Raw genomic sequence first — 57,279 nt, forward strand, 5'->3', positions numbered from 1 at the left:
ACCCGGTCCGCCGCCGAGACCAGATACCAGCTCGGGGTGCCCGACCAGGAAGGCGGCCCGGAGGGCTCGAGGTTGGCCTTCACCGCGATGGAGTGCTGATGGGCGATCATGTCGGCCGCGGTCGCCGGCCCGACGTCCTGGGCGAAGACGGCGTTGAAGCTGTCGGGCGCGACATAACCGTCCACATTCTTCCCGGCGACACCCGTGCCGTCGTCGACGACCTTCACTTGCAACGCGGGCGGCAGCAACTGGCTGCCCGGGAAGCGGATCGGGTCCAGCGCCGCCTGAGCAACCTCGCCTTGCACCGGTGCGAACGCCGCGACGTAGACGAGTGATTCGACCTTCGGATCGCGCACGTTGCTGATCACGAAACCGCCGTAGGAGTGCCCCGCCAGCACGACGGGACCGCTGATCGTGTCCAGCGTGCGCTGCACGGCGGCCGCGTCGTAGGCGGGCCCGCGCAGCGGGTTCTCCGGCGTGACGACGCGATAGCCGCGCTCGCGCAGCACGGCGGCGACGCCGTCCCAGCTGGTGGTGTCGGCGAAGGCGCCGTGCACGAGCACGATGGTGGGCAGCGGCTGCGCCCGCGCGGGCCCGGCGGACACCGTGGCGGCCAGCGCGAGGGCGAGTGCGGCCACGGCGCGGCGCAGGCAATGTTTGCTCGTCATCGGTTCTGTGCTCCTCATTGCTTCAGGAAGTCCAGCAGATCGGCGTCGAACGCCTTCTCGTAGTCGCCACACAGGCCGTGCGGGGCGCCCGGATACACCTTCAACTGGGCTCGGGGCAGCAATTTCGCCGTCTTGGCGCCCGCCGCGGCGAACGGCACGATCTGGTCGTCGTCGCCGTGCGCCACCAGCACCGGGATGTCGATGCCCGGCAGCTCGGCGGTGAAATCGGTCTCGGAGAACGCCTTCACGCAGTCGAACGCCCCCTCAAGCCCGACCTGCATGCCCATCAGCCAGAAGTGGTCGCGCAGCCCTTGCGAGACCTTCGATCCCGCGCGGTTGGCGCCGTAGAACGGGACCGACAGGTCCTTCCAGAATTGCGATCGATCGGCGGCCACACCGGCGCGGATGTCGTCGAACGCCGCGATCGGCGTCCCTTCCGGATTGCCTCCGGTCCGCAGCATCAACGGCGGAACGGCACCGAGCAGCACGGCCTTGGCGACGCGCGAGGTGCCGTGCCTGGACAGGTACCTGGTCACCTCACCGCCGCCGGTCGAGTGCCCGACCAGCGTCGCGTCCTTCACGTCCAGCTCGTTCAGCACCGCGGCGAGGTCGTCGGCGTAGTGGTCCATGTCGTGCCCGTCCCACACGTCGCTGGAGCGGCCGTGCGCGCGCCGGTCGTGCGCGATAGCGCGATAGCCGTTGCTCGCCACCAGCTTCATCTGGTTGTCCCAGGCATCCCCGTTCAGCGGCCAGCCGTGGCTGAACACCACGGGACGTCCCGCTCCCCAGTCCTTGTAGTAGATCTCGACGCCATCGGTGGTGGTGATCGTCGGCATGGCAGTTCCCTTCGATCTGGCTGGATGGTCGGATTACGCGTCACCGGACTCGTGGCCGCACCGGCGTGCCTCCTGGGCCGAACCGGAGCCGGGCTCGGTCGATCGCCGTTCGACAGCGTATGACGGGCGACCGCCGGAAAAACGACTCTCCGTGCACGATCTTCGGCTCAGAATGCACGGCCGGATCGGGGGTGTCCGTGCGAGGATTGCCGAATCTGTCTCATTTGCGACGGAGGCTGTGATGACGGTCGTGTTCGATTCGGACACCATCGCGCCGCACGAGCGAATGGCCGCAGTGGCCGCGGCGCTACAGGAGGCATCGGTCCCGTCCCATGTGGTGCTGGACGGGCCCGACGAGCGTGTGCACGCCACGGTCGACGTGTGGCGATTCGGCGAGGCGAGCATCTTCCGCACCCGTACCTCGGCCGTCCAGCTGGTCCGGACGCCGAAGCAGGTACGGATCTCACCCGCGCCGGTGCTGGCGGTCGCGGTGCAGCAGGCCGGCGAGGGGCGATACGACCAGGGTGACGTCCGGCGCGTGGTGCGACCGGGCGATCTGCACGTCATGGACCTGAACGCGCCCTACGATTTCGGCTGGCGCGGTGAGGGCGCCTCGACCTGCATGCACGTGCCGCTGGATCGACTCGGCCTGCCCGCCGAGCTGATCAGTCAGGCCGCGACGAGGGTGCAGGACAGCCCGCACTACCGGCTGGTGGCCAACCACATCGTCCAGCTGACCGCCGACGCCGACGCGCTCAGCGCCGACCCGGCGGCCGCGCTGTCCGGCTGCGCCAGCATCGAGTTGATCCGGGGGCTGCTGTTGTCGGCGGGCGGCGACGACGGCAACGGGTCCGTCGTCGTCCCGACCGACATCCTGCTGTCCAGCATCCGCGCCTATGTCCGGCGCAACCTGGCCGATCCCGACCTCGGCGCGCGACAGATCGCCAAGGCACACAACATGTCGGTCCGGCAGCTGTACAAGATCTGCGCGAATGCGGGGTACAGCCTGGAGCAGTGGATCATCAGCCAGCGGCTGGAGCAGGTGCGCGGCGATCTGGCGCGACCGGATCAGAAGCACCGGACGATCGCGATGATCGCGCGGCGCCAGGGTTTTCGCGATCCGAGCCATGTCGCCCGTCGTTTTCGCGCCGCCTATGGACTCTCACCCCGGGAATGGCGCAGGATCGCGCCGTCCGCGGACGAGTCGTAGCGGTTCAGCCGCGATCGGCGACTTTCGCTTGCTTGCCCGCCTCGGCGTCGAGGCCGAGCATCGCGAGTAACGACTCGCAGTCGGCGGCGTTCTCCGCGTAGCTGGCGACGGTGCGGGCGGCGACGGCGCACTGGCGCGCATTCGCCGCCTTCTCCGCTGCTCGCGCCTCCGCGAATTCGCCAGGTTCATGGATAAGGGTGATGTGCCGTGCCGACGCCATGTGTCTCCTTGGGGGTTGGTCGCAGACTACGCGGCCGGTCGGCGCCGCGTTACCGCAACGAGACACAAAGTTCGTCGTCTCGATGAATTCGTGATCTTTCACCGCGATCATTCGAGCAGCTCGCGGACCACACCGTCGGCCAGGAGGCGGCCGCGGTCGGTGAGGACGAGCCGGTCGTCGGCGGTGCGCGTAGCCAGGCCGTCGGCGACCACCCGGTCGACGGCGACGAGGGCGGAGGAGGCCAGATCGGCCAGCGGCAGGCCGGTGCGCAGCCGGACGGCGAGCATGACCCGCTCGGTGTACCGCTCGTCCGCGCTGAGGGCTTCCCAGCCCGCGGCGGGCAACGCGCCCGTGGCGGCTCGATCCGCGTACCGTGCAGGGTGCTTGACGTTCCACCACCGCACACCGCCGACGTGACTGTGCGCGCCCGGACCGGCGCCGAGCCAGTCGCCACCGTCCCAGTAGCCGAGGTTGTGCCTGCAGACCGCGGCGTCGCCCGCGGCCCAGTTCGACACCTCGTACCAGGCGAGCCCCGCCGATCGCAGTCGCGCGTCGATCCGTTCGTAGCGGGCGGCGAGCACGTCGTCGTCCGGCGCGGGCAACTCGCCACGGCGAACCCGCCGGGCCAGCGCGGTGCCGTCCTCGACGATCAGCGAGTAGGCCGAGACGTGATCGACGCCCGCGGCGAGCACCGCGTCCAGGCTGGCGTCGAGATCGGCGTCCCGCTCGCCCGGCGTCCCGTAGATCAGGTCCAGGTTGACGTGCTCGAATCCCGCGGCGCGGGCTTCGCGCGCGGCGGCGACGGCGCGTCCGGGGGTGTGCGTGCGATCGAGCACCTTCAGCACGTGCGCCGCGGCGGACTGCATGCCCAGCGAGACCCTGGTGAACCCGGCCGCCCGGATGCGCTCGAAGAATTCCGGCGAGGTGGATTCCGGATTGGACTCCGTGGTGACCTCGGCACCGGCGGCGAGGGTGAACTCGGCGCGCACGGTGTCCAGCACCGCGGCGAGCCCGTCACCGCCGAGCAGGGAGGGCGTCCCTCCGCCGACGAAGACGGTGGAGACCTCCGGCGTAGGGCTCGGCAGCGCGGCGAAATCCCGCGCGGCGGCGGCCAGCTCCTCGCGCAACGCCGCCGCCCAGGACTGCGGCGACGCGGACGTGCCGAGTTCGCCCGCGGTGTAGGTGTTGAAGTCGCAGTAGCCGCAGCGGGTGGCGCAGAACGGCACGTGCACGTAGATCCCGAACGGCCCGCCACCGAAATCGCGCAACACCGGCACGGACGTGTCGGTACTCGCGGACGCGACGGAAGAATTCACCTGTCCAGTGTGAACGTCGCCGGCCGCGCGCCGACGTCCGGGACTCCGCCACGCGCCGAGCGACCTCGAATTCCCGGCCCGGGCCGATTCGCGCGGTGAGCCCTCGGCCGTCGTGCCCGGTGGATCGGGACCCGCCGTGCACCGTTGGATCAGGAGTCGATGGCCTCTTCGATCGCGGGAACGGCCCGGACCCGGACCGATGGTGACCGTCTCAGTCCGACACGACCGGCGTGTTCTGGTTGGCGGTGAGCAACCAGCGGCCGTCCTCCTTGGACATCACGTACATCGGACTGCCTTCGCTGTCCAGCTCGCCGTCCGTGGTGAAGTAGCGCTGGCGCACCTTGACCGCGGCCACGTCTGGCCGGATGAACAGCACGTGCTCGACCTCGTAGGTCGCCGAGCCGTGCGCGGTGGCCCCCGGCAGCACGCGGGCGGTGAACTCGGCGATGGCGGCGCGTCCGTAGAGTCGGCTGCCGTGTCCGGTGGTCCAGATCGCGTCCTCCCGGAACAGCGCGACGAATTCGTCGACGAGTTCGTTCCGCTGGGCGTGCTGGACGCTCGCGACGACCGCACGGATGGCCTCGGTCTCTGCGGCGGTGTCGACCGCTGGGGTACTCATGCGATCAGCGTGCTACCTCGAGCCAACTCGAGGTCAAGCGGCGTGCGCAGCATCACTGACGATGCGGCGGGCGTATCACACGCCCGGTTCGGGCCTCGAACTATGACTGCCGTCACAAACCGGGTCGAACGTCCAGGGGATTTCCCGCGAAATGGCGGGAAATACCGGACGGGGGGTCGGAAGGCCCTCGCTGACGTGGCACAATAGGCCGCATGCGCGCTTTGGAGATTCGACTTGTGGCACGTCGCCACGTCGATTACAAGCGCGTGTGTAGCGCCTGCTGTCTGCCTCGTTCCCCTCGGTAGTTCAGCGCGCCCCGATCCCGGGTCCCCGGCGATCCCCGACTTCATCGGCCCGCTGACACCGCAGGCGTGAGTCAGCCCCTCACGCCCTTCAGCAGGATGTACCACCCACCCCGCAGGAGCGACCCCATGACGTCGAGCACCGACGCCGGTCCGACCGATCAGCCCACGCCCGAATCCCAGCCCGGGCATCGCGCGCGTCCCGACCGCCCGGCCTCCGAACGCCGCGTCCGCCCGGATCGCCCGCGTCCCGAGGCGACCTCCACCGGCCCGCGCGTGCGCACCGGCAAGCCCGTTCGCCGCAAGGCCGAGGGCCAGTGGGCGCTGGGCTACCGCGAACCGCTGAACCCGAACGAACAGTCCAAGAAGGACGACAACCCGCTCAACGTCCGCGCGCGGATCGAGAACATCTACGCCAGGACCGGCTTCGACGGGATCGACAAGGGCGACCTGCGCGGCCGGTTCCGCTGGTGGGGCCTGTACACCCAGCGCGAGCAGGGCTACGACGGCACCTGGACCGGCGACGAGAACATCGATCTGCTCGAAGCCAAGTACTTCATGATGCGCGTGCGCTGCGACGGCGGCGCGCTGAATCTCGCGCAACTGCGCACGCTCGGTCAGATCTCCACCGAGTTCGCTCGCGACACCGCGGATCTGTCCGACCGGGAGAACGTGCAGTACCACTGGATCGAGGTGGAGAACGTCCCCGAGATCTGGAAGCGCATCGAAGCGGTCGGACTGAAGACCACCGAGGCGTGCGGCGACTGCCCGCGCGTGGTGCTCGGGTCCCCGTTGGCGGGCGAGTCGCTGGACGAGGTCATCGACCCGACGCCCGCGATCGAGGAGATCGTGCGCCGCTACATCGGCAAGAAGGAGTACTCCAACCTGCCGCGCAAGTTCAAGACCGCGATCTCCGGCCAGCAGGACGTGGTGCACGAGATCAACGACGTGGCGTTCATCGGTGTCGAGCACCCCGAGCACGGCCCCGGCCTCGACCTATGGGTCGGCGGCGGCCTGTCCACCAACCCGATGCTCGCCCAGCGGGTGGGCGTGTGGGTGCCGCTGGACGAGGTGCCGGACGTGTGGGAAGCCGTCGTGTCGGTGTTCCGCGACTACGGCTACCGCCGCCTGCGCACCAAGGCGCGCCTGAAGTTCCTGATCAAGGACTGGGGCATCGAGAAATTCCGCCAGGTGCTCGAGGACGAGTACCTGAAGCGCAAGCTGATCGACGGTCCCGCGCCGCAGCAGCCGACCAAGCCGATCGACCACGTCGGCGTGCAGCGGCTGCGCAACGGGCTCAACGCCGTCGGCTTCTCCCCCATCGCGGGCCGGGTGTCGGGCACCGTCCTGACCGAGGTGGCCGACGCGGTGGAGCGGATCGGCTCCGATCGCGTCCGGTTCACCCCGTATCAGAAGCTGATCGTGCTCGACGTTCCCGACGACAAGGTCGACGCGCTGATCGACGAGCTCGAGCCGCTCGGCCTGCAGGCGCGGCCCTCGCTGTGGCGGCGCAATCTGATGGCCTGCACCGGCATCGAGTTCTGCAAGCTCTCCTTCGCCGAGACCCGCAAGCGCTCCCAGGCGCTGGTGCCGGAACTGGAGGAACGGCTCGCTGATCTGAACGCGCAGCTGGACGTCCCGATCACGATCAATATCAACGGCTGCCCGAACTCCTGCGCCCGCTCGCAGATCGCCGACATCGGGTTCAAGGGACAGCTGGTCGACGACGGCAACGGGAATCACGTCGAGGGCTTCCAGGTTCACCTCGGTGGCAGCCTCGGCTTCGACAGCGCCTTCGGGCGCAAACTGCGCCAGCACAAGGTGACCACCCAGGAACTGGGCGACTACATCGACCGTGTGGTGCGCAACTTCGTCAAGCAACGTACCGACGGCGAAAGGTTCGCCCAGTGGGCGGTCCGCGCCGACGAGGCCGACCTGAGATAAGTGTCGACGGGAGATCAACTGTGACAACCCAACTCGCGGAAAAGCTGTCCGAGGACGAACTCCGCGCCATCGCCGCGCGCGGTGCCGCCGAACTGGACGGCGCCTCGGCGACCGAACTCCTGCAGTGGACCGAGGACACCTTCGGCACGAACTACATCGTGGCCTCCAACATGCAGGACGGAGTGCTGGTGCACCTCGCGGCGGGCATCCGCGCCGGCGTCGACGTGCTGTTCCTGGACACCGGCTACCACTTCGCCGAGACCATCGGCACCCGGGACGCGGTGGAGGCCGTGTACGGAGTGAACGTGATCAACGCGCGGCCGGAACACACGGTGGCCGAACAGGATCAGCTGCTCGGCAAGGATCTGTTCGCCCGTGAGCCGAACGAGTGCTGCCGGTTGCGCAAGGTCGTCCCGTTGCAGAAGTCGCTCGCGGGATACAACGCCTGGGTCACCGGCATCCGCCGGGTGGAGGCGCCGACCAGGGCGAACGCGCCGCTGGTCTCGTTCGACGAGGCGTTCGGACTTGTGAAGATCAACCCGATCGCGCCGTGGTCCGACGACGAGATGCAGGACTACATCGAGAAGCACGGCATCCTCGTCAACCCCCTGGTGGAGGAGGGGTATCCATCCATCGGCTGCGCTCCGTGCACACGGAAGCCGGAGCCGGGAGCCGATCCGCGAAGCGGCCGTTGGGCCGGCCTCGCCAAGACCGAGTGCGGGTTGCACACAGCATGACCGAGTCAGGGCCCGGAGGAGGCAGCCTGCGTAACCACGTAGGGCCCCTCGGGCATGCGAAAAAGGACACAGCATGACCGAAACCATCCAACGTTCGTTCGGCATCACCGATTTCGACACCCTCGCCGCGCTGGAGTCCGAGGCGATCCACATCTTCCGCGAGGTGGCGGGCGAGTTCGAGCGGCCGGTGATCCTGTTCTCCGGCGGCAAGGACTCCACCGTGCTGCTGCATCTGGCGCTCAAGGCGTTCTGGCCCGCGCCGCTGCCGTTCGCGCTGCTGCACGTGGACACCGGGCACAACCTGCCGGAGGTGCTGGAGTTCCGGGACAAGGTGGTCGAGCGCTACGGTCTGCGCCTGCACGTGGCGAAGGTGGAGGACTACCTCGCCGACGGCAGGCTCACCGAGCGCCCGGACGGCATCCGCAATCCCTTGCAAACCGTCCCGCTGCTGGACGCGATCAGCGAGCACCGGTTCGACGCCGTGTTCGGCGGCGGACGCCGCGACGAGGAGCGCTCGCGCGCCAAGGAGCGCATCTTCTCGCTGCGCAACGCCTTCGGCCAGTGGGATCCGAAGCGCCAGCGCCCCGAACTGTGGAACCTGTACAACGGGCGCCACGCGCCGGGCGAGCACGTGCGGGTGTTCCCGCTGAGCAACTGGACCGAGCTGGACATCTGGCGCTACATCGCCCGCGAGGACATCGATCTGGCGAGCATCTACTACGCGCACGAGCGTCCGGTGTACCTGCGCGACGGCATGTGGATGACGCCCGGCGTGTGGGGCGGCCCGCGCGAGGGCGAGGTGCTGGAGACCAGGTCGGTGCGCTATCGCACCGTGGGCGACGGCTCCACCACCGGCGCCGTCCTTTCCGACGCGGCCGACAACGAGGCGATCCTCGCCGAGGTCGCCGCGTCCCGACTGACCGAACGTGGTGCGACCCGCGGCGACGACCGGGTTTCCGAAGCCGCGATGGAAGACCGCAAGCGAGAGGGTTATTTCTGACATGTCCGACCTATTGAGGCTGGCCACCGCCGGTTCTGTCGACGACGGCAAGTCCACTCTGGTCGGACGCCTGCTCTACGACACGAAATCCGTTCTGGCCGACCAGATCGACGCCGTCACCCGCGCGTCGGTGGACAAGGGTCTCGCCACACCGGATCTCTCGCTGCTCGTGGACGGGTTGCGCGCGGAACGCGAACAGGGCATCACCATCGATGTCGCCTACCGTTACTTCGCCACTCCCCGCCGCTCTTTCGTGCTCGCGGACACCCCGGGGCACGTGCAGTACACCCGCAACACCGTGTCCGGCGCGTCCACCGCGCAGCTGGTGATCCTGCTCGTGGACGCGCGCAAGGGCGTCATCGAGCAGACCCGCAGGCATGCCGCCGTGCTCGCGCTGCTCGGTGTGCCGAAGCTGGTGCTCGCGGTGAACAAGATCGATCTGGTGGACGACGCCGCCGCCGTGTTCGCCGCCATCTCCGCGGAGTTCAACGAACTCACCAGCACGCTGGGCTGGTCGAGCGAGGACGTGCTGGAGATCCCGGTCTCGGCGCTGCACGGCGACAACATCGCCTCCCGGTCGGACAACACCCCGTACTACAACGGCCCCTCGCTGATCGAGCACCTGGAATCGGTGCCGGTCGACGCGGACAGCACCGGCAGTCACGCGCTGGGCCTGCGCTTCCCCGTGCAGTACGTGATCCGGCCGCGCACTGCCGAATACCCGGACTATCGCGGCTACGCCGGACAGATCGCGGCGGGCGTGGTGGCTCCGGGCGACGAGGTCGTGGTGCTGCCCTCGGGCATCCGCACGACCGTCGAGCGGATCGACACTCCGGACGGTGAACTCGCGGTGGCGCAGACCGGGCGCAGCGTCACGCTGATCCTGGCCGACGACGTCGACATCTCCCGGGGCGACATCATCGCCTCGGCCGCCGACGCGCCGGAACCGGTCGACACCTTCGACGCCACCGTGTGCTGGCTGGGTGACAAGCCGCTGCGGCCGGGTGCGCGACTGCTGCTCAAGCACGGCACCCGCACCACCCAGGCGATCGTCGGCACGCTGCTGGAGCGCTTCGACGAGCAGCGGCTCGCGGCAGATCCGAGCCCGGAGGCATTGGAACTCAACGACATCGGGCGCATATCGGTGCGGGTCGCCGAGCCCATCCCGGCCGACGACTACCGGGCGAACCGGCATACCGGCAGCTTCCTGCTGATCGACCCGGCCGGTGGCAACACGCTGGCGGCCGGCCTGGTCGGCGATGTGCTGTCCGCCGTAGAGGTCGGCACCGGAGCCTGACATGGCAGCGCGGCGAGCACTTTTCGGCACTCCGCCCGCGGGCCGTCCGGGCTACGCGACCCCCCGGGCCGGGCTCGGTGGGAGCGCACCGCGACCGCCCGCGCTGATCGCGGTGGCCCACGGCAGTCGTGATCCGCGCTCGGCCGCGACGGTCGCGGAGGTGGTCGGCGCGGTCGCGGCCGCGCGGCCGGAGCTCGACGTCCGTACGGCGTTCCTCGATCTCACCGCCCCTTCGGTCGAACAGGTCGTGGATGCCGTTGCCGCCGAAGGTCATACGCATGCGGTGGTGACACCGCTGTTGCTCGGCAGCGCCTTCCACGCCAGGGTCGACCTGCCCGGACTGCTCGCCACGGCAGGCGCGCGCCATCCCGCGCTGCGGTTGACCCAAGCCGACGTGCTCGGCGTGGATGCCGGATTGGTCGGTGCGTTGCGCGACCGGGTCCTCGCCGCCGGTGGCGCCGCGCACGCCTCAGCGGGCCGGCGCCTGGGTGTCGCGGTCGCGGCGGTCGGATCGTCATCGGCCGCGGCCAACGCCCGGACCGCCGAAGTGGCCGCCCGCTTGGCCGCCCGCACCGGCTGGCATACCGAGATCTGCTTCGCGACCACCGAACCGTCCGTCTCGGAGGCGGTCTCGCGACTGCACGCCCGCGGCGCGGACCACGTGCTGGTCGCGCCGTGGTTCCTCGCACCAGGCTTGCTGACCGATCGCCTGGCCCACGCCGCGCCGCGGGCCACCCACGCCGATGTGCTCGGCGCGCATCCGGCCCTCACCCAGGTCGTCCTGGATCGCTACCACGCGGCGATCGCGGAGACACGCGCGCTTTCGGCCTGAGGGCGTACGCGAGAGCGGCCGCGGACGACGGCCCCTGTTCTCTCTCCCGGCTACCATGCCGCCGTTCCGGCGGCAGTGCCGCATGCTAGGAACATGGCATGGCCGAGTCGTTCCGCACCACCTCCTGCGCCAGCCACGGGCACCCCGAGTTCACCGTCGTTTTCACCGAGCCGCAACTGACCGGCATGGAGACCTGGTTGCTGTCCTACTTGGAATCCACCGTCGCGGCGGGCACGCGATACCACCCCGGCGAGACGATCCGCATCGGCTGGAATCTGGTCCGGGTACGCGGCCGCGACGACGGCACATTGGGGCTGGCCGAACGCACCGATGCGCAGAATTGGGCCGAGCAGGTCGATCGCACCCTGCGTGACGTCTGGTTCCAGCGCGAAGTCGCGGCCGGCGTCGGCCTGGCCGACCACCTCGACTTTCCCGGCGAGGATCAGCAGGCGATCGTCTCGTCGTGCGGGCTCGAGTCGCCGGTGCTGGTGCTGGCCCGCACCGCGACGAAGGACCCGGATTCCTCCGGTTGGTCGGTCGAGTGCTTCGAAGATCACGCGCACCGCGCGTCGTACTACACCACCCTGCTCGAATTGGCCGCCGCCATGCCGTTCGCGGTGCAGTTCTTCGCCCTTCCGGTCGCGACGACGGTGCTGATCGAAAGTCCCGAGATCACGCCCACCGGTGCCATCCGGCCCCACATCGTGGACGCGGACGGCGTGGAACTGCCCCCGATCCCTGGCTCTTACCTGGACTACCTGGTCAACGGTTCGCCGAACGATTAGCCGGACGTCGCGAGCAGATCCGCCACGACGGCGCGCGCGGTCGCGACCCCCGACTCATCGCCCATCTGACGGGCGGTGTGCGCCGCGCCGATCACGGCGTCCAATTCGAACGCCACGGCGTCGGCCGTGCGGCCACCGAGATGCCCCTGCTCTTGGGCCCGGCGAATCTGCTCCACCAAGAACGCGAGCCAGTCCCGGCGGTCTTCGGCGATGGCATCGCGCACCGGGCCCGGTCTGCTGTCGAACTCGGCGAGCGTCGCTACGCGGAAACATCCACCGGGAAACGCCGGCTGGACCACCTGACCGATCCAGCGCTCGACCAGGGCGCGCAGGCGCGGTAGTCCGGCGGGCTCGCTCAGGCTCGGCGTGATGACCTCATCGATGAAGACCTGCCGCGCGGCCTTCACCGCCGCGATCTGCAAGCTCTCCTTGCTGCCGAAGAGGGTCGCGATCCCGCTCTTGCTCAGTCCCAGATCTGTGGCCAATCGGCCGATACTGACGCCGTTCAATCCTTCGACGGACGCCACGTCGGCGGCGCGGCGCGCGATCGACGCCCGCGCCCGAGCGCCTTTCGCCAAGCGCTGATCGGTGCCGCGCGGCGGGTCGCCCGCGGTGACGGACTCGGTCATGACGTCATTCTTCCACTCCACTGTTGCACATACGAACGTATGGTCGTACTTTAAGTGAACGAACGATCGTGCGTTTTGTTTCCCTGCTTCTAAGGACTTCCCATGACCGACGCGTCCGTGCGGCTCGACAGCCCGCCGACCGCGCCCGCGGCTACCCGCACCTTGCTGATCGCCTGCGGCGCGGCATTCATCGCTTTCCTCGACCTCTCGGTCGTCAACATCGCCTTCCCCTCGATCGCCCGGGACTACCCCAGCACGGCCACCACCACGCTGACCTGGGTCGTCAGCGGCTACGCGGTCGCCTTCGCCGCGCTGCTCACCCCGGCCGGACGCTTCGCCGACGCGCTCGGACGCCGCAGGCTGTTCCTCGGCGCGCTGGCCGGTTTCGCCCTCACCTCCCTGCTGTGCGGGCTCGCGCCGACGGCGGGCTGGCTTATCGCGGGACGGGTACTGCAAGGCGGCACCGCGGCGCTGATGGTGCCGTCCGCGCTCGGCTTGGTGCTGGCCGTCACCCCGCGGGAAAAGATCGGCGCGGCCATCGGAGCCTGGTCGGCCGCGGGCGGGTTCGCCGCGGTGGTCGGCCCCGCGCTCGGTGGCGCGCTGGTCGAAGGATTCGACTGGCGAGCGGTCTTCGTGATCAACGTGCCGGTGGCGCTGCTGCTGATCGCGGCGGCAGCCCGCATTCCGGCCGTGGAGGGCCGTCCGTCGGGCGGCGGGTTGCCCGATCCCCTCGGCACCCTCGCGGTCGCGCTGGGTCTCGGCGGACTGGTCGCGGGCGTCACGGAGGGGCAGCGCTGGGGCTGGACCTCGGTGGGGACGCTGACCGCGCTGATCGGCGGTGGCTTGCTGGTCGTCGCCGCGCTCGCCCGTTCGGCGCGCCACCACGATCCCGCGATCGCGGTGGAGCTGTGGCGCAGCAAGTCGTACGCGCTGGCCAACGCGACCTCGTTCGTCTTCGGCGCCGCCATGTTCGCCTGGCTGCTGGCGGGACCGCTGTTCCTGGACGCGATCTGGGGTTACTCGGTGCTCGGCTCCGCGGGTGCGATGACGATCGGGGCGGTGGCGTCGATGGTTACGGCGACCGTCGCGGGCCGGGTCGGCTCGCCCGTCGTCAGGCGATGGCTCGGCGTGCTCGGTGCGTCGATGTTCGTCGCGTGCACAGTGTGGATGAGCACGGACGCCTTCGGCGCCACGCCGAACCTGTGGGCGGCGTGGATTCCGGCCGGGGTGCTCGGCGGCGGCGGCATCGGCTTCGTCGTCACGGTACTGGGCACCGCGTCCGCCAGTTCGCTTCCGCCCCAGCAGTTCGCCGCCGGTACCGGCATGAATCTGACCGCGCGGCAAGTGGGCGGCGCACTCGGTGTAGCCGTACTCGCCGCCGTGTTCGCGGCGCGTCCCGACGATCCGCTCGGCGCGTTCCACACCCTCTTCGCCGCGTGTGCGGGCATCGCCGTCGTGGCCGCCTGCCTGGCCGCCCTCCCTGCCCGTACCCCGTCATTCTCTTCCGAAATCTAGGAAACACAGTGAGCGACAACACTCTTCGCACCGAAGCCAACGATCCCCTGGTGCTGCCGCCCGAAGAACAGCGGCGTCTGCTCGCCGACGCCCCCTGGCAGCGCTACGCGGTGCTCGGCGACTCCATCGCGCAAGGCGTCGGCGACCCCAGCCCCGGGTACGAACCGGTGGGCTGGGCCGACCGCGTCGCGGCCGTGCTCACCACCGTCCGCCCGGATCTGGCCTACCTGAACACCGGCCGGATCGGCGCCACCTCCGCCCAGGTTCTGGCCGAACAGTTGCCCGGCGTGCTCGAATTCCGGCCGGATCTCGTCCACCTCAGCTGCGGCGGCAACGACCTGTTCCTGCCCGGCGGCGATCTCACCGAACTGCGGACGAACCTGGACACGATGTTCGCCGCGCTGGCCCGCACCGGAGCGCAGATCGTCACCTTCACCCTGGCCGATGTCTGGGAAGTCGAGCGCATGGCGCCGATGCGTCCTATGCGCGAGCGGATGGCCCAGCTCAACGACCTGACCCGCGAGCTCGCCGCCCGCTACGACGCGCTGCTGCTCGAGCTCTGGGACCACCCGCTGCGCCTGCGGCCCGACCTGATGAGCGCCGACCTCATCCACTTCAGCATGAGCGGCCACGCCGTGCTCGCCTCGGACATGGTGCGCACTCTGGCCGACCACGTGCTCGCGCCCCGCTGATCCGGGAAGACGTGGTGGAGGCCGGATCGGTCACGATGCCGCACCGTCCGGTCCGTAGCGGTCGAGCAACTCGGCGCCGAGGCGGGCCAGTTCGGCGCGCACCTCGGCAGGACCGAGGACCTCGATCGAGGCGCCCCAGCCGGCCAGCTGCTGGGCGAGCATCCATGCGGTGGGGGCGGTGACGCGGACCCGGATGCGACCGTCGTCGGCCGGGCCGTCTACGACGCAGTTCCTGCCCTGCTGGTCGCGCAGGATCGGCAGCAGGCGTTCGGAGATCAGCACGGTGGCGGCGGTGGTGGCGCGCCGCCGCTCCATTTCTTCGACCACCTGCGCCCAGGCGGCGGTGAGGTCGAAATCGTCCGGGCGGTGGGCCGGATCGTCGGTGAGCGACGCCTCGGCGATCCGGTCGACGCGAAACGTCCGCTGTCCCCGCTCGGTTCCCGCGACCAGGTACCAGACGGCGTCCTTGTCCACCAGCCCCCAAGGGTCGACCAGACGTTCGGATCGCGCGCCGGTACGGTTCGCATACCGCAGCCGCACCTTGGTGCGCTGCACGACAGCTCGTTGCAGCGAGGACACCACCGGCGGCAGCTCGCGATCGGTCGCCCCCCAGCGCGCCGGATCGATCACCACGGCATCGGCGGCCGCCTCCGCATCGCCGCGGAAGGTGTGCGGCAGCGCGCGGACCAGCTTGCGCAGCGCCGACTTGGCCTCCGGCACCGCGCCCGCCGAGGGACCGGCCAGGAGGAACAACGCCCGCGCCTCCCCCGCCGTCAGCCCGCTCAGATCCGTGCGCGCACCGCCCACCAGCGACCACCCGCCGCCGCGCCCCGGCTGCGGATACACCGGCACCCCGGCCGCCGAGAGCGCCTCGAGATCCCGGCGCGCGGTGGCGACGGAGGTCTCCAGCTCCGCAGCGACCTGCGCGGCCGTCACCCGCCCACGGGTCTGCATCATCAGCAGGATCGCCACCAACCGGTCTGCTCGCATGCGCACAATTCTGCCGTGAAAAGTGCTCATTCAGTGCGCACTTTTGCCCGGATGATGGGTTCTACAAGCAACGAATGAGAACGACTCGAAGGAGAACCATCATGCTGCGCGGAATGGCGACGAGCACCTTCTACGCCGACGACCTCGAGGCCGCCAAGGACTGGTACACCGAGTTCTTCGGCACCGAGCCCTACTATCACGTCCCGAACGGCTACTACGAGTTCCGTATCGGCGATTACCAGCACGAATTCGGTATCGTCAACCGCGCCTACGCCCCGGCCGGAGCGCGCAACGCCCCCGGCGGCGCGATCGTCAACTGGCACGTCGACGACCTGCGGGCGACCTTCGACCGGCTGCTGGAACTCGGCGCGACCGTCTACGACCCCATCACCCCGCGCGGCGAAGGCGGGGGCTTCGTCACCGCCGCGGTGGTCGATCCGTTCGGCAACGTCCTCGGCCTGATGTCGAACCCGCACTACCTCGCGGTTCTCGCCGAAACCGGTCCCGCGTAGACCGGAAGATCGGCGGCAGCGCGCCGAGGGCGTCGCCTCGTCAGGGACGGAACCAGCGCTCCAGCACGGTGGCGACGCCGTCGTCGAGGACGTGGCCGGTCACTTCGTCCGCGAGATCACGGACGTCCGTCGGCGCGTTGGCCATCGCGACCGAATGCGCTGCCCAGCGCAGCATGTCCCGATCGTTGTAACCGTCACCGATGGCCAGCGTCGCCTCGTCCGGCACACCGAGGGCGATGCGGAGCTGTTCCAGCGCCCACCCCTTCGACACGCCCTGCCGGGATACGGTGAGCCACGGCCCGTACTCGCCGTGCACCCAGCTCGCACCCGGCACTTGCAGGGAGCGCAGCGCGAGCAGCATCTCCTCCAGCGAACCGTCCGGCAGCCAGCCGTTCAGCCGCGGGGTCGGCTCGCTGCTCAACGCGTGGTGGTCGACGAGCAGGTACTCGCCCAGGGAGAACTCGCCGGGACCGGCTCCGGTGGCCCAGGTACCGATGCCGACCTTTTCCACGGCGAAGATCATCGCCGGGAACAGCGCGCGCAACGCCATGATCGCCGGCGCTGGGTCGAAGGACTGGATCGCGACCGGTTCCCCCCTGGCCACGTCGATGTGCACGGCTCCGTTCGAGCACAGGGCATGTCCTTCGAGCAGGCCGAGTTCGGTGAGCACCGGACGGGTGGTCAGCAGGGTGCGTCCCGTGGTGACCACGACATGCGCGCCCGCCGCCACGGCCGCGCGCACCGCCGCGACCACCCGCGTACTGATCGGTGTTCCCGTGTCCAGCAGCGTCCCGTCCACGTCCAGCGCGATCAGCTGGGGACCCCCGGATGCCATCAACCCATTGTGCCTCGGCGGCGGCGCACCCGCCGCTGATTCCGGCGTGCCGAGACCCGCTCGCGCGCTGGTCAATTGGGCATCGCCGCCCGCACAGCTACCGACCGCGGGCTCCACCGCCGCCCGCACCTCCCGCGGACGACCCGCCCGCCGACCCACCCACCGAACCGGACCGGCCCCGCGATCCGCTGGACGACGAAGCGCCCGAGGAGTTCCCGGAAGAGTGACCACCCGCCGACGACGCACCGCCCGGGCGCCCGCTCGATGAGCCGCCGGTGGAGGGCGAACCGCCCGCCGACGAGTTGCCCGCCGACCCACCGTTGGACCAACCGTGCGTCGACGAGTTGCCCGCCGACCCGGCCGAAGACGAACCCTCCGACGACGAATTGCCCGCCGACCCACCGGAGGACGCACCATGCGTCGAGGAGCTGCCCGCCGACCCGGCCGAAGACGAACCCTCCGACGACGAATTGCCCGCCGACCCACCGGAGGACGAACCATGCGTCGACGAGTTGCCCCCCGACCCGGCCGAAGACGAACCCTCCGACGACGAATCACCGGCCGAGGATGAGCCGTGCGTCGAGGAGGCGCCTGCCGACCCGCCCGACGACGACCCGTCCGGCGACTCGCCGGACGATCCGTTCGCGGAGGAGTCGCTCGTCGACCCACTGCTCGAGGGGGTTCCGCCGGAGGATGTACCCCCGGCGGCCCCGGAGGGGGAGCCCCCCGTGGACGGGCCCGCGGAGGAGGACGAATTCGAGCCCGAGCCGCCGTGCTCGTCCGAGCCCGTACCGGTGCCCGGTACGTCGGACGTCCCGGTCGACGGATTGCCCGGTGTGCTCCCGCCGGACGCCGGACCGGGCTCCGCCGGCGTCGAGCCGTTCTGCGGCGCGGGAACACCGGAGCCCGGTGGCGTCCCGGTTCCGGGCGCGGGCGGCTGACCGGGTACCTGTCCCGGCAGGCCGGGCTGACCAGGGGTCGCGGGAAAGGGCGGCTGCCCGATGTCCCCAGGTGCGGGGCGCACGACCGGTGCGAACGGCAGCGGATTCACGAAGTAGGCGGGATCGCCGTATCCCCGGTAGCGCAATCCGCCCGGGGCGCAGCAGTTTCGCGGGTCCCGATGCGAACCGAGCCGCGACTCCGCCACCGAAGGTCCATAACCGGCGCCGCGTGCGGCCGGTGTGATGAATCGGGTATAGGCGGAGGTCCGTTGCGCGAGCAGGGCCCGGCCCGAGTTCCAGGTGGTGGCGGACATCGCGGACCAGGCGTCGGCGAGCTGCTCGTTTCCGACGTCGACCAGCAGGCTCTCGGTCGGTACACCGAGGTCCGGCAGACGCTCGAGCAGCGGCGACAACTCGGGAACCGTAGGTCCGCCGAAGACCGTGACCGCCGACATGGCGACCGCGGAGACCACCGCGGCACTGGAGAACACCGCCACCCGCGGCGCGGTGGATCGGCCGTCCGAGGCGCCGAGCGCCATCGTGCGCGCCGCCATGAAGGCGGCGCCCGCGGCGGTCGCCTGCCCCGGGTCCGCCGAGATCAGCACGGGGGGGCCGAGTTCGGCGAGCGTCCGCGCCACCTCCGCGGGACGCGACGCACCTCCCACCAGCAGAATCCGGCCGATATCGGACAGGGTGATCCCCGCTTCCCGCACGGACTCGCGAACCAGTTGAAGCGAGTCCTGCACGTGTGCCGTGCGCAACCCGTCGATATCGACGATGGACGTCATCGACAATCCCGCGGACCCGGGCTTCACGTCCGGCGCGTAGCGCGCGATCATCGACCCCAGCGGCCTGCCGCCGAAGTCGTAGGAGCGCACCGGCTTACCGATCATCGGATGGTTGTCCCAGTCGGGACCGACCCGCACGATGCTCACGTCGAGGCTGGTGCCCCCGAGGTCGTAGATCAAGACGAAGCCGGTTTCCAGCGGGCCGTACTCGTGCTCCAGCCATTCCGCGGCCGCGACGGGTTCGGGTACCAGGAGCACGTCGCCCGCCCCGGATAGGTCCAGCGCTTGACGCAGCAAGGCGACCTGCTTGTCGGAGTACACGGCGGGATAGGTGGTCACCACACCCGCCTCGGACGCGCCCGGCTCGACCGCGCGGAGTTCGCCGACCACCGCGGCGACGAGATTGGCAGGCGACCAGATGCGTCCGCCGACGATCACCGCCTCCGGATCACGGGCGAGATCGGCGAAATCCGTGACCGCCATGCTGAACTGCGCGATCCCGCCCAAGCGCAGCCCGCCCGCGCTGTCGAAGGTCACCGCGGTGCGTCGAGACCGCACCGCCGGCCGTGGTCGGTCCGCACTGACCGAAGCCGTCACGGAGTTCACTGCACCAATGCTGAAACCCAGACCTGTAGTCATTCGCTATCCCGTCAACGCACCGTGACCACGTCCATCACATGGCGTTCCCCTGTGGCCGCGGTCGTCTTCCAAACAGCCACCACAGGTTAGCTGTTTCGGGTTCATAAGGATGCGCAATTGATACGGATCGTTCTACTTTCAGCAATAATCGTCCGAAATGCCAGGTAGATACGAGTCAGTTTGAGCGTCCAGCCCACTCGACACCGCGAATCATCCTGCGCTCCGGATAATTCCGCTACCACACAGCGATCACTGAATATCGGGGCCAACCAGACCGAACGCCGGTTTATCGGGCGAAAGCACACCGGGGGACAGACACCAACCGGTCGGTAACCAGATGCTTGCCATAACTGTACATTTCGGCCGATCCATCACTTCCGAAGTCGCATGACACATCAACTAGATGTCCGATACTCGCCAGCGTTGTGGTGCGGGTCCGGCTTGACTCGGTAGCGGTCCACCACGGAGGTGAGATCGCGAGAGTGGAGAGGGAATCGAACGATGGCAACACGGTTCACGGAGCAGGTCGTACTGATCACCGGCGCGACCTCGGGTGTGGGCAAGGCGGTGGCGCTGCGAGTCGCGAGCGAAGGCGCCGCGGTGGTGCTCGGCGCCCGGGGCAAAGACGCGGGTGATCAGGTGGCCGCCGACATCCGCGCGGCAGGTGGCCGTGCGCTGTTCGTGCCGACCGATGTCACGGTGGAACAGGACGTGGCCCGGCTGACCGACGCCGCGCTGTCCGAATTCGGCCGCCTGGACGCGGCATTCAACAACGCGGGCGCGGTGTGCGCCTTCGGCCCGGTCGCGGAGATCGATGAGGCGGGCTGGCGCGCCGATCTGGAGCTCAATCTCACCAGCGTGTTCTACGGCCTGCGGCATCAGGTTCCCGCGCTCGCGGCCTCCGGCGGCGGCGCGATCCTGAACAACGCCTCGAATCTCGGCGTGGTCGGCATGGGTTCGGTGGCGCCGTACGTGGCGGCCAAGCACGGGGTGGTCGGCTTGACCCGGGCCGTGGCGCTCGAGGCCGCCGAGCAGGGGGTACGGGTGAACGCATTGGTCTCCGGAGCTGTCGACACCCCGGCGTTCCGCAATTCCATGGGCGCGACTCCCGAAGGCGAGGCCGCCATCGCCGCGCTGCACCCGGTGGGCCGCATCGCGACGCCGGAGGAGATCGCCTCGTTCTGCGCCTACTTGCTCAGTCGCGAAGCGAGTTTCGTCACCGGCGCGGCGCTGGCCATCGATGGCGGATTCACCGCACGCTGACCCGCCGACCTGGGGACCGCCTCGAGATACCGGCGCGGCCGGGGTATCTCGAGGCGGGGTTCGTCAGGCGCGAGCCAGCAAGCGGCGGACGCGGCCGGGGCGGGCTTCCACCGCTCCCGTGGCTCGGACCGCCGGCTGCCGCAGCCGCACCATGCGATCGAATTCCGTGGCGGAACCGGCGGGTTCGGGCAGGCGCCCCGCGTTGAAGTCCGCGGCCAGCTGCCGCACCGTCTCCTGCGCGCAGGATTTGTTGGTGCCGATGAAGCCGGTGGGCCCGCGCTTGATCCAGCCGGTCACGTAGGTGCCGGTGACGACGGCGCCGTCCGGGCGCTCCAGCACCCGGCCCTCCTGGTTCGGGATCACTGCGGCCTGCTCGTCGAACGGCAGGCCCGGAACCGCGACGCCGCGGTAGCCGACCGAAGTGAGCACCAGTCCCGCGTCGAGCCGATCGGTCTGCCCGGTCGGCACGGCGCGGACGCGGCCGTCCTGATCGGTGACGAGTTCGGTGTGGCCGATTTCGAGTCCGGTCACCCGATCGGTCCCGTGGATCTCGGTGGGCGCGGCCAGGTAGCGGAACACGATGCGCTTGCGCTCCCCCACCGGACGGGTGCGCACGCTGTGCAGCATCCGCAGCTTCTGTTCGACGTGGAAGGGCAGTTCCGCGCCGAGTTCGGGCAGCTCACCCTCGACCACGATGTCCACATCGCAACCGAGCAGGCCGACGAATTCCGGCACGGTGAAGGCGGATTCGAGAGGGCCGCGCCGACCGAGCACGACCACTTCCTCGATCTTGCTCTCGCGCAACGCCCGCAACGCGTACGGCGCGATGTCGGTGTCCGCCAGTGTCGCGGGGTCACAGGTCAGCACGCGCGCGACGTCGAGCGCGACATTGCCGTTGCCGACGATCACGGCGCGCCGGGCGGACAGGTCGAAGGCATGGTCGACGTGATCGGGATGGCCGTTGTACCAGGCGACGAAATCGGTGGCCGACACCGTGCCCGCCAGGCCCTCACCCGGAATGCCGAGCTTGCGATCCGACGACGCGCCGACCGCGTAGATCACGGCGTGGAAATGGTCGAGCAGCTCGGCGTGCGAAAGGTGCGCGCCGACTTCGACATTCAGGTATGAACCGAATCCCGGCTGTGCGGAGATGACGTCGAACAGCTCGCCGACCTTGCGGGTCTTGTCGTGATCCGGCGCGACGCCGTGCCTGGCCAGGCCGTAGGGCACCGGCAGCCGGTCCAGCACCGTGACCGACACGTCGGGCTGGGTCAGCAGTTCGTCGGCGGCGTACATCGCCGACGGCCCCGATCCCACGATCGCCACCCGCAGCGGCGTGCGCTCGGTGTGGATCCGCGCCGCGGGCACCGGTCGCGCCAGCAGCGGGCGCGGCCGGGCCTGCCGGTAGAAATCGGCGTTGATCTCGATGAACGGCTTCTGCTCTGCGGTCAGCTTCTTCGCCGACACGATGGCGTCGACCGGGCACGCGGTGGCGCAGGCGCCGCAGTCCACACACGCCTTGGGGTCGACGTACAGCATCTCCGCCGTCCGGAAGTCCGGTTCGTCGGGCGTGGGATGGATGCAGTTGACCGGGCAGGCGTACACGCAGGACGCGTCGCTGCAGCAGGATTGGGTGACGACGTACGGCATGCCGGCTCAGGCGACCTTGCTCGCGGCGCGCAGCGGTTCCGACCGGTACCGCGTGCTGGGACCGTCGATCCCGAGCGCCTTCCAGACCGCCTTGGCGACCGGGTTCATCAGCCCGATGTCCTTGGCCAGGGCGCGCACGTCGCAGAAGTAGTCGCTGAAGACCCGCTTGGCCTCCTTCGAACCGAAGAACAGCTCTTTGCGGACCTCGTCCGGGATGCCGAACTCGGCGAAGAACGACCGCGGCGGAGTGACGATCGCGCGGCCGAGAATCCACATGACGAGCGGCATGGCCAGCGAGAGGACGAACTTCTGCGCGGGCTTGGCCTCCGGCACGTGGTTCTTCAGGAACTCGTGCGCGAAGGAGATGTGCCGCGCCTCCTCCGCGACGTGAATCGCCATCACGCCGCGCATGATCGGGTGCACGTCTTCGCCAGAGCGCAAGATCTGCTTCTGGATGTGGTCGATCGGTTCCTCACCGGCCAGCACGGCCATGAAGAAGAGGTTCGGGAACCAGGCCGCGACCGGCGCGCCCAGGTACTTGAACTTGCTGACCAGCGGGCCCATGCCGGGCACGTCCAGCCCGATGCGGTTGACCATCTCCTGGAACATCAGGGTGTGGTTGTGCTCCTCGATCATCTCGTGGGAGCAGTACCGGAACTCCGGCGAACCGTTCGGCAAGCCGAAGTTGTGGATGACCATGCCACTGATCAGGATCGACTCGAACTGCAGGCCGACCTTGGCGATATTCGCCTGCCGGTATTTGCCGACTGCGATCTTCTCTTCCTCGGACAGCGCCTGGTACCAGGGGTGGCGGGCCACGGTATCGGCCGACTCGGGCAGGATCCAGCGCTCCTCACCAGCGTCGGCGGCGAAGTCGGGATTGTCCCAGTCGATGTCCTCGAAGGGGTCGAAGTGCTTGTTGACCGATCCCTCCGACAGCAGCAGCAGCTTCGCGGCGTACTCCTGCGCCTTCTCCAGATCGGGATCGACTGCGGGTGTCACGGCTGCAGACATCGTCGTCACTGCCCTCTCCTCGATGGAACCGTTTAACTGTATCCCATAGTTACACCAACGGAGAGTCACGTCAACCCAACAGTTGCTGGGGCCGTCCGGCGGCGCGCGCCCTCATCACGCGCACCGCCGGACGGCCCCTGTTCTTCCCGGACCTCGCCGGAGCCCTAACTCACCAGCACCCCATCACCGGCCGCCAAGAGGGAGGTCCCGAAACCGAAGACCGCCGACATGCTCGTCACGACGACCACCCGGCCCAGCCGCCGACGGGTCCGCCGCGACAGCATCAAGGCCCGCGTGGCGGCACGACGACGGGTGCGGCGGCGCCGGACCCGGCGCTGTTCGGCCACCACCTCCGCCGCGACCGCGGTCCTGCGGCCGATGATCGCGGCGCCGTCGGCGGTGGTTCGCTCCGGGTCCGCGCCGGCGATCACCGGCCTGGCCAGTTCCGCCGCGAGCACCTCGGCCACCTCCGCCGGGCGCGCCGCCCCGCCGACCACCAGGACTCGATCGACATCGGCCATGGTGACGTCCGCGACCCGCAAGCAGCGGTAGACCACTTCGAGAGACTCCCGGACGTGCCGGGCGCGCAGTTCTCCGGCGAGCGTGTCGGCGACCGACTCGGAGACCGAGGACGAGGACAGGCCGGGTCCGGCGTGCTCGGCGATCAAGGCGCCGAACGCGCGTCCGCCGAATTCGGTCGAACGCAACGGAACGCCGACGATCGGATTGCGCGGGCACCCCGCGCCCACCCGGACCAAGGTGACGTCGAGCCCGGCGCCGCCCAGGTCGTAGACCAGCGTGAGACCCGGCATCAGCGGACCGCGATCGGCTTCCAGCCAGGCCGCCGCCGCGACGGGTTCGGCGACCAGGGCGACCTGCGTGAGTTCGACGCCGTCGAGCGCCGCCCGCAACGCGTCCACCTGCTCGTCGGCGTAGCGGGCGGGATAGGTCACCGCGATACCGAGGCCGGTTCCACATTCCGGATGGTCCCGCACCACCTCGTCGATCAGGCACTTGGCCACCGTGGCGACCAGGTCCGCCGGTGCGAGCGCGCGGTTGCCCACCCGCGCCCACGTGCTGGAACGCTGCGTGAGATCGGCGAATTCGGTGACCGCGCGCCCGTGCCGGGGAATCATGCCGACCCTGGCCACGCCGGTGCTGTCGAAGGTCAGCGTGGTCCGGCGCGTGATGGGCTGCGCCCGCTGCTTTTTGCGTCGCCCCGGCGGAGCCTTGGCCGAACCTTCCTCCGCGAGAACGGAAACCGTGTTCACCGTACCGATGCTCAACCCGAGACCAACCGCCATCGCAATCCACCCGATCGCCGTGCCGATTTGCTTCGAACGTCGTTTAGGCAACCACTCCGCGATCTTCGTGCCAAGTCCGGACAACCGATTGTCCGCAAGCCGCCTGTGCTCGACCGGGCCGTTTCCGCGTTCGCCGACGCCCTCACCTGGCAGACCAGCGCTACACATTCCGTCCAGTCGGATTTCCTTGCGACACGCGGGGATAGGTCGTGCCCGGCGGAAGTTTGCCGGTTTCCGGTTCCCGCCCCGAAGCTTCCCCGGCGACACCTCTACACATGGGGAGACTCCCCTTGACGAGTCCCCACAGCTCGGTGCGGGCGATTAGCCGATGGAGTGGACACCGGACCGCCGCCAGCCGTGGACACCCACCATCGCGTTCTGAGCCCAACACACGATCACCTCGCGACGACCGCATCGGGCCGCCCTCGACACCCGGGCGGGCCTCCGTGCCGCAGCCCGAGCGAAGAGAGCCGCCACCAACATGTCAGCGACCGCAGCAACTTCTCAGCGCAGCTGACCGAAAAACCTCAGTGGGTGGGAAGTTCCGGAATCCGAGTGGCGCGAACGTAGACCGTCTCTCCGTCCGAGAGCCGCAGCGCTTCGGCGTCGCCGCGGGTGACCTGAGCGGAGAACAGGTCGCCGGTCGCGGCATTGCGCAGCTCCACGCGTACTTCGAACCCGAGATGGACCACACGCTCGACCGTCGCCCTGGTGACACCCGCCGAGTCCGCGGTGCCCTCGTGCTCGGCGAGCGCCATGCTGGGGTCACGGCCGACGCGAATGTCGTGTGGCCGCACCAGATGTCCGTTGAGCCGGGCCACCGCGCCGAGGAACGACATGACGAACTCGTTGGCAGGCCGGTCGTACACGTCCTCCGGAGTGCCGATCTGCTCGATGCGGCCCTTGTTCATCACCGCGATCCGGTCGGCGACGTCGAGCGCCTCCTCCTGGTCGTGGGTGACCAGCACGGTGGTCACATGGACCTCCTCGTGCAGCCGGCGCAGCCAGGTCCGCAGGTCGGCACGGACTTTGGCGTCCAGCGCGCCGAACGGTTCGTCCAGCAGCAACACCTGCGGATCGACGGCGAGCGCGCGGGCCAGCGCCATGCGCTGCCGCTGACCGCCCGACAGCTGGGCCGGGTAGCGGTGCTGGAAGCCGTCCAGTCCCACGATGCCGAGCAATTCGTCGACGCGCTTGCTGATCTCGTGCTTCGGGCGCTTGCGGATCTTCAGGCCGAACGCCACGTTGTCGCGCACGGTCATGTGCTTGAACGCCGCGTAGTGCTGGAAGACGAAGCCGATGTCGCGCTTCTGCGGCGCCACCCGGGTGACGTCGCGTCCGGCGATGCTGACCACACCGGAGTCCAGCGATTCCAGTCCGGCGATCGAGCGCAGCAGCGTCGATTTGCCCGAGCCCGAAGGGCCGAGCAAGGCGGTGAGCTCGCCGGAGGGGATGTCGATGGTCACGTTGTCGAGGGCCGCGAACGTGCCGTAGTTCTTGTTCGCGTTGGTCACGGTGATCACTTGGTGCCCCGCTTACGTTCGAGGATGGTCATCAGCAGAAGGGTGATGAGGGCGATGCCCATCAGCAAGGTCGCGGCGGAGTAGGCGCCGAAGGTGTTGTGGTCGTTGATGTACCGGCCGTGCACGAGCAACGTCAGCGTCTGCGACTTGCCCGGCAGCGCGGAGGACACCATGATCACGGCGCCGAACTCACCGAGCGCGCGGGCCACGGTGAGCACCACGCCGTAGGTCAGGCCCCACCGGATCGCGGGAAGCGTGATCCGCCAGAACGTCTGCCACTTCGACGCGCCCAGGGTTGCCGCGGCCTGCTCCTGATCGTCGCCGATCTCGTGCAGCACCGGCTCCACCTCGCGCACCACGAACGGCAGCGTGACGAAGATGGTGGCGATCACCATGCCCGGCAGGTTGAAGATGACCTTGAAGCCCAGTTCTTCCAGGCCGCCGAACCACCCGCCCGCGCCCCACAGCAGGATCAGCGAGACGCCGACCACCACGGGCGAGACGGCGAACGGCAGGTCCACGATGCCCTGGACCAGGTTGCGGCCCGGGAACTTTCCCCGGACCAGCGCGAGCGCCGTCACGATGCCGAAGATCACGTTCACCGGGACGGTGATCGCGACGATCAGGATGGACAGCTGGAACGCCGAGATCGCCGCTGGCGTGGTGATCGAGTCGGCGAACGCGCCGATCCCGCGCTCGAATGTGCGCCACAGGATGATGACCAGCGGCAGCACCAGCAGCACCAGCAGGTAGCCGAGCGCCACCGCCCGCAACGAGATGCGGGTCAACGGATGCAGATTCATCGGGCCGCCTGCTCCTTGCGCGCGCTGCGTTCGGCGAGCAGCCGCAGCACGAGCAGCGTCGCGAACGAGATGGCCAGCAGCGCGACCGACACGGCCGCCGCGTTCACCGGTCGGTCGATCTCGATCTGCTTCTGGATGTACTGGGAGGCCATCTCGGTCTTGCGCGGGATGGCGCCGCCGATCAGCACCACCGAGCCGTATTCACCGATCGCGCGGGCGAAGGCCAGGCCGCCACCGCTGATGATCGCGGGCGTCAGGGCGGGCAGCACGATACTGCGGAACGTGGTCCAGTTGTTCGCGCCCAGTGAGAGCGCGGCCTGCTCGACTTCGCGGTCGGCCTCGATCAGCACCGGCTGCACCGAACGCACCACGAACGGCAGCGTGACGAACGCCAGCGCGACCACCAGGCCCGGCTGGGTGGCGTTCAGGTGGATGTCGATCGGGCTCTGCGGCCCGTACAGCGAGAGCAGCACGATGCTGGCGACGATCGTCGGCAGCGCGAACGGCAGGTCGATCAGCGCGTTGACGACGCTTTTGCCGGGGAACTCGTCACGGACCAGCACCCAGGCGATCAGCGTGCCCATCACCACATTGATCACCGCCACCACCACCGAGACCAGCACGGTGATGCGCAGCGAATCCAGCGCGGCAGGCGCGGTGACGGCGTCGTAGAAGCCGGACCACCCGTCCTCGAAGCTCGTCACGGTGAGCGCCGCCAGCGGCAGCAGCACGATGATGCTCAGCCACAGCACCGCGGTGGCGATGCCGAGCGGGCCCACCGAGCCGGTCACGCGCAGCCACGACCATTGCCTGCCGCGGGCAGGGCGCGCGGGGTCGGAGACGCCGGGACCGGTCTGCGCGGTCCCGGCGTTACTGCTCTCTGTCACAGTCGTCCAGTATCCGGTGTAACGGGGGTCACCCGGTCACTTGGTCGCGTTGTCGTAGATCACGGCGACCGAGCCGGTGTTCGGAGTGAACAGCTCCTTGTCCACGGTCTTCCAGCCGCCGAGGTCGGCGATCGTCCACAGCTTCTGCGGGGTCGGGAAGTCCTTGGCGTAGTCGGCGGCGATCTTCGGGTCGACCGGACGGAAACCCGCGGCGGCCCAGGCCTGCTGGCCCTCGGCGGTGAACAGGAAGTCGCGGAAGGCCACGGCCTTCTGCTGGTTCTTGCTGTTCTTCAGCACCGCGACCGGGTTCTCGATCTTGAACGTGACCGGCGGGACGATGTGCTCGATCGGGTCGCCGTTGCGCTCGGCGAAGATCGCCTCGTTCTCGTAGCTCAGCAGCACGTCACCGGTGCCCTGCAGGAAGGTCTCGGTCGCCTCGCGGCCGGACTTGGGCTGCACCTTCACGTGGTCCTTGGAGACCAGCTTGCTCAGGTAGTCCAGGCCCGCCTGCGGGTTCTTGCCGCCGTCGCTCTTGGCCGCGTACGGCGCGAGCAGGTTCCACTTGGCCGAACCGGAGCTGAACGGGTTCGGGGTGACCACCTCGATGCCCGGCTTCAGCAGGTCGTCCCAGTCCTTGACGCCCTTCGGGTTGCCCTTGCGCACGACGATCGTGACCACCGAACCGAACGGGATGCCCTTGGTGGCGTCGGCGTTCCAGCTCGCGTCCACCAGGCCCGCGTCGACCAGACGGGTGACGTCCGGTTCGACCGAGAAGTTGACGATGTCGGCCTCGGCCCCGTCCTTCACCTTGCGGGACTGGTCTCCGGAGGCGCCGTAGGACTGCTGGATCTGGACGCCCTTGCCCTGCTCGGTCTTGTTGAACTCGGGGATCACCTTGTCGAAGCCGGGCTTCGGCACGGCGTAGGCATAGAGGTTGAGCGTGCCGCCGCTGCCGTCCGCGCGGTCTCCTCCGGTCGTGTCGCTGGCTCCGCCGCCGCACGCGGTTAGCGCGACCGCCGCGAGTGCGGCGAGGGCAACGGCGCTGTAGCGTCGACGCGGCGAAAGCCAAGATTTGCGAGCCATCGAAGTGGACCTTTCCTGCGGACCGCCAGTTGTCCGGTAATACATCGGTGGCGGCGACCATCTGTTTGATTCAGCAGACCTGCCGATCGGGCGATACGGCAGCGGCGCGACTAGCGGCCACAACGGGCCGTTGGGGAAGGGCAGGCACATCTGCGCAAAGCGCGCCGGTCTACTGGGAAACGAGACGCGGATGTGCCCGGTTGCCGATCAGCGACAGTAGATGTCCGCGACCGCGAGATCACCGACAGCAATCAACGCCAATTCATGGCGGACCTGCGGTACGGCGCTCGAAGACACGGGCAGACTTTATCAGAGCCGACGACGGAGTTCGAATCGAAGAGTCCCAGGAAGGGGGCGGTTTCATCCCGTGACCAACGGTCCCCGATCGGGTACGCGCCCAGTTCCACCGCATCAGTACCCCAGGTGGAGCGCCGTGCCGACCGCACAGCGCTGGTTACCTCGAGGTCACTGGGCCGGGTCGGACGTGGTGCTGCGCACACTGCCGGGATTGCGAGCCGACCTTCAGCGGGCGATCAACCAGGCGACGACGACGAGCACCAGCAGGGCGACGAGGGCGAGCTGAACCCGCGACCGAGGCATCAGCGCGCCCCGCTCTGCACCGGGGTGCGCTGCTCGGCCGCCTGCTCGGGTTCGAGCATCACCGGCGCGCCGGCCGGGGCCGGCCGCACCGGCGAAGGGTGGGCGCCGTACCGGCGATCCAGGATGCGCAGGACGGCGCGCAGCACGCGATCGAGCCCGTAGGCGATGGCGAAGCTGATCGGGACCATGCCGACGAGGACCACGAGGAACTGCGGAATGAACGGCAGCCCCGCGACCCACAGCTCGAAGCCGTCCCACCAACCTGCGATGCGATGCACGGCTCCAGCCTAGTCGGTTCGCCTTCCGGCTCCACGAGTCCGTCGGCCAGGGCGGCGCAGCCGGGAAGCCGCGCGGTGGACGCCGGGCGCCCATCGGCCCGAAGATTGGGGTATGGCGTCCTCCGATGACCTCACCCTCAACGACTCCGACGGCTTGCCGACGAACTTGCCCGAGCCGACGGGCTCGACCGATGCCCACCGTCACGGCGCCTACCCGCCGATCGACGACTACGCCTTCCTGTCCGACTGCGAGACCAGTTGCCTGATCGCCAGCAACGGCGCGGTGGAATGGATGTGTGTGCCGCGGCCGGATTCGCCGAGCATCTTCGGGGCGATCCTGGACCGCAGCGCGGGTCACTTCCGGGTCGGGCCGTACGGCGTCAACGTGCCGGCCGCCCGCCGCTACCTGCCCGGCGGGATGATCCTGGAGACCACCTGGCAGACCGGCACCGGCTGGCTGATCGTGCGCGACGCGCTGGTGCTCGGACGCTGGCACAACAACGACCAGCGCAGCAAGACCCATCGGCGCACTCCGATGGACTGGGATGCCGAGCATCTGCTGCTGCGCACAATAAAGTGCGTGAACGGCACGGTGGAACTCGAGATGAGTTGCGAGCCCGCGTTCGACTACCACCGAGCCAGCGCCCGCTGGGAGTACACCGGCAAGGTGTACGAGGAGGCGACCGCGGTGCGCAGCGACGACCCGAGCGCCGGGCCGACGCTGGTGCTCACCACGGATCTGCGCCTCGGGCTCGAGGGCCGGGAGGCGCGCGCCCGCACCAGGATGAAGGAGGGCGACGAGGTCTTCGTCGCACTGACCTGGTCGGAACTGCCCGCGCCGCGCACCTTCGACGAGGCCGCCGACAAGATGTGGCAGACCACCGAGTGCTGGCGCCAATGGATCACGCTCGGAAAGTTCCCCGACCACCCGTGGCGCAACTACTTGCAGCGCAGCGCGCTCACCCTCAAGGGCCTCACCTACGCCCCGACCGGCGCCCTCATGGCCGCTCCGACCACCTCCCTGCCGGAAACACCCGGCGGAGAGCGCAATTGGGACTATCGCTACACCTGGGTACGGGATTCCAGTTTCGCCCTGTGGGGTCTGTACACCCTCGGCCTGGACCGGGAGGCCGACGACTTCTTCGCCTTCCTCAACGACGCGGCCACCGGCGACAACGGCGAGCCCGTTCCGCTGCAAGTGCTCTACGGCATCGGCGGCGAACGGCAGCTCGACGAGATCATCCTCGACCATTTCGGCGGCTACGACCAGTCCCGGCCGGTGCGCATCGGCAACAACGCCTACAACCAGGATCAGCACGACATCTGGGGCACCATGCTCGACGCGGTGTACCTGCACGTGAAGTCGCGCCAGCAGGTGCCGGAGACCTTGTGGCCGCTGCTGGTCCGCCAGGTGCACGCCGCCATCGAGCACTGGAAGGAGCCCGACCGTGGCATCTGGGAGGTGCGCGGCGAGCCGCAGCACTTCACCTCGTCCAAGGTGATGTGCTGGGTCGCGCTGGATCGCGGCGCGAAGCTCGCCGAGCTGCACGGCCAGTTCGAGCACGCCGAGGAGTGGTACGCGATCGCGGAGGAGATCAAGGCCGACGTCCTGGCCAACGGCGTCAACTCCGAAGGTGTGTTCACCCAGGTCTACGGCGGCGACACCCTGGACGCCTCCCTGTTGCTGGTGGTGCTCACCCGTTTCCTGCCGCCCGAGGACGACCGCGTGCGCGCCACCGTGCTGGCCATCGCCGACCGGCTCACCGAGAACGGCTTGGTGCTGCGGTACCGGACCGAGACCACCGACGACGGCTTGAGCGGCACGGAAGGAGCGTTCACCATCTGCTCCTTCTGGCTGGTCTCCGCGCTGGTCGAGATCGGAGAGATCCAGCGGGCCCGGCACCTGTGCGAGCGACTGCTCGGCTTCGCCAGCCCGCTGCGGTTGTACGCCGAGGAGATCGATCCGCGCAGCGGCCGTCACCTCGGCAACTTTCCGCAGGCGTTCACCCACCTGGCGCTGATCAACGCCGTCACCCACGTGATCCGCGCCGAATCTTCCCGGCACGCCGGCCGATTCCAGCCCGCGCACACGCCACAGGGGCACCCGGTCTGAGATTGGGAGGCCTCGATCCGACACCTCAGGGGCACCCGGCCTGATCCCGGCCGGGAACGGCCTAGACGGAGACGAGTTCGTCGGCCTCCTCGCGCAGCGCGCGCAGTTTGCCGAGTCGCGCCTCGAGGTCGGCGATTCGTTCCGGCCTGCGGTCGCCGTACTTGCCGTAGTTCTCCTCGGCCGACCGCAGCGCGTCGTCCGCGGCGCGCGAGACCTCGGTGGCGATGTCGGTGAAGTGGTCGCGCAGCACCCGCTGCATGGCGCGCAAGCGATTGCGCGACTCCTTGCCGACCTGGAAGATCACGTCGTCCATCAGGCGGGCGACCGCGACCTTCGCCTCGGCGCGGCGACGCAGCTTGCGGTTCTTGCGGTCGTCCCACAGCGCGTTGACGCCCAGCAGCACGCCCGCGCCCGCCGAGTACCAGTTCACCAGCGACATGCCCAGCAGGCTGGTGGCCAGACCGACCATCAGGATACCGCCGTAGGAGCCGCGCAAACCGGTCAGGAATTGCTGGGTGACACCGGCTTTCGCGCTCTCCAGAGGCTCCAGCGGCTGCACCGTCTCGAGCACTTCCCCCGGGTTGGCCAAGCGCAGGTCCGGTAGCGGAGGGGTCCGGTTGTCGGCCGGGAACTTGGCGGCCACCTGCTCGCACAGCTCCATCGAGCGGTAATGCGCCACGGCGAAGTTCTCCTCGACCGCCTCGCAGATGCGCGCGTCCAGATCGGCGCCGAATTCCTTCCACCGGCGGGCCGGATCGGTCTGGGTGATCTCGGTCTCGGCGTCGCGGATCAGACTGCGCAGCCGGTGGCGCAGGTCGTGCTCGATGTCGGCCATCAGCTCTGTCGCGCCGTCGACCAGCGTGACCTGCCAGTTCGCGGTGCGCTGGCGCAGCTGGTCGGCCTCGTCGCGGGCGCGGGCCAGCTGATCGGTGATCTCGGCCCGTCGCCGCGGGTCGCGCAGCGCTTCGGCCTCGGTGCGCAGCGTCAGTGCGAGGTGGTCGCAGACCAGGCGGATGTCCTGGACCGCCGCTTCCAACGCCACCGCGTCCGCGCGGGCCACCACGTAGTCGCGCAGGTGATCGATCAGCTGCGGCACCCCGGATTCGATGTCGCGCTGGTAGTCACCGGTCAGCCCGGCCTGACGGTGCAGCTCGGCGGAGACCGGCGCCACCGCGAAGCCGAGTCCCGCGGCGTCCAGCAGTTCGCGGTTGCGCTGCTGGGTGCGCGACCAGTGCGGGAACACGTCGATCTTGTTCAGCACGCAGATCACGGTCGGGCAGATCTGCTGGATGCGCTCCAGTTCGGCGATCTGCTCCATGGTCAGCTCGGTACCGGCGTCATCGACGTAGAGCACGGCGTCGGCCGCGGCGATCATCGACCAAGTGGTGCGGTTGTCGCCCAGCGCACCCGGTGCGTCCATGACCACGACACCATCGGCGAGCAACGGGCTCGGCTGGGTGAACTCGGCGCGGACGACGCCCTGGGTGGCCAGCGCCGGACCGGGGTCGAGCGGGTCGACCGACTGGCGTTCGGTGCGGCCGTACTCGGTCTGCCGCACCAGCGTCGCGGTCGGTTCCGGCCCGTATTCGACGATCACCGGGACGCTCAGATCGCTGTTCGTCGCACTGACCGAGGCGCCGACCAGGCTGTTGACCAGCGTGCTCATGCCGTTCTTCGGATGGCCGACGACCACGAGCCGTACCCGGGGATCGCTCACCCTGGCGTGGACCATGCCCAACCGGCTGCCGAGGTCGTCGCGTCCCGCGGATCGGGCCGTCTCCCGCAGCTCGTCGAGTATTCGGATGAGCGGGGCCATCGCGTCCGGATGTTTCACGGTCGCAGCCTTCAGCCCGGCAGCGGCAGACAACCCTCCTCCTTACTCTCGGTGACTTTTCGTTCTGGTACCCCCTGCGTTCACTCCGCAGTCCTCGGAACCGCTCGCGGCCCGGCTACATCAATGAGATGTCCGACACATCCGATGTGTAGTGATGCGTTTCCGCCATCGCGGATTCCGGCAGCAAGGCGTTCGTGAGGCCGCCGCTCGAGGCCAGTGTCAGCGCGGAGTGATCGTAGGTGTGCCCGGCGACCGGAAAACCGGAATCGGCCGAGTGGTCCACCGTGAGCGGCGCCGAGATGCCGTGCGGCTTCGGGTCGATCACCTGGGGCTTGATCGGCGCCTGGGTGGGCGCGGGAGCGTTGAAGGTCGGCGCCGGAGTGTACGGCTCGACGGTGGGAGCGTGCGCGGGGGCGCTGTAGGTCGGCTGGTCCGGCGCGGTGTAGGTGGGCTGGTCCGGGGCCGTATACGTCGGCTGCGCCGGCCTGCTGACGGTCGGTACGTCGTCGGTCGGCAGGTGGTTGGTCGGCGGGGCGTCGTGCGAGGTGCCGCCGGTGCCGGGGCGGCCGGTGCCGCCGCCCGGTGTCGTCACGTCGTCGTCCGGAGTGGTCGGGGCATGCGGCGCCGGGGTCTGGGTGACCGTCGCGCCCGGAGTCTTGGTGGTCGGCCCGTCCGGCGCGGTGGTGATGCCGCCGTGCGGCACCGTGGTCGCGCCGGGGAGCTTCGTGACGTCGATATCCGGCGTCTTCGGCGCGGACGGGGCGGTGGCATCGCCCGGAACGCTCGGCGTCGGCGTGGTCTTCACGATCGTCGTCGGGAGCGTCACCGTCGACGCGGGCGGCTGGGTCGGATGAGTCGAATGGGACGGATGCGGGTCGGTCACCGGGGCGGGCTTCACCGCGGGCGTCGGGCGCACGGCGTCGAACAGCGCGGGGACGGCCGCCGCCGGAGCGGTCAGCACGGACGGCCCTTCCGGCGCGGCGAACACATTCGCGATCGGGGTCGAGGCGACATCGGGCTGGATCGTGGTCTGCAGCGGAGTGGCCGCGACGACCGGAGCGGCGGCGATTGCGGCGGGCGCGGGCGCCGGGGCGACGGCAGGAGCCACCGACGCGGCAGGCGCGACCGTAGCGGCGGGAGCGACCGGCGCCGAGGCCGCGAGCGGCTGCGCGACGCCCGCCGATTGCGCCGTGCCCGCCGACGAGGACTGCGTGACGCCGGAGGCCGCCGACGACTGCGTCGCGGACGAGCCCGGTGACGTGAGTCCACCGAGCAGTCCGGGATGGCCGGGCCCATGCGGTTCGGTGACCGGGTGATCGATGCCGTCCGGCACGTGGATGCCGTCGGCCAGCCAGTCGGTGTACTCGTCGAGCTGATCGCCGACGTGACCGACCGCCATATCGACCTTCATCTCGGAGGTGAAGTAGATCCCGTTCGGGCCGAGCCCGAAGTCGACCTGCCACTGCGTGCCGACGAAAGCCCCCAGATCGCTGCCCGCGCCGACGCCGTCGAACGGATCGTCCGCCGTCGGCGCCGCGCCGACGGCGCTGTTTCCGGGCAGGTCGAAGACGGTGGAGCCGGGCGCGACGAAGCCGTTCGAGCCGGGCAGGCCGAACCCGTGCCCGGCTTGGCCGAGTCCGTGGCCGGGCAGGCCGAACCCGTGGCCGCCGGGTGCGTCGACATCGTTCGCCGCCTCGGACCGGACGCCGGGCAACGAGAAGCCGTGGGACGCGTTGCCCTCGGTCCCCGGAATGGTCAATCCGGATTCGGAACCACCGTCCGTGCCGGGGATGCCGCCGAGCCCGGGGACACCGCCTCCGGAGTGTCCGGGCAATTGCATCCCGTGTGCGCCGGACTCGCCGCCGGGCAGCGTCGGCAGCGGCATTCCGGCGTCGGTACCGCTGTAGTCGCCGAGCGAGGGCAGCGATCCCGCGGGGCTTGCGCCGGTGCCGGGCAAGGTGAACCCGGGGGCCGGGTTGACCGGCCCGGGGGCCGGATTCCCATGGGCGACCGGGCTGTTGGTGCCGTGCGAGGAGAACGGCGCGGGCTCGACGACCGGGTCCGGGAAGGTGATCACCGGGCTCGGCTGATCGGGATCGGGATCGGTGCTGTGCGCCCAGCCGGTGTGCCAGCTGTCGAGGCGGGATTCGCCCGGTTGCGCGGGGACGCCGCCGCCGTTGGCGGCCACCAAGGCGCCTCCGGTGACATAGGCGCCCGCTCGCGCGACCCGTGCGACGCCGGTGGCCACCCGGTAGGCGGTGTCGCCTGCGCGGTCGGCGCCTTCGGTGTCGTCGTCGAAGGGCAGATCACGCGTCATAGAAACTCCACTCTCGATTGTCCAGCATCCTCACCGCGCCGGTCCGACCGAGTGAAGATCACCCCAACAGTATTTCGGGAATACTCGCCTGTCACATTCTCCAGGACTGGAGAGAATGCCACTGTGGTGAGCAACACAACCCTGCCATCCGAATTACCGGATCGGAAGCCCCATTTCCGATGGCCTTTCGGACCGCGCACAGTCTCCGATACGCACCCTCACCAGGGCCGATCGCATCGTCGCCTGCGGCGGCGGACACGCCGGGAAAAACTAATGGAACTCTAAGAGTTGCCGAAGGAGTGCTGAAGATCCGCTCCGTACCGTCGAATTCGATGAAACAGCCGTTCGGCAGCATCGACGCACGGGAGAGGCGGACAGTGGGCGCAGCAACGCGAACCCGCCATCTCAGACTGTGGGATTAGATTGACATCATGGCCGGACAACGAATCTTGGTCGTGGACGACGAGGTTCGCGTCCTCGCGTCGCTGCGGAGGGGACTGGAGCTCTCCGATTTCGAGGTCGTCACCGCGGCCGACGGCGCCGAGGCGCTGAGTATGGTCCGCGCCACCACGCCCGACGCGATGGTCCTGGACGTCAACATGCCCGAACTCGACGGTGTCGGCGTGGTCACCGCGCTGCGGGCGATGGGCAACGACATACCGATCTGCGTGCTCAGCGCGCGCACCGCGGTCAGCGACCGGATCGCCTGCCTGGAGCGCGGCGCCGACGACTACCTCACCAAGCCGTTCGATCTGGGCGAGCTCGTCGCCCGGTTGAACGCGCTGCTGCGGCGCAGGCAGAAACCGGCGCCGCGGCCCGAGGAGGTGCGCACGGTCGGGCGGGTACGGATCGACCCGGCCGGGCACCGGGTGCTGGCCGAGGGCAGGCCGGTGGAGCTGACGAAGCGGGAATTCGAGGTGCTCGCCCTGCTCGCCGAGCACATCGGCGTCGTGCTCGGCCGCGAGCAGATCCTGTCCGCCGTGTGGGGATACGACTTCCCCACCGACACCAACGTCGTCGACGTGTTCGTCTCCTACCTGCGGCGCAAGCTGGAGGCGGACGGCGTGCCCCGGGTGCTGCACACCGTGCGCGGCGTCGGCTTCGTCCTCCGGGAGGAACCATGAGCAGGTCACCGTCGCTGCGCACCCGGGTAGCCGTCGTGTCGGGGGTGGTCGCGGCGCTGGTCACGCTCACCTTGACGATCACCTTCGCCACCCTGCTCGGCGCCACCGGCGAACGTCAGCTGGACCAGACCGTCTCGTCGATGGCGGTGCGGATCGCCGCGCCCCCCGAAGCGGCTCCCGCACCACCGTCCGCGGCCACGCTGTCTCCCGAACAGGCGCCCGCGGACGCGCGGCGGCCGGGCGTGCCCGCCGACGCCGCGATCACCCGGGTCGACGGGTTACCCGGCGTGCTGGTCGCGCTCGATCCCGATCGCGATGTCGTGGAGGCGGCCATTCATCGCAGTCAGCGCATCGGGCTCGGCATCGGGGTGGCGGGCGCGTTGCTGGCCGCCCTGCTCGGCTGGTTCCTGGCCGGATTCGCCGCCCGCCCGCTGCGCCGTCTGGCCGATGCCACCCACCGCATCGACACCTTGGAGGAACTGCCGCCGCTGTCCGGCCGCGGCGCACGGGAAGCCGAGGAACTCTCCGACGCGATCACCCGCATGCTCACCCGGCTGGAAGCCGCCCACCGCGCCACCCAGCGAGCGCTGACCGGCGCACGCGACTTCGCCGCGGTCTGCGCGCACGAGTTGCGCACGCCGCTCACGGCTTTGCGTACCGACCTGCAGGTCCTGGCCACCAAGGAGATTCCGGACCAGCAGCGCGGCGCGATCATGTCCGAGGTACTCCTCGCCGAACAGCAGATCGAGAACACGCTGACCGACCTCGAACGCCTCGCGGTCGGCGAACTCACCGGCCCGGACATCTTCGAGCCGTTCGACCTCTGCGACGTGCTGGACCGGGCGGTGCACGACGCACGACGCAGGCACCCGGGGGTGCGGGTGGAGCTCACCGAATGCGCTCCGGTCACGGTGACCGGTTCGCCCGGCGGCGTCGGGCTCATCGTCACGAATGCCGTCGCCAACGCCGTGCAACACGGCCGGGCCGAAACCGTCACCGTCAGCGTCCGATCCGGCCCGGAGGACATCGTGGAGATCCACGTCGACGACGACGGCCGCGGCATCCCCGAGGCGCTGCGCGCAGACGCCTTCGACCGTTTCGTCAAAGGCCCCGGCTCCCCCGGCTCCGGACTCGGCCTGGCCCTGGTCCGCCAGCAAGCCGAATTACATTCCGGCACTGCCGAACTCGACGAAAGCCCGCTGGGCGGAGCGCGCCTGCGCGTCCGGCTGCGCGCGGCGGGCTAGCCGCCTACTTCTTGTCCTTCGGCTTGTCCGAAGCGGCATCGGAGGACAGCGCGGCCACGAAGGCTTCCTGCGGGACGTCGACGCGGCCGATCGTCTTCATCCGCTTCTTGCCCTCCTTCTGCTTCTCCAGCAGCTTGCGCTTACGACTGATGTCACCGCCGTAGCACTTGGCCAGCACGTCCTTGCGGATGGCGCGGATGTTCTCGCGAGCGATGATCTTCGACCCGATCGCGGCCTGGATCGGCACCTCGAACTGCTGGCGGGGGATCAGCTCGCGCAGCTTGGTGGTCATCTTGTGGCCGTAGGCCTGCGCCGCGTCGCGGTGCACGATCGCGCTGAACGCGTCCACCGCCTCGCCCTGCAACAGGATGTCCACCTTCACCAGCTGCGACTCCTGCTCGCCCGACTCCTCGTAGTCGAGGCTCGCGTAGCCGCGGGTGCGCGACTTCAACGAGTCGAAGAAGTCGAAGATGATCTCCGCCATCGGCATCGTGTAGCGCAGCTCGACGCGCGTCTCGGAGAGGTAGTCCATGCCGCCGAGCTCGCCGCGGCGGGACTGGCACAGCTCCATGATCGAACCGATGAACTCGCTCGGCGAGATGATGGTGCACTTCACGACCGGCTCGTACACCGTCTTGACCTTGCCCTCCGGCCAGTACGAGGGGTTGGTGACCACGTGCTCGGCGCCGTCCTCCATCTCCACCCGGTACACCACATTCGGCGCGGTCGAGATGAGGTCCAGATCGAACTCGCGCTGCAGGCGCTCGCGCGTGATCTCCATGTGCAGCAGGCCGAGGAAGCCGCAGCGGAAACCGAACCCCAGCGCCACCGACGTCTCCGGCGTGTAGGTCAGTGCGGCGTCGTTGAGCTGCAGTTTCTCCAGCGCGTCGCGTAGGTCCGGGTAGTCGGAGCCGTCCACCGGGTAGAGGCCGGAGTACACCATCGGGCGCGGCTCGCGGTACCCGGTGAGCGGTTCGCTCGCGCCGCCGCGCGCGCCGGTCACCGTGTCGCCGACCTTGGACTGACGTACGTCCTTCACGCCCGTGATGAGATAGCCGACCTCGCCGACGCCGAGACCCTGGGTCGGCTTCGGCTCGGGCGAGACGATGCCGATCTCCAGCAGCTCGTGGGTGGCGCCGGTGGACATCATCTTGATCTTCTCGCGCGGGGTCAGCTTGCCGTCCACCACACGGACGTAGGTGACCACGCCGCGGTAGGTGTCGTAGACCGAGTCGAAGATCATCGCGCGGGCGGGCGCGTCGGCTTCGCCGACCGGCGGCGGGACCTGCGCGATCACCTGGTCGAGCAGATCGGTCACGCCCTCACCGGTCTTGCCGGAGACGCGCAGCACGTCCGACGGGTCGCAGCCGACGATGTGCGCCAGCTCGGCGGCGTAGCGGTCCGGGTCCGCGGCGGGCAGGTCGATCTTGTTCAGCACCGGGATGACCGTCAGGTCCTTGTCCAGCGCCAGGTACAGGTTGGCCAGCGTCTGCGCCTCGATGCCCTGCGCGGCGTCGACCAGCAGGATCGCGCCCTCACACGCCTCCAAGGCGCGCGACACCTCGTAGGTGAAGTCCACGTGACCCGGTGTGTCGATGAGGTGCAGCACGAAATCGGTGCCCGCGTGCTCTCCGGTCCGGGGCTTCCAGGGCAGCCGCACGTTCTGGGCCTTGATGGTGATGCCGCGTTCGCGCTCGATATCCATCCGGTCCAGGTACTGGGCACGCATCTGCCGCTCCTCGACCACACCGGTCAGTTGCAGCATCCGGTCGGCCAGCGTCGACTTGCCGTGGTCGATGTGCGCGATGATGCAGAAGTTCCGGATCCGGGCGGGATCGGTGAACGTCGTGTCGGCGAAGCTGGCGGGCACTCCACTCCTCATGGGTATCGGCAAACTGCCGTCCATCGTCCCATGATGCTGTGTTGGTTTTTGCAGCGCCTGCGGCGCTGCGTGTTCGCGGCCCCGGGAAGTCTCGCGTTCGAGCGACCGAGACTCGCGACTGCGCCGCCTGCGCTTCGGTCACTCGAACCCGAGACGGGCCGCGAACGGTGCTCGTAAGACGCTGTGTTGGTTTTTGCAGCGCCTGCGGCGCTGCGTGTTCGCGGCCCCGGGAAGTCTCGGGTTCGAGCGACCGAGACTCGCGACTGCGCCGCCTGCGCTTCGGTCACTCGAACCCGAGACGGGCCGCGAACGGTGCTCGTAAGACTCGCACTCGACGGGGGAGGGGTGTGGTCGCGCGGAGGGCTCGCGACGTCGCCGCCGCCGGGCGCACCCTGCTGCTCTCGGCGGTGATCATCGCCATCAGCCTCGGCACACTGGTCGTCTTCCGCGACGGGCAGCGGAGCGGGGATTTCGTCCGCTCGGTAGCGGATGGGCCGCATGTCCGACTCCATGGGCGGTTCGGGTCGTCGACGCCCTGACGACACAACGGATCCCACGCGGGTGAGAAGCGGCGGGTGCGCCGTTATTCTCCAGAGATGGCCCGAAGTTGGAACACCCTCGGCAAGCAGATCGGTCTGATCGCCAAACAACAGGGTCCCAAGATCGTCAAGCAGCAGCGGCCCGGGCTGGTCGACCGGCTGGTGGGGTCGCTGGCCCAGCGGCGCGCGACCGGTGTCGCGGTGCGGCCCGCCGCGTCCAGGCCGGTTCCGACCGCGGAGCGGGCCCGGCAGATCGTCTACTCGCCGCAATTGGACGGCCGTGCCGATCCCGGGGAAATCGTCTGGACCTGGGTGCCGTTCGAAGAGGATCCGAGCAACGGCAAGGACCGGCCGGTGCTGGTGGTCGGCCGCGACCGGCGCACGCTGCTGGGCCTGATGCTGTCGTCGAATCCGGAACGCGCTTACGACCGCGACTGGATCGGCATCGGCAGCGGGGCGTGGGACCACGACGGCCGCCCCAGTTGGGTGCGGCTCGATCGGGTGCTCGACGTGCCGGAGGCGGGCATCCGCCGGGAGGGCGCGATCCTGCCACGCAAGACCTTCGATCTGGTCGCCCACCGGCTCTGCGCCGAATACGCCTGGCACTGACGAGCATGTTTCGCGTGCTCGGGCCGACCAAGATCGCCATGCTTGTCACCGACATCGGTTTCCTGCTCTACTGGGCGATCGCGTTCGCCCAGGTGATCCCACCCGAATGGGCCTACAAGGACTACACAGACCCGATCCTCAGCGACTGGAACTACTCGTTCGTCGTCCTGGACCTGGCCGCGAGCGCCACCGGTCTGGCGAGCCTGGCCCGTACACCGGGCCGGCACACCCTGATGACCGTTTCGCTGACCCTGACCAGCGTGGCCGGGCTGCAAGCCCTCGCCTTCTGGACGCTGCGCGGCGATTTCAGCCCACTGTGGTGGGCGCCCAACCTCTTCCTGCTGCTGTTCCCCCTCCCGGCCTTGGTCACCTCGGTATGCGACGGGCCGCGGGAGCGCACGGCCGGCTGACGGTCGCGGCCGCGTCTTCGATCGGGCCGGGCGACCGCCGACCGGGTCAGGAGATCATCTCCCGGGAACGGCCGTACAGCAGGCCGTACAGCAGCGCACCGAGGGCGCCGCCGATCAGCGGGAAGACGATGAACGCCCAGACCTGTCCCATCGCACCGTCCTGGTAGGGCGCCACGGCGAGACTGCGGGCCGGGTTGACCGAGGTGTTGTCCACCGGAATCGACACCAGATGGATCACCGCCAGCGTGACGCCGATGGACAGCCCGGCCAGCGGCACGTCGGAGATCTGGTCGGTGGAGGACAGCACCACGAAGACCAGCAGCGCCGTCAGCATCACCTCGACGATGATCATGGCGGCCACCCCGTACCCGTTCTGCACCACCACCTCGCCGAGCGGTCCCCGGATCGCCGAAGGACTGTGCTTGCCCCACCCGTTCGCGCCGAGCCCGTCGACCGGCCGATCGTAGGACGGCAGGTTCTTGGCCAATGCGAAGAGCACGAGTCCGGCGAGGAGTCCGCCGATCAGTTGCGAGATCACATATCCCGCCGCGGACACGCCGCTGAGCCGGCCGAGCAGCAGATGCCCCACGGTCACCGCCGGGTTGACGTGACAGCCGGAGATGGGCCCGATCGAATAGACCAGGAACATCAGCGACAGGCCGAAGCCGAGCGCGACGCCCAGCGGCCCGACCTTCTCCCCCGCCAGCACCGCGGTGCCGACGCCACCGATGACCAGGACGAAGGTGCCGAGCGCCTCGGCGCCCCATTTCTTGCTCTCGGGAATCGGTTTGTTCTCGACAGCCTCTTCGACTACTTCCTGGGCCGTTGGAGACATCTGTCCACCTTCCGCGTTCCAGACCTGCGCTCGGACTAGTCGTGGTACCGCTTCGACAACAGAGCCGCTCGAAGAGCAACGGTTGCTCTGAGGACGCTACGCGAGTCGAGTGATCTCTACAACGACTTCGGGGTCCGCCGAGCCGCCCCTGGAGAAGAGAGCAGCAACAGCGGAACGTCGGCGTTGCTCGAGGGCGGTCTCAAGGAAAAATACTGGTCGACAAGGGTGATGCTCCCGGTCACGCCGGGCCGACACCGAAGTCTCGGCATCGTCGGGAGCGTGCCGGGCAACGAGGTAGCCAGAAATACACCACGTCAGGGGTACCAGCTGCGCGGCAGCATGCCGGGCGCACGGCTGCGATGCCCTCTGGAGCGCAGGTAGAGGCCCGCAGCACGAACCCGTGCCGGACGGAAGCCCGACCGCCCGACGGGCGATTACCCGAGCGGCGGCTGTCCGACCGGTCGAGTGTCGATTTCGTGCCCAGGACGGCGACTGGTAACCTCGACCTTCGGCGCTGCGTTACCCGTCCACCTCGGGTATGTCGCGCGCTCGACGAACTTTCCCAGGACAGACCAACCAGACAGGAACACGAGGAACCGGCGTGGCCAACATCAAGTCCCAGCTGAAGCGGATCCGCACCAACGAGGCGGCGCGCAAGCGCAACCAGTCGGTCAAGTCCGCGTTGCGCACCGCCATCCGCAGCTTCCGCGAGGCCGCGGCCTCCGGCGACAAGGACGCCGCTGCGGAGCGCCTCCAGTTCGCCAGCCGGAAGCTGGACAAGGCCGCCTCGAAGGGTGTCATCCACGCGAACCAGGCCGCCAACAAGAAGTCGGCCCTGTCGCTGGCCTTCAACAAGCTCTGATCCACCCGGTACCGCACGCCGGTACCGTGCTCGTGCTGTGACGCAGCCGCCGTGGCCTCGACGACCACGGCGGCTTTTGTCGTGCCCAGATGGCAACAGTGCCCCTCGCTCTTTCTACCTGGGGTTTCGAGATTCGGCCCGCGCCGAGTCAGAGGTTCCAGCTACCATTCCGCGCATGGTAACCGTGTATGCCAATCAGACGGTCGTTCGCGCCGAGGATCTGCCGGATGTGATCCGCGCGGCCGAGGTGCTCGGCTTCGGACTGAAGATCGAGAATGTGCTCGTTCCCGACGACGACGGCGGTTACTCGTTGGAGTGGATCGTCACGCGCGACGAGGACGTGCCTGCCTACGAGGAGTGGGACGGCCGCTACGAGGACGCGGACGACGATGGTGAACTGATCCTGAGTTCCTCCGGGGAATAGCCCCTGGTCACGACGCGTCCAGAGCGGCGACCAGCCGGTCGAGCGCCGCCTGGGAATCGGTGTCGACGGCGCGGTAGATGACGATCCGCTGGTCGGGATCCTGCACGGGAATCAGCACCTCGTAGCTGACGACCAGCGGACCCACCAGCGGATGCCGCAGCGGCTTGTTCCCCCGTCCCTGCACCCGCACGTCGTGGCGGGCCCACGCCTGCTCGAACTCCGGACTGTACGCGGTGAACTCGGCGATCAGGTCGGCCAATGCGCGGTCGTCCGGGTGCGCGGCCCATGCCGCGCGCAGATCCGCGATGCCCTCACGGATGACGCGTTCGCGCTCGACATAGAAATCCCGCATGCTCGGGTCGAGCAGGCACAACCACATGGAGTTTCGCTGCCGCTCCGGTAGCGCGCCGAAATCGGTGATCAACGCCGCCATCTCCCGATTCCAGGCCAGGATGTCGTAGCGGTGGTTCACCAGCATCGCGGGCAGCGGCGACAGATCACGCACCAGCATGGCCAGGGCGGGCGCCGGGGCGGTGCTCGGCTTGCCGTGGTCCGGCTGCCGCTGGAGCGCCAGATCGAACAGATAGGCGCGCTCGTCGTCGTTCAGGCACAGTGCCCGCGCCAGCGCGTTGAGCACCTCCACCGACGGACGCAGGCCGCGCCCCTGCTCCAGCCGCACGATGTAGTCGGTGCTCACGCCCGCGAGTTCGGCGACCTCTTCCCGCCGCAGCCCCGGTGTCCGGCGTGCCTGCCTGCGCTGCGGCAAGCCGAGATCCTCCGGCGTCAACCGCTCCCGGCGGGCCCGCAGGAAGGCGCCCATCTCCTGCACTCGATCCGCGCTGCCGCGACCTGCGCGGTTGCCGGGAGTGCCGCCGCCGGAGGCATCGCGGCGCCGAGTCGGATCCGCCGCGCTCTCGGGCTGTCCGTGACTACGTGGGCCGCCGCCGGACCCGACGTCGCGGCGCTGAGTCGAATCCGCGCCGTTCCCGGGCCCGCCTTGGGTACGCGAGCTACCGCCGGGCCCGAGCTCGCGGCGCTGGGTGGAGTTCACCGTGCCAGTCATCACCGTCGATCCTACGGCTGACTAGGACTGGCCTTCCCAGGATGAAGCTTCCCTTACTCGGCTTCGCGCGCCGTTGAAAACTGGCTATCGACAACACGGCATCGCGAATCACAAGGAGCTGGACATGTCCGGAGCCCGCACCCTCGACACCTACCGGCTGCTCGGCCGCTCGGGACTGCGAGTTTCTCCGCTGTCCCTGGGAACCATGACCTTCGGCGCCGATTGGGGCTGGGGCGCGGACCGGGACGAAGCCCGCAAGATCTTCGACACCTACGTCGAGCGCGGTGGCAACTTCATCGACACGGCCAACCAGTACACCAACGGCACCTCCGAGCAACTGCTCGGCGAATTCACCGCGGACAATCGCGAAAGCCTGGTGCTGGCCACCAAATACACCATGCTGCGCCGCCCGGGCGACCCGAACTCCGGTGGCAACCACCGCAAGAGCATGATCGGCTCGGTCGAGGCCAGCTTGCGCAGGCTGAACACCGACTACATCGACCTGCTCTACCTGCACGCCTGGGACTTCCTGACCCCCGTCGAGGAAATCCTGCGCGGCATGGACGATCTGGTGCGCTCGGGCAAAGTGCTCTACCTCGGCATCTCCGACGCGCCGGCCTGGCAGATCGCGCGGATGCAGACCATCGCGGACCTGCGCGGCTGGTCGCCGCTGATCGCACTGCAGATCGAGTACAGCCTGATCGAACGGACCGTCGAGCGTGACCTCATCCCGATGGCGCGGGACCTGGGCCTCGGCGTGATCCCGTGGTCGCCGCTGGCCAGCGGCGTGCTCACCGGTAAGTACAGCCGGGCCGATCTCGACCACGAGGCGGACGGTTCGCCCGAGGGCAGCCGCAAGAACGTGGCCGCCGCCAACGGCTCGCTCACCGAACGCGGGCTCGCCATCGCCGATGTCGTCAAGCAGGTCGCCGACGAAATCGACAAGACGCCTTCGCAAGTCGCGCTGGCCTGGACGCTGCGCGATCCCGCGGTCACCTCGCCACTCATCGGCGCCCGCACCGCGGCGCAACTGGAGGATAATCTCGGCGCGCTCGACGTGGAGTTCGACGCCGCCCAGCTCGCCCGGCTCGAACAGGCCAGCGCGGTGGACCTGGGCTTCCCGCACGAGTTCCTGAACCGCCCCATGACCCAGAGCGTCACCTTCGGCGACCTGAAGATCGAAGGGCGCGCCTGATCATCGACCCGTGCGACGGTGCGGAACTGGACCCGCACCGCCGCACAGGGCTGTGACCTCGGCGTCGCGCACTTCCCGAGCAGCGTCGGCTTACGGCGCATCGGTGCTCATATTCGGGGCCGCTGACCTCCTGACCTGCATCGCCCGGCCGAGGCAGCGGCGGTGTCTCGGCGTGTGATGGTCCCGGGCGTGTACTGGACGAACGAACGACGCCGCGACCAGCGCGAATTCTCGCACGTGGATCGCCGCGACCGGGTGATCGTCTTCACGTCCCGGCTACTGTCGCGCCCCCGGGACACCGCGCCGAGGCGATGCCGCAGAACCCGGCAGCACGGATCACATGGGCCCTGTCGCCGATCCGGGGAGCCGCGACCCCACGCCGACCACCGCGCAGCGTGCTTACCGATCCCCCTCAGACGCTCACGTGGCCGTTGATCCGACGACGGTGACGAGACTCACAGTCCGATCAGTTCGGGTGCGCCGCGCCGTCCACATCGTCGACCGCAACGACCGAGGAGAGTGGCCATGGACCTGGACGAGATCACGATGTGGACGCGCGCCGAACGTCTCGCCATCGCCGACCTCCTCGACGACCTGGACGACCACGAATGGACCGCCGACTCGCTGTGCCCCGGCTGGACCGTGCACGACGTCTCGGCGCACCTGACCCTGTCCAATCGGGTCACCCTCGGCGCGACGATCGCGGGAATCCTCCGGGCGCGAGGCGACTGGAACCGGATGACGGAGCGCATGGCACGCGACCGCGCGAGCCGCTACTCACCCGCCGAGTTGATCGCGCAACTGCGCGAAGGCGCCGCCTGGACTCGGCGAGCGCCGGGAGCCGGACCACTGGATCCCCTGATCGACACCATGATTCACGGGCAGGACATCGCCCGTCCGCTCGGCAGGCGACACACCATGCCCCTCGAGCAGGCCGTCGTCGCACTGGAACACGTGCTGCGCAGCCCGTTCTACGGCAGCAAGAAGCGTCTGCACGGTCTTCGCCTGGTGGCCACCGACGCGGAGTGGTCCTCCGGCACCGGCACAGCGGAGATCGAGGGACCGCTGAGCGATCTGTTGCTCGTGGCGACCGGACGCGCGGCAGGGCTCGCCGGATTGACGGGCACGGGTGTGGAAAGCCTCACCCGCGCGCTGTAGCGGTCGAGCCGGTCGGATGCCCAGACATGGATCACGAGGCCGTGTACCGCGCATCCTGGTCGGCGGTGGCGGCACGATACCTGGCGAATGGCCGACGGCTCGTAATCGCGAAGACCTCACTTAATCACGACTGCGGCCCGGTCGACGTGGTCATCCGCACGTCCCCGAACTCATGGTCGTCTCGATCCGCCGTGGTCACGACGTCCTCCAACCGGCCGGAGCGAACTGGCACCGATGTGACCGAGTAGGCCCACTCTCAGCAAGCAGGATGCGGCCCCTGCCGCAAGTGCCCGCCGCCGACCGCTACCCGCCTCCGTGTCGAGCGGGCCACTCGATCTCCTGCTAGGCCGACCGGATGATCGAACCGGCCCCGATCAGCCCGCGCCGTGGAGATCGAGTATTCGGGTGAGGGCGTGTTCCAGCGCGTAGCCCGCGTCGGCGGCGCCGCCCTTCACGTCGGCGTTGAGGGTCGCGACCACCTGGAGGGCGGAGCCGATGGTCGCGGGAGTCCAGTTGCGGGCCTGAGCTTGCGCCTTCTTCACCTTCCACGGCGGCATGCCGAGTTGCTGGGCCAGTTTGAACGGGTCACCGCGCCCGGCCGAGCCGACGCGCGCGATGGTGTGCACCGAATCGGCGAGCGCGTCGGCGAGCAGGACGTGCGGCACGCCGCGATCGTTCGCCCAGCGCAGCGCCTCCATCGCGCCGGGGCGATCCCCCGCCACCGCCAGTTCGGCCACGTCGAAGCCGGAGACCTCGGCTTTGCCCGAGTAGTAGCGGCGCACGGCCGCCACATCGATCTTCCCGCCGGTGTCCGAGGCCAGCTGCCCGCACGCCGCCGCCAGCTCACGTAGGTCCGAACCCACCGCCTCGAGCATCACTTGGACCACCTCGCCGGACACCCGCACGCCGGCGTTACGGAACTCACCGCGGACGAATTCGACGCGCTCCGCGGCCTTGGTCAGCTTGGCGCAGTCGTGGGTCACCGCGCCCGCTTTCTGCAAAGCGGGCGCGAGCGCCTTGGCCCGACCGCCACCGGAGTGCACGATGACGAGCACCACACCCTCGGGCGGACTCTGCGCCGCCTCGGTGATCACCGCGACCGCGTCCTTACCCGCTTCGGCCGCGGCCTCGAGGATGATCACCCGGTCCTCGGCGAACAGCGACGGGCTCAGCAGTTCCGCGAGCTCCGCGGTGCTCGCGTCCCCCGCGCGCAAGCGATCGACCGGCACCGCGTCCGGGGCCGGGGCCAACGCCCGCACCTGTGCGGTCAGCGCCCCCAGCGCTCGCTCGATCAGCAGTTCCTCTTCCCCCAGCACCAGGTGCACCGACGCGGGCCGCTCGCTCACGCCAGCGCCTCCCCGATGCCGGAGGGCGTCGCGCCCCGAGGAACCGCCGCATTGCTCCATCCGCCGCGCTCGTCCACAGCCCGATCCTACGGTTCCCAACCGACACCTCACCTAGCGGAACAGCGCTGGCGGCACACTGCCACGGCAATGGAGTCGCCCGGGTTCTGCAACCCGGCGACCGGTTCCGGCGCGATACCCCGCCACGTCGGTCTCTGGCCCCCGGTCCGGACGCCGTGACGCTGCTCGCCCGCCACGTTCTCTTCGACTGGCCGGACCCGCCGCTGCGCCGGATGCCCCGCCGACTCCGCCACCCCGCACCTGATTAACCGGCTGGATCTGCACCAGTGGCGATCTCCCCTGCGGGCAGCAGGTGGAGGTGCGATTCCGCCTGCTTGCCGGATCATCGTGACCTCGTCACGCGGAGATGTCCGTCGCTACCGGACACCACGATGTCGCCTTCCCGGTCCGTTCGGGACACCATGGCGCCGAGGTCGGACAGGTCCGCGAGGACGGCGGGGTTGGGATGGCCGAAGGTGTTATCGGCGCCGACGCTGACGAGCACCAGGCGGGGCCGTACCGCGTCCAGGAATTCTTTGGTGGTCGTGCGTGATCCGTGGTGCGGGAGTTTGAGGATGTCCGCCTGGATGGGGATCCCGGCATGCATCAGAGCCCGCTGCGCGGACGCTTCGATGTCCCCGGTGAGCAGGATCCGGCCCGCGGGTGTGCGGGCGGTGACGACCACCGAACGGTCGTTGGCGTCCTCGGTTTCGGCGCCCCGGACGGGTCGCGGACCGCTTCTGGACGGCGCGAGCACTTCGAGTTCGATCGACCCGAAACTCAGGAGGTGCCCGGCCGACAACTCCAGCAGCGGCACTCCCGCGCTTCTGGCGATGGCCGCGACCTGCGCGAGCCCCGAGGCAGGAGTACGGGCGTCACCCGATGGGCGCACCGACCTTTTGCTCTCGAATTCGGCTGGATCACAATCGAGTTGCTCGCGCCTGCTCCCGTAGGAGGAGTGCTCGTAGATGCCAGGCAGCAGCCTTCGCGCGTCTCTCCGGCCGGTCCGAGGGGTGCGATGATTCTCCGCATCGCGCTTCGCGGCACCGATGAGCCCCGGTGCATTCGCGGCCGGTGTAGCGGTCGGCACGGAGCCGCAGCCGGGCTCGACTTCGGAAGTCGGCCGGCCGGGGCCGGGCGGAGTAGGCGGCGCAAGACCGTCGAGCTCGTGGATTCCGACGGCGATCGCGTCGACCGCACGCTCGTGCAGTGCGCCGGTGAGCCCGTCGATGTGGTCCGCGTGCGGATGGGTGAGGATCAGCAGCGGGATGCGCGAAATGCCCAACCGGTCCAGGCAAGTGCGGATCGGGCGCGGATCCGGTCCGACATCGATGACGACGGCGGCGCCGGGACCGACCGACAGGGCGAGGCCGTCGCCTTGGCCGACATCGCATGCCGCGAGAATCCAACCGCTCGGCGGCCAGCCCGGATGCCAGAGCCGCACCGGGACCAGCACCACCGCGACGCCGAGCACCATCGCGGCGGCGATCCGCCGCACGGCTCGGGCACGCATGCCCGCGATCGCGCCCACCACGACGGCACCCGCGATCAGCCCGCCCGCCACACCACCCGGCACCGCGACGGATGCGCCAGGCAGCGCGGCCGCGTGGCGGGCCACCCACAGCAACCACCACAGCGGCGGCGTAGCGCAACGCAAGACCAGGTCGGCGAGCGGCGACCACAGGCTCGCGAGCACCGCACCACCCGCCCCCACGACGGTGATCGGCGCGATGACCGGGGCGACAAGGACATTCGCGAGCACCGCGACCAGGCTGAGCCGTCCGGTGAGCGCGATCACGATCGGCGTCGTGACCACGAACGCCCCGGCGGACACGGCGACTATCTCGGCGGGCACGCGCCACCATCCCCTGGCACGCAACCAGTCGCCCCAGCTCGGCGCCAGCAGGATGAGGCCGCCCGTCGCGATCACCGACAGCGCGAACCCCGCGTTCACGGCGAGCCCGGGCCACAGGGCGAGCAGCGCGATGATCGCGGCGCACAGCGCGGGCAGCGCCTGCTTACGACGACCCGTGAGCACGGCCAGCAGGGTGATCGCGCCCATCGCACCGGCGCGCAGCACGCTCGGGTCCGGCCGCGCGACGACGACGAACATGAGCAGCGCCACGGCGGCGACGGCCACCGCGCCGCGCGGGCCGAGGGTCAGCACGCGCACGACGAACAACACGACGGAGAGCAGGATGGTGAAATTCGCGCCGCTGACCACGGTCAGGTGCTGTAGCCCGGCGATCTCGAAGTCGTCGCGCACCTGTCCGGACAGCGCCGAGGTGTCACCGACGACCAGCGCGGGCAACAACCCTGCGGCGTCGGGCGGCAGTGCCCGCATGGCCGATGCCGCGAAATCGGTGCGCACGGAATCGGCGGTGCGCTGCCACCAGGGCAGCGGCCCCGCGGCGACCGGCGCTCCCTGTGCGTGCAGCGTGACGACGGTGAGGTCGGGCCGCCGCGGCTGGTCCACCCGGGCCCGGAACTCGACCGGGCCGCCCGGCGACAAGTGGGCCCACGCCGGTCCGGAAGCCAGGACGACCACCGCGCCACCGGCCCGCACCGTCACACCTCCGCGCCGGTATTCGCGCAGATCCGCCCGGACCACCCATTGCCGGTCCGCACCGGCGACTCTGGCACGCAGTGGTTTCGGGTCGTCCGTCGGGGTGACCACCACGCGCAGCGACTGCCCCGCCGCCGCCCGCAACGGATGGCTCGCCACCCGATGTTCCCGCCATGCCGCGGCAGCCGCGAAGCCCGCCCCCAGTACGACAGCCGCGAGGGCCACCACCGCTACCGCTCGCCGACGTTCGCCACGGTGCGCGATCGCCCACAGCAGCAGAACCCACAACCCGATAGCCGAAACCATCAACGCGGCCGCCAGTCCCACCCCGGCTCGCCACCCCGCCGTCACAGCCACGATCGTGGCGCCCCAACAGGACAGCGCGGCCGGTAAGAGGCGGGCGTCCAGCACCTGGACAGCGCCGGTATCCTCCGCCGCGACGCCCTGCTCCGAACCTCGAACGCCTTCGCCCGTGCCGGCCACCGGCGACTCCGCACGAGATCCCGGCCTCCGGCGAACCAGCTCGATCAGACCGCCTGCGGTCATACCCGCACCAACTCCCGCAGCCGGGCCAGCCGGGCCGGGCCGATGCCGTCGACCTCGCCGAGCTGCTCGACGGAGGTGAAGCGTCCGTTGGCCGCACGCCAGCTGACGATGGCGCGGGCGGTGACCGGCCCGACACCGGGAAGAGCGTCGAGGTCGGACTCGGAGGCCGTGTTCAGGTCGATCCGACCCGCCGGGCCCGACGGGCGGCTCGGTGTGGCGGCGGATCCGGAGGACGGACGCCCGCCCGCACCGATCGTGCTGCTGCCCTGCTGCGGTCCGCCGGGGCTCGGAGCGACCGGTCCGACCAGCACTTGGTCGCCATCCGACAACCGCTGCGCGAGATTCAGGCCGGTGGTGTCCGCGCCCGCGCTCGGGCCGCCGGCCGCGGCGAGCGCGTCGGCGACACGCGACCCTTCGGGGAGGCGGACCAAACCGGTGCGCTGGACCAGGCCGACCACGCTGATGACCAATTCGGCCGTCGGCGGGGTCGGGTCGACGCGCTCCCGTGGTGCCGCGACGGCGCTCGCCGAAGCGGCAGTACCCGGTGTTGCCAAGGCGACGGCCTGCCCGAGCGCCAACGGTGGCACCGGCCGGGCGATCGGGCGCTCGCGGAAAACGATCACGCCGGCGACGACCATCGCGGCGAGCCCGACGAGCGCGAGCGCACGCACCCCGCGACGCCCCGGATCGAATCGGATGCCCCGCAATCGTTCGGGCACGAGGCGGTGCCGCCAGTCGGGCCCGGTCACCGGCTCCGCCAGCCAGCCGGGGGACCGAACGCGACCGACATCGTCTTCGGACTCCTGGTCGGGGGCCGGATGGCCGGGCAACCGCGAGAGATTCCATTTTCCCGCCCCTCCGGAAGTATCGTCCGGCCCTGGTTCACCCTGTTGCGTAATACCATCGGCGAAGCCCCCTTCGTGTGTCGATCCGCGCCAGTCCTCGTCCTCCTCGGATCCGGTCGCCCGGGTTTCCACCGCTGTCCCGCCGGAACGAGATGTGGACGGCGCTTCCCCAGCCACCGGCTGGGGGCGATCGACCTGCGGCGTGCGACTCGCCGATCCTGAAACCGCTGGGAGTGAGGAGGTTTCGCGGGGAAACGGGGAACGCGCCCCCGCGCCGGACCGCCCCACGCGTTGGGCGGCCGCCCGGGCGGTACTCGACTCGCCCGCACGATCCGGCTGCCCGATCCTCCGTCCGGATTCGCCGCTGTGGGATCGTGCCGTCGCCCGAACAGACGGTGCCCGCTCGGCTTCCGGCGACGTCGTCTCGGTGCCCACACCGGCCGTTCTGCTCGCGCCGACCCGGGCGGTCAGTTCACCCAATCGCCGTCGCACCCGCTCGCGTTCGTCCTGTCGTGACATGGCGGCGACGGTAGTGCCGCCATACGGCGGGAAAATCGGTCCGACCAGCGGATTCGACGAACCTGTTGATAACTGGAGCGCTGTGCACAACTCGCCCTCGAGCGGTCGGCGCATTCCTCCGAACACGCCGCGTAGTTCACATACGAACTTGCCGGGACACGGCTCAGTGGATCCCGGCCGAGCGCACCGAGCCCGCCGGATCGGGGCCGACGCGCCGAGCAGACTGTGCCCCCGTCCAGCACCTTCCGGTCAGCAAACCTGTCGACGCCCACCATGCGGCACCGCAACACGGCGGGCAGATGACCGGCCTCGCCGATGCCGCGGCCGACTCGGCCGGCGGAGGATCAGAGGAATTCCCGGCTCAGCCCAGATCCTTGGCGAAGCAGTTCGACAAGGGCAACACCTCATACGGCGAGAAGATCGGAATACGGTGATAGCCGCTGCGCTCGTAGAAGCGAACGGCCTCCGGTTGCAGGTGCCCGGTTTGCAGTATCAGGCGAGGCTGCCCGGACGTGCGGGCGGCATCCTCGGCGGCGGCGAGCAGCACGGCCGCGGCGCCGGAGCCACGGTGCGCGGGACGGACGAACATCCGCTTGACCTCGAGTTCCCCCGCGTTCCACCGCAGGGCGGCATGGCCGACCGGACCGCCGGAGTAAGCGACGAAGGTGCTGTGCACGGTGGCCGGGTCGACGGCATTCGGATTCGTGGACAGCTGCTTTGCCAGGTGGGCATAGCGCGGCCCGACCTCGGCAGCCATCTCCGCGCGCAATGTCACCGCGTCAGGATGGTCCCAGTCCACCGAGGTCACGGTGAGCGGCGAACGGAGCGGCGGCCTCGACACACTCATGCCCCGACGCTAACCACACGACGAACAGCACGCCCGTATTCCGATCACCGAGATTGCTGTATTCGGCGACGTTCAGTGGCACCCGCCCGGCACCACCAGCACGCCCAGCGCCCCCAACCCCAAGTGCACCGCCAGCGCGGGTCCGAATTCGGCGACGATGAGTTCTCTGATGCCGGGGACGAGTTCGCGCAACTGGCCCGCGACGGTCTGCGCGGCGTCCTCGGCGCCGAGGTGCTGCACGGCCACCGCGGCGCCGTCCTCGCCGGCCGCGTCGACCGCCGCGGCGACGAGTTTCGTGTACGCCTTGGAGCGCGTCCGGACCTTCTCGCGCAGTTCCAGCCGCCCTTCGACGATGTGCAACAGTGGCTTGGTGACCAGCTCGCTGCCGAAGAACGTGGCCGCCGACGACAGCCTGCCGCCGCGGCGCAGCTGCTCGGTGCGATTGACCAGGATGAACGTGCGGGCACGCGCGGCGGCGGCGACCGCCGCGTCGTAGACCACGTCAAGCGGCGCCCCGCCCGAAGCTCGGCGCGCGGCGGCCAGCGCGGGCAGCCCGGTGGCGAGCCCGGCCCCCAGCGAGTCGACCAGGCGGACGCGATCGGCGGCGTCCATGTCGCGCACGGCCTGTCGCCCGGCCTCCCAGGTCCCGGACAGCCGACGGGAAAGATGCACCGCGACAACGCCGTCGCCGCCGCTGCGCTCCCAGGCCCGCTCGTAGACCTCGCGCAGCTCACCGGGTGAGGGGGCGGAGGTGGTCACGGTGTCGGAGGCGTAGTCGATGTCGACGGGATCCACGCCTTCCCGCATCGCCCGGCCACCGACCAGGACGTGCAGCGGGACAACGGCGATATCCAGTTCGTCGAGGTGTTCGGCAGGGAGGCCGGCGGACGAATCGGTGACGACCACGACTGCCACGGACTACCGAACCTCCTGCAGGGTCTTCACCATCGCGTTGGCCACCGCCGTGTGCCCGTCCCAGCCCCAGTGGATGCCGTCCGGGTTCGCCTCGCCGGAGAAGATGTTGTCGCGCACCGCTTCACCGAGGTCGACCAGCGGCACCGAGGTCCGGCCCGACCAGGCGCGCAGTGCCTCGACGGCCCGTGGCCTACCGGAGTGCACGCGACCGTAGGCCGCGCAGTCGTGCACCGACGGCAGTACCGCGACAACGGGCAGGCCGGGGCGCAACTGCGCCAGCGCCGTGCGGGACTGTTCCAGATAGTCGACGCTCACCTTCGGCGGAAGCGCCACGGGCCTGCCGAGTTTCGAGAGTTTGGGCTGCAACCAGTTGTAGGTGGCGCGCACGACGCGGCGCAGAGCAGGCGGGCGCACGTAGCGGATCAGCTCGCGCAGGGCGGTGGGCAGCGGCGAGGGCAGCGTGTCCATACCGCCGACCGCGAAGACCACCGCACCCGCACGCGGCACCGCGGCCCACACCCGGGGATCGCCGATCAGCGCCCAGTATGCGTCGCGGCAGGTCCAGCCGATCCGCGCGACCAATTCGACGTCCCAATCGAGCTCGGCGGCAACCAGATTCGGCCAGATGCGCGGATGGTCGGCGGGCAGTCCACCCTTCGGCCCGAAGTAGGAGAGCGAGTCGGCGATCACCAGCAGCACCGGGCGCGTGGCTTCGCGTGTTTCGGCCGGCTCGTCGGCGGCGAGGGATTCCGAAGCGGCAGCGGCCGGCTCGGACGCTGCGAGTTCGACTTCCCCTGACACGGCGGACCCGGTCGGCGCGGTGGCGGGTTCGATCACGGCGTCGGTGGACGGGGAGATCGCGTCGGCCGCGGACCCGTCCGCCACCGATTCGCCGAGCACTGCTGCCAGCCCATCCGGCGCGGCGGATTCGGCGAGCGCGTCGGCCGCGAGCTTGTCCGCCGCCATAGCAACCGGTTCACCGGGCTCTGGTGCGAACCCGATCGGCGCTGCGGCAATCGATTCCGCGATCGCCTCCACCGCGTGCACGGCAACCGGTTCGCCGGACTCCGCGGATCCATTCGGTGCTGCGGCGAAAGATTCGGCGTCCGCTGCCCCGGCTCCGTCCGCAGCCGAAGCCACCGATTCACCGAGCGCTTCCGCCAACTCGGCAACCGGTTCCGAGGCGTCGCTCGTGGTGGCGACGGGCGAGGTGTCGGCGGCGGCGGGCAGTCGCGGCTCCGCTCCGGCGACGGTGCCGCCCGATACGTCGTCCTCCGCGTCGGATTCCTCGACGGACGTTGCCTCGGGTTCGCGGGCAGCCGGTGTCGGGCCGCCGAACAACGCGTCCGGCAACTGCCGTTCGGGCTTGGCCGACACCTTACGGAACAGTTCGTCGGGGACCGATCTGATCGGCTCTTCAGAGGACATCCGGTGCTACCTTCGCCGCTGCGTTCCACACATCCAGACGCCAGCCGGGCTGTTCGATGCTCGGACCGTGACTGCTGAGCTGCACCCAGCTGGTGTTGGCCAGTCCTCCGAGGATCGGCCAGTTCTGCGGCGGCAGGTCGAGCAGCGCGGCCGTGAGGGCGGCGATCAGCCCGCCGTGCGCCACCAGGATGATAGTCCGGCCAGGCCAATCCTGTCGCTCGACCAGCAACTCCCGCACCACCGGCAGCGACCGCGCACCGACCTCGAGTTTGCTCTCGCCGTTGGGCGGGGTGTAGTCCGCGTTCAGCCGCCACGTCATGCGCGCGCCCGGGTAGTCGGCGTCGACTTCCAGGTGGGTCAGGCCCTCCCAGTCGCCGAGGTTGGTCTCCCGCAACCTGGTGTCGGGCACGACGGTGAGGCCGGTGTGCTCGGCCAGTGCCGTCGCGGTGTCGAAGGCCCTGCGCAGGTCCGAGGAGTGGATTGCGATGGCGTTGCGCGAAACCAGTTCGCGTGCGGCCTCTTTGGCCTGTCTGCGACCGAGTTCGGTGAGATCGGTGTCGATCTGGCCTTGCATCCGGTCGGCGGCGTTCCATTCGGTTTGGCCGTGGCGCAACAGGATCAAGGTGCGCACGCCGGCATGTCTGCTCACGATCGCGCCTCGTCCTCCGTCGCCGCCGAGCGTGTCTCCGGAGGCCCGGTGAGGCCGCTGACCGGCACTACGGGGCAGTCCTTCCACAAACGTTCCAGCGCATAGAAATTGCGCTCGTCGTTGTGCTGGATGTGCACGACGACGTCGACGTAGTCCAGCAGTGCCCAGCGGCCTTCGCGGGTGCCCTCGCGCCGGACCGGCTTGTGCCCGGCCGCGCGGAGCTTCTCCTCCACGTTGTCG

Annotated in this window: 53 protein-coding genes (2 of these 53 running past the window's edge); 22 read left to right on the forward strand and 31 right to left on the reverse strand. The window is 69.5% G+C overall.

What is annotated here, in order from left to right; all coding sequences use genetic code 11:
- Together ACGF7Y_RS18995 and ACGF7Y_RS19000 are read right to left on the reverse strand one after the other, a co-directional pair.
- Nucleotides 1-668, reverse strand: the 5' portion of a protein-coding gene (locus tag ACGF7Y_RS18995; protein WP_393235453.1) for an alpha/beta fold hydrolase. It extends 136 nt beyond the left edge of the window; 668 of the gene's 804 nt are visible here — the first part of the coding sequence; the start codon lies at nt 666-668; its stop codon lies off the left edge, out of view.
- 14 nt (nt 669-682) lie between these two features.
- Nucleotides 683-1,504, reverse strand: a complete 822-nt coding sequence (locus ACGF7Y_RS19000) for an alpha/beta fold hydrolase (RefSeq protein ID WP_393235455.1) — start codon at nt 1,502-1,504, stop codon at nt 683-685.
- 241 nt (nt 1,505-1,745) lie between these two features.
- On the opposite strand from ACGF7Y_RS19000, the gene ACGF7Y_RS19005 reads away from it, so the two are divergent.
- Nucleotides 1,746-2,714, forward strand: a complete 969-nt coding sequence (locus ACGF7Y_RS19005) for a helix-turn-helix domain-containing protein (protein ID WP_393235457.1) — start codon at nt 1,746-1,748, stop codon at nt 2,712-2,714.
- A gap of 4 nt (nt 2,715-2,718) precedes the next feature.
- Here ACGF7Y_RS19005 and ACGF7Y_RS19010 read toward each other — a convergent pair whose 3' ends face one another.
- From ACGF7Y_RS19010 to ACGF7Y_RS19020, 3 genes are all read right to left on the reverse strand, one after another.
- A complete protein-coding gene (locus ACGF7Y_RS19010) occupies nt 2,719-3,045 on the reverse strand; it encodes a hypothetical protein (protein WP_393235459.1) in 327 nt (108 codons plus the stop codon).
- Complete coding sequence (gene hemW / locus ACGF7Y_RS19015) at nt 3,042-4,250, reverse strand: radical SAM family heme chaperone HemW (protein WP_393235461.1); 1,209 nt, start codon at nt 4,248-4,250, stop codon at nt 3,042-3,044. Before hemW ends, ACGF7Y_RS19010 begins: the two co-directional genes overlap by 4 nt.
- 211 nt (nt 4,251-4,461) lie before the next feature.
- Nucleotides 4,462-4,869, reverse strand: coding sequence for an SgcJ/EcaC family oxidoreductase (locus ACGF7Y_RS19020; RefSeq protein WP_393235463.1), 408 nt, complete (start codon nt 4,867-4,869; stop codon nt 4,462-4,464).
- 212 nt (nt 4,870-5,081) lie between these two features.
- On the opposite strand from ACGF7Y_RS19020, the gene ACGF7Y_RS19025 reads away from it, so the two are divergent.
- From ACGF7Y_RS19025 to ACGF7Y_RS19055, 7 genes are all read left to right on the forward strand, one after another.
- Nucleotides 5,082-5,174, forward strand: coding sequence for an Ms4527A family Cys-rich leader peptide (locus ACGF7Y_RS19025; protein WP_357037344.1), 93 nt, complete (start codon nt 5,082-5,084; stop codon nt 5,172-5,174).
- Nucleotides 5,175-5,300: 126 nt separating this feature from the next.
- A complete protein-coding gene (locus ACGF7Y_RS19030) occupies nt 5,301-7,115 on the forward strand; it encodes a nitrite/sulfite reductase (protein ID WP_393235465.1) in 1,815 nt (604 codons plus the stop codon).
- Between the two features lie 20 nt (nt 7,116-7,135).
- Complete coding sequence (locus tag ACGF7Y_RS19035) at nt 7,136-7,852, forward strand: phosphoadenylyl-sulfate reductase (RefSeq protein WP_062969769.1); 717 nt, start codon at nt 7,136-7,138, stop codon at nt 7,850-7,852.
- A 73-nt stretch (nt 7,853-7,925) separates the two neighbouring features.
- A complete protein-coding gene (cysD, locus tag ACGF7Y_RS19040; RefSeq protein WP_393235468.1) occupies nt 7,926-8,852 on the forward strand; it encodes a sulfate adenylyltransferase subunit CysD in 927 nt (308 codons plus the stop codon).
- 1 nt (nt 8,853) lies between these two features.
- Entirely contained in the window at nt 8,854-10,149 is a 1,296-nt protein-coding gene (locus tag ACGF7Y_RS19045) for a sulfate adenylyltransferase subunit 1 (RefSeq protein ID WP_393235470.1), read from the forward strand.
- A gap of 1 nt (nt 10,150) precedes the next feature.
- Nucleotides 10,151-10,981 (forward strand): sirohydrochlorin chelatase, encoded by an 831-nt coding sequence (locus tag ACGF7Y_RS19050; RefSeq protein WP_393235472.1) that lies wholly within the window; start codon nt 10,151-10,153, stop codon nt 10,979-10,981.
- Between the two features lie 98 nt (nt 10,982-11,079).
- The gene (locus ACGF7Y_RS19055; RefSeq protein WP_393235475.1) at nt 11,080-11,766 is read left to right on the forward strand and encodes a hypothetical protein; all 687 of its coding nucleotides are present in this window, start codon (nt 11,080-11,082) and stop codon (nt 11,764-11,766) included.
- Here the strand turns inward: ACGF7Y_RS19055 and ACGF7Y_RS19060 are convergent.
- Nucleotides 11,763-12,395: a TetR/AcrR family transcriptional regulator gene (locus ACGF7Y_RS19060; RefSeq protein ID WP_393235477.1), complete on the reverse strand. Its 633-nt coding sequence runs from the start codon at nt 12,393-12,395 to the stop codon at nt 11,763-11,765. The genes ACGF7Y_RS19055 and ACGF7Y_RS19060 overlap by 4 nt on opposite strands.
- A 102-nt stretch (nt 12,396-12,497) precedes the next feature.
- On the opposite strand from ACGF7Y_RS19060, the gene ACGF7Y_RS19065 reads away from it, so the two are divergent.
- Together ACGF7Y_RS19065 and ACGF7Y_RS19070 are read left to right on the forward strand one after the other, a co-directional pair.
- Nucleotides 12,498-13,910 carry an MFS transporter gene (locus ACGF7Y_RS19065; RefSeq protein WP_393235480.1) on the forward strand — a complete coding sequence of 471 codons (1,413 nt, stop codon included), beginning with the start codon at nt 12,498-12,500 and terminating at the stop codon, nt 13,908-13,910.
- A gap of 8 nt (nt 13,911-13,918) precedes the next feature.
- A complete protein-coding gene (locus tag ACGF7Y_RS19070; RefSeq protein ID WP_393235483.1) occupies nt 13,919-14,602 on the forward strand; it encodes an SGNH/GDSL hydrolase family protein in 684 nt (227 codons plus the stop codon).
- Nucleotides 14,603-14,632: 30 nt separating this feature from the next.
- On the opposite strand, the gene ACGF7Y_RS19075 is transcribed toward ACGF7Y_RS19070, so the two are convergent.
- On the reverse strand, nt 14,633-15,592 hold the full coding sequence (locus ACGF7Y_RS19075; protein WP_393235486.1) for a helix-turn-helix transcriptional regulator: 960 nt from the start codon (nt 15,590-15,592) through the stop codon (nt 14,633-14,635).
- A 101-nt stretch (nt 15,593-15,693) separates the two neighbouring features.
- Between ACGF7Y_RS19075 and ACGF7Y_RS19080 the strand changes: the two genes are divergently transcribed.
- Nucleotides 15,694-16,104, forward strand: coding sequence for a VOC family protein (locus ACGF7Y_RS19080; protein ID WP_393235489.1), 411 nt, complete (start codon nt 15,694-15,696; stop codon nt 16,102-16,104).
- A gap of 40 nt (nt 16,105-16,144) precedes the next feature.
- Here the strand turns inward: ACGF7Y_RS19080 and ACGF7Y_RS19085 are convergent, their stop codons facing one another.
- Nucleotides 16,145-16,939: an HAD hydrolase family protein gene (locus ACGF7Y_RS19085; RefSeq protein ID WP_393235492.1), complete on the reverse strand. Its 795-nt coding sequence runs from the start codon at nt 16,937-16,939 to the stop codon at nt 16,145-16,147.
- Nucleotides 16,940-17,036: 97 nt separating this feature from the next.
- A complete protein-coding gene (locus tag ACGF7Y_RS19090) occupies nt 17,037-19,274 on the reverse strand; it encodes an Hsp70 family protein (protein WP_393235495.1) in 2,238 nt (745 codons plus the stop codon).
- A gap of 534 nt (nt 19,275-19,808) precedes the next feature.
- Between ACGF7Y_RS19090 and ACGF7Y_RS19095 the strand changes: the two genes are divergently transcribed.
- On the forward strand, nt 19,809-20,570 hold the full coding sequence (locus ACGF7Y_RS19095; protein ID WP_393235498.1) for an SDR family NAD(P)-dependent oxidoreductase: 762 nt from the start codon (nt 19,809-19,811) through the stop codon (nt 20,568-20,570).
- A 63-nt stretch (nt 20,571-20,633) separates the two neighbouring features.
- Here ACGF7Y_RS19095 and ACGF7Y_RS19100 read toward each other — a convergent pair whose 3' ends face one another.
- The 9 genes from ACGF7Y_RS19100 to ACGF7Y_RS19140 form a co-directional block, all read right to left on the reverse strand.
- Complete coding sequence (locus ACGF7Y_RS19100; RefSeq protein ID WP_393235501.1) at nt 20,634-22,220, reverse strand: FAD-dependent oxidoreductase; 1,587 nt, start codon at nt 22,218-22,220, stop codon at nt 20,634-20,636.
- 6 nt (nt 22,221-22,226) lie between these two features.
- Nucleotides 22,227-23,243, reverse strand: coding sequence for a diiron oxygenase (locus ACGF7Y_RS19105; RefSeq protein ID WP_393235504.1), 1,017 nt, complete (start codon nt 23,241-23,243; stop codon nt 22,227-22,229).
- A gap of 155 nt (nt 23,244-23,398) precedes the next feature.
- The gene (locus ACGF7Y_RS19110; RefSeq protein WP_393235507.1) at nt 23,399-24,505 is read right to left on the reverse strand and encodes an Hsp70 family protein; all 1,107 of its coding nucleotides are present in this window, start codon (nt 24,503-24,505) and stop codon (nt 23,399-23,401) included.
- A gap of 560 nt (nt 24,506-25,065) precedes the next feature.
- Nucleotides 25,066-26,061: a sulfate/molybdate ABC transporter ATP-binding protein gene (locus ACGF7Y_RS19115; RefSeq protein ID WP_040865543.1), complete on the reverse strand. Its 996-nt coding sequence runs from the start codon at nt 26,059-26,061 to the stop codon at nt 25,066-25,068.
- A complete protein-coding gene (gene cysW / locus ACGF7Y_RS19120) occupies nt 26,058-26,864 on the reverse strand; it encodes a sulfate ABC transporter permease subunit CysW (RefSeq protein ID WP_393235512.1) in 807 nt (268 codons plus the stop codon). The genes ACGF7Y_RS19115 and cysW overlap by 4 nt, the downstream gene beginning before the upstream one ends.
- Entirely contained in the window at nt 26,861-27,661 is an 801-nt protein-coding gene (cysT, locus tag ACGF7Y_RS19125; RefSeq protein WP_174315480.1) for a sulfate ABC transporter permease subunit CysT, read from the reverse strand. Before cysT ends, cysW begins: the two co-directional genes overlap by 4 nt.
- Before the next feature lie 126 nt (nt 27,662-27,787).
- Nucleotides 27,788-28,834 carry a sulfate ABC transporter substrate-binding protein gene (locus tag ACGF7Y_RS19130; RefSeq protein WP_393235515.1) on the reverse strand — a complete coding sequence of 349 codons (1,047 nt, stop codon included), beginning with the start codon at nt 28,832-28,834 and terminating at the stop codon, nt 27,788-27,790.
- A 207-nt stretch (nt 28,835-29,041) separates the two neighbouring features.
- Nucleotides 29,042-29,131, reverse strand: coding sequence for an Ms4533A family Cys-rich leader peptide (locus tag ACGF7Y_RS19135; RefSeq protein WP_312038717.1), 90 nt, complete (start codon nt 29,129-29,131; stop codon nt 29,042-29,044).
- Between the two features lie 302 nt (nt 29,132-29,433).
- Nucleotides 29,434-29,712 carry a hypothetical protein gene (locus ACGF7Y_RS19140; RefSeq protein WP_393235518.1) on the reverse strand — a complete coding sequence of 93 codons (279 nt, stop codon included), beginning with the start codon at nt 29,710-29,712 and terminating at the stop codon, nt 29,434-29,436.
- Between the two features lie 112 nt (nt 29,713-29,824).
- On the opposite strand from ACGF7Y_RS19140, the gene ACGF7Y_RS19145 reads away from it, so the two are divergent.
- Nucleotides 29,825-31,825, forward strand: a complete 2,001-nt coding sequence (locus tag ACGF7Y_RS19145; protein ID WP_393235521.1) for a glycoside hydrolase family 15 protein — start codon at nt 29,825-29,827, stop codon at nt 31,823-31,825.
- Nucleotides 31,826-31,886: 61 nt separating this feature from the next.
- Here the strand turns inward: ACGF7Y_RS19145 and ACGF7Y_RS19150 are convergent, their stop codons facing one another.
- Nucleotides 31,887-33,692, reverse strand: a complete 1,806-nt coding sequence (locus ACGF7Y_RS19150) for a dynamin family protein (protein ID WP_393235523.1) — start codon at nt 33,690-33,692, stop codon at nt 31,887-31,889.
- A gap of 82 nt (nt 33,693-33,774) precedes the next feature.
- Nucleotides 33,775-35,976: a hypothetical protein gene (locus ACGF7Y_RS19155; protein WP_393235526.1), complete on the reverse strand. Its 2,202-nt coding sequence runs from the start codon at nt 35,974-35,976 to the stop codon at nt 33,775-33,777.
- Between the two features lie 431 nt (nt 35,977-36,407).
- Between ACGF7Y_RS19155 and ACGF7Y_RS19160 the strand changes: the two genes are divergently transcribed.
- Entirely contained in the window at nt 36,408-37,100 is a 693-nt protein-coding gene (locus ACGF7Y_RS19160; protein WP_393235529.1) for a response regulator transcription factor, read from the forward strand.
- Nucleotides 37,097-38,344, forward strand: coding sequence for a sensor histidine kinase (locus tag ACGF7Y_RS19165; protein ID WP_393235531.1), 1,248 nt, complete (start codon nt 37,097-37,099; stop codon nt 38,342-38,344). The genes ACGF7Y_RS19160 and ACGF7Y_RS19165 overlap by 4 nt, the downstream gene beginning before the upstream one ends.
- Nucleotides 38,345-38,348: 4 nt before the next feature.
- Here ACGF7Y_RS19165 and lepA read toward each other — a convergent pair whose 3' ends face one another.
- Nucleotides 38,349-40,250, reverse strand: a complete 1,902-nt coding sequence (gene lepA / locus ACGF7Y_RS19170; RefSeq protein WP_391467412.1) for a translation elongation factor 4 — start codon at nt 40,248-40,250, stop codon at nt 38,349-38,351.
- A 323-nt stretch (nt 40,251-40,573) separates the two neighbouring features.
- Here lepA and ACGF7Y_RS19175 point away from each other — a divergent pair, with 323 nt between their 5' ends.
- From ACGF7Y_RS19175 to ACGF7Y_RS19185, 3 genes are read left to right on the forward strand one after another with little or no spacing between them, the layout of a single operon-like run.
- A complete protein-coding gene (locus ACGF7Y_RS19175; protein ID WP_393235535.1) occupies nt 40,574-40,765 on the forward strand; it encodes a hypothetical protein in 192 nt (63 codons plus the stop codon).
- A gap of 57 nt (nt 40,766-40,822) precedes the next feature.
- Entirely contained in the window at nt 40,823-41,374 is a 552-nt protein-coding gene (locus ACGF7Y_RS19180) for a type II toxin-antitoxin system PemK/MazF family toxin (RefSeq protein ID WP_393235538.1), read from the forward strand.
- 14 nt (nt 41,375-41,388) lie between these two features.
- On the forward strand, nt 41,389-41,784 hold the full coding sequence (locus ACGF7Y_RS19185) for a DUF5360 family protein (RefSeq protein ID WP_393235541.1): 396 nt from the start codon (nt 41,389-41,391) through the stop codon (nt 41,782-41,784).
- A gap of 46 nt (nt 41,785-41,830) precedes the next feature.
- Here ACGF7Y_RS19185 and ACGF7Y_RS19190 read toward each other — a convergent pair whose 3' ends face one another.
- Nucleotides 41,831-42,619, reverse strand: a complete 789-nt coding sequence (locus ACGF7Y_RS19190) for an aquaporin (protein ID WP_040865531.1) — start codon at nt 42,617-42,619, stop codon at nt 41,831-41,833.
- Nucleotides 42,620-43,220: 601 nt separating this feature from the next.
- Here ACGF7Y_RS19190 and rpsT point away from each other — a divergent pair.
- Nucleotides 43,221-43,481: a 30S ribosomal protein S20 gene (gene rpsT / locus ACGF7Y_RS19195; protein WP_040865530.1), complete on the forward strand. Its 261-nt coding sequence runs from the start codon at nt 43,221-43,223 to the stop codon at nt 43,479-43,481.
- Between the two features lie 175 nt (nt 43,482-43,656).
- The gene (locus ACGF7Y_RS19200; RefSeq protein ID WP_393235545.1) at nt 43,657-43,905 is read left to right on the forward strand and encodes a hypothetical protein; all 249 of its coding nucleotides are present in this window, start codon (nt 43,657-43,659) and stop codon (nt 43,903-43,905) included.
- A gap of 7 nt (nt 43,906-43,912) precedes the next feature.
- On the opposite strand, the gene ACGF7Y_RS19205 is transcribed toward ACGF7Y_RS19200, so the two are convergent.
- Nucleotides 43,913-44,968 (reverse strand): helix-turn-helix transcriptional regulator, encoded by a 1,056-nt coding sequence (locus tag ACGF7Y_RS19205; protein WP_393235548.1) that lies wholly within the window; start codon nt 44,966-44,968, stop codon nt 43,913-43,915.
- Nucleotides 44,969-45,092: 124 nt separating this feature from the next.
- Between ACGF7Y_RS19205 and ACGF7Y_RS19210 the strand changes: the two genes are divergently transcribed.
- Both ACGF7Y_RS19210 and ACGF7Y_RS19215 read left to right on the forward strand, forming a co-directional pair.
- Nucleotides 45,093-46,163 (forward strand): aldo/keto reductase, encoded by a 1,071-nt coding sequence (locus ACGF7Y_RS19210; protein ID WP_393235551.1) that lies wholly within the window; start codon nt 45,093-45,095, stop codon nt 46,161-46,163.
- A 525-nt stretch (nt 46,164-46,688) separates the two neighbouring features.
- On the forward strand, nt 46,689-47,321 hold the full coding sequence (locus ACGF7Y_RS19215) for a maleylpyruvate isomerase family mycothiol-dependent enzyme (RefSeq protein ID WP_393235554.1): 633 nt from the start codon (nt 46,689-46,691) through the stop codon (nt 47,319-47,321).
- A gap of 374 nt (nt 47,322-47,695) precedes the next feature.
- On the opposite strand, the gene holA is transcribed toward ACGF7Y_RS19215, so the two are convergent.
- From holA to rsfS, 8 genes are all read right to left on the reverse strand, one after another.
- Entirely contained in the window at nt 47,696-48,667 is a 972-nt protein-coding gene (gene holA, locus ACGF7Y_RS19220; protein WP_393235557.1) for a DNA polymerase III subunit delta, read from the reverse strand.
- A 400-nt stretch (nt 48,668-49,067) separates the two neighbouring features.
- Nucleotides 49,068-51,773, reverse strand: a complete 2,706-nt coding sequence (locus ACGF7Y_RS19225; RefSeq protein ID WP_393235560.1) for a ComEC/Rec2 family competence protein — start codon at nt 51,771-51,773, stop codon at nt 49,068-49,070.
- Nucleotides 51,774-51,832: 59 nt separating this feature from the next.
- On the reverse strand, nt 51,833-52,666 hold the full coding sequence (locus ACGF7Y_RS19230) for a ComEA family DNA-binding protein (RefSeq protein WP_393235563.1): 834 nt from the start codon (nt 52,664-52,666) through the stop codon (nt 51,833-51,835).
- Between the two features lie 895 nt (nt 52,667-53,561).
- Nucleotides 53,562-54,047, reverse strand: coding sequence for a GNAT family N-acetyltransferase (locus ACGF7Y_RS19235; protein WP_393235566.1), 486 nt, complete (start codon nt 54,045-54,047; stop codon nt 53,562-53,564).
- Between the two features lie 72 nt (nt 54,048-54,119).
- Nucleotides 54,120-54,962, reverse strand: a complete 843-nt coding sequence (locus ACGF7Y_RS19240; RefSeq protein WP_393235569.1) for a DegV family protein — start codon at nt 54,960-54,962, stop codon at nt 54,120-54,122.
- 3 nt (nt 54,963-54,965) lie between these two features.
- A complete protein-coding gene (octT, locus tag ACGF7Y_RS19245; RefSeq protein ID WP_062976586.1) occupies nt 54,966-55,661 on the reverse strand; it encodes a diglucosylglycerate octanoyltransferase in 696 nt (231 codons plus the stop codon).
- A gap of 718 nt (nt 55,662-56,379) precedes the next feature.
- The gene (locus tag ACGF7Y_RS19250; protein WP_373283853.1) at nt 56,380-57,039 is read right to left on the reverse strand and encodes a histidine phosphatase family protein; all 660 of its coding nucleotides are present in this window, start codon (nt 57,037-57,039) and stop codon (nt 56,380-56,382) included.
- Nucleotides 57,036-57,279: the 3' portion of a ribosome silencing factor gene (gene rsfS, locus ACGF7Y_RS19255; RefSeq protein ID WP_393235573.1), read on the reverse strand. Its footprint extends 167 nt past the window's final position; 244 of the gene's 411 nt are visible here — the last part of the coding sequence; its start codon lies beyond the right edge, outside the window; its stop codon occupies nt 57,036-57,038. Before rsfS ends, ACGF7Y_RS19250 begins: the two co-directional genes overlap by 4 nt.

Origin of the sequence: Nocardia sp. NPDC047654, from assembly GCF_043205035.1 — a bacterium.
GTDB lineage: Bacteria > Actinomycetota > Actinomycetes > Mycobacteriales > Mycobacteriaceae > Nocardia.

Coding starts and splice junctions, on each gene's coding strand:
- ACGF7Y_RS19000 (WP_393235455.1), bottom strand. CDS start 1,504: ATGCCGACGATCACCACCACCGATGGCGTCGAGATCTACTACAAGGAC.
- ACGF7Y_RS19005 (WP_393235457.1), top strand. CDS start 1,746: ATGACGGTCGTGTTCGATTCGGACACCATCGCGCCGCACGAGCGAATG.
- ACGF7Y_RS19010 (WP_393235459.1), bottom strand. CDS start 3,045: ATGATCGCGGTGAAAGATCACGAATTCATCGAGACGACGAACTTTGTG.
- ACGF7Y_RS19020 (WP_393235463.1), bottom strand. CDS start 4,869: ATGAGTACCCCAGCGGTCGACACCGCCGCAGAGACCGAGGCCATCCGT.
- ACGF7Y_RS19025 (WP_357037344.1), top strand. CDS start 5,082: ATGCGCGCTTTGGAGATTCGACTTGTGGCACGTCGCCACGTCGATTAC.
- ACGF7Y_RS19030 (WP_393235465.1), top strand. CDS start 5,301: ATGACGTCGAGCACCGACGCCGGTCCGACCGATCAGCCCACGCCCGAA.
- cysD (WP_393235468.1), top strand. CDS start 7,926: ATGACCGAAACCATCCAACGTTCGTTCGGCATCACCGATTTCGACACC.
- ACGF7Y_RS19045 (WP_393235470.1), top strand. CDS start 8,854: ATGTCCGACCTATTGAGGCTGGCCACCGCCGGTTCTGTCGACGACGGC.
- ACGF7Y_RS19050 (WP_393235472.1), top strand. CDS start 10,151: ATGGCAGCGCGGCGAGCACTTTTCGGCACTCCGCCCGCGGGCCGTCCG.
- ACGF7Y_RS19055 (WP_393235475.1), top strand. CDS start 11,080: ATGGCCGAGTCGTTCCGCACCACCTCCTGCGCCAGCCACGGGCACCCC.
- ACGF7Y_RS19060 (WP_393235477.1), bottom strand. CDS start 12,395: ATGACCGAGTCCGTCACCGCGGGCGACCCGCCGCGCGGCACCGATCAG.
- ACGF7Y_RS19065 (WP_393235480.1), top strand. CDS start 12,498: ATGACCGACGCGTCCGTGCGGCTCGACAGCCCGCCGACCGCGCCCGCG.
- ACGF7Y_RS19075 (WP_393235486.1), bottom strand. CDS start 15,592: ATGCGAGCAGACCGGTTGGTGGCGATCCTGCTGATGATGCAGACCCGT.
- ACGF7Y_RS19080 (WP_393235489.1), top strand. CDS start 15,694: ATGCTGCGCGGAATGGCGACGAGCACCTTCTACGCCGACGACCTCGAG.
- ACGF7Y_RS19085 (WP_393235492.1), bottom strand. CDS start 16,939: ATGGCATCCGGGGGTCCCCAGCTGATCGCGCTGGACGTGGACGGGACG.
- ACGF7Y_RS19095 (WP_393235498.1), top strand. CDS start 19,809: ATGGCAACACGGTTCACGGAGCAGGTCGTACTGATCACCGGCGCGACC.
- ACGF7Y_RS19100 (WP_393235501.1), bottom strand. CDS start 22,220: ATGCCGTACGTCGTCACCCAATCCTGCTGCAGCGACGCGTCCTGCGTG.
- cysW (WP_393235512.1), bottom strand. CDS start 26,864: ATGAATCTGCATCCGTTGACCCGCATCTCGTTGCGGGCGGTGGCGCTC.
- ACGF7Y_RS19130 (WP_393235515.1), bottom strand. CDS start 28,834: ATGGCTCGCAAATCTTGGCTTTCGCCGCGTCGACGCTACAGCGCCGTT.
- ACGF7Y_RS19145 (WP_393235521.1), top strand. CDS start 29,825: ATGGCGTCCTCCGATGACCTCACCCTCAACGACTCCGACGGCTTGCCG.
- ACGF7Y_RS19155 (WP_393235526.1), bottom strand. CDS start 35,976: ATGACGCGTGATCTGCCCTTCGACGACGACACCGAAGGCGCCGACCGC.
- ACGF7Y_RS19160 (WP_393235529.1), top strand. CDS start 36,408: ATGGCCGGACAACGAATCTTGGTCGTGGACGACGAGGTTCGCGTCCTC.
- ACGF7Y_RS19165 (WP_393235531.1), top strand. CDS start 37,097: ATGAGCAGGTCACCGTCGCTGCGCACCCGGGTAGCCGTCGTGTCGGGG.
- lepA (WP_391467412.1), bottom strand. CDS start 40,250: ATGGACGGCAGTTTGCCGATACCCATGAGGAGTGGAGTGCCCGCCAGC.
- ACGF7Y_RS19180 (WP_393235538.1), top strand. CDS start 40,823: ATGGCCCGAAGTTGGAACACCCTCGGCAAGCAGATCGGTCTGATCGCC.
- ACGF7Y_RS19190 (WP_040865531.1), bottom strand. CDS start 42,619: ATGTCTCCAACGGCCCAGGAAGTAGTCGAAGAGGCTGTCGAGAACAAA.
- ACGF7Y_RS19200 (WP_393235545.1), top strand. CDS start 43,657: ATGGTAACCGTGTATGCCAATCAGACGGTCGTTCGCGCCGAGGATCTG.
- ACGF7Y_RS19205 (WP_393235548.1), bottom strand. CDS start 44,968: ATGACTGGCACGGTGAACTCCACCCAGCGCCGCGAGCTCGGGCCCGGC.
- ACGF7Y_RS19210 (WP_393235551.1), top strand. CDS start 45,093: ATGTCCGGAGCCCGCACCCTCGACACCTACCGGCTGCTCGGCCGCTCG.
- ACGF7Y_RS19215 (WP_393235554.1), top strand. CDS start 46,689: ATGGACCTGGACGAGATCACGATGTGGACGCGCGCCGAACGTCTCGCC.
- ACGF7Y_RS19235 (WP_393235566.1), bottom strand. CDS start 54,047: ATGAGTGTGTCGAGGCCGCCGCTCCGTTCGCCGCTCACCGTGACCTCG.